General features: G+C 45.7%; 58 protein-coding genes (2 of these 58 cut by a window edge). 25 read left to right on the forward strand and 33 right to left on the reverse strand.

The annotated features are described in order from the left end of the window. Together ispA and xseB are read right to left on the reverse strand one after the other, a co-directional pair. Positions 1–309, reverse strand: partial view of a (2E,6E)-farnesyl diphosphate synthase gene (gene ispA / locus LY387_RS03385; protein ID WP_234495318.1) — the 5' portion only. Its footprint begins 576 nt before the window's first position; only the first 309 of its 885 coding nucleotides appear in the window; the start codon lies at positions 307–309; the stop codon falls past the left edge of the window. Positions 310–329: 20 nt separating this feature from the next. Continuing rightward, positions 330–572 (reverse strand): exodeoxyribonuclease VII small subunit, encoded by a 243-nt coding sequence (xseB, locus tag LY387_RS03390; RefSeq protein WP_042473750.1) that lies wholly within the window; start codon positions 570–572, stop codon positions 330–332. A gap of 335 nt (positions 573–907) precedes the next feature. Here xseB and pomA point away from each other — a divergent pair, with 335 nt between their 5' ends. The 3 genes from pomA to thiI all read left to right on the forward strand — a co-directional run bounded on the left by pomA (position 908) and on the right by thiI (position 4353). Further along, the gene (gene pomA, locus LY387_RS03395; protein WP_042473753.1) at positions 908–1672 is read left to right on the forward strand and encodes a flagellar motor protein PomA; all 765 of its coding nucleotides are present in this window, start codon (positions 908–910) and stop codon (positions 1670–1672) included. A gap of 87 nt (positions 1673–1759) precedes the next feature. Then, entirely contained in the window at positions 1760–2644 is an 885-nt protein-coding gene (locus LY387_RS03400; RefSeq protein ID WP_419153435.1) for a flagellar motor protein MotB, read from the forward strand. 260 nt (positions 2645–2904) lie between these two features. Then, positions 2905–4353, forward strand: a complete 1449-nt coding sequence (thiI, locus tag LY387_RS03405) for a tRNA uracil 4-sulfurtransferase ThiI (RefSeq protein ID WP_234495319.1) — start codon at positions 2905–2907, stop codon at positions 4351–4353. Between the two features lie 137 nt (positions 4354–4490). On the opposite strand, the gene LY387_RS03410 is transcribed toward thiI, so the two are convergent. Continuing rightward, positions 4491–6062 (reverse strand): LysM peptidoglycan-binding domain-containing protein, encoded by a 1572-nt coding sequence (locus LY387_RS03410; RefSeq protein ID WP_234495320.1) that lies wholly within the window; start codon positions 6060–6062, stop codon positions 4491–4493. 76 nt (positions 6063–6138) lie between these two features. Next, positions 6139–6897 carry a hydroxyacylglutathione hydrolase gene (gene gloB, locus LY387_RS03415; RefSeq protein WP_234495321.1) on the reverse strand — a complete coding sequence of 253 codons (759 nt, stop codon included), beginning with the start codon at positions 6895–6897 and terminating at the stop codon, positions 6139–6141. A 38-nt stretch (positions 6898–6935) separates the two neighbouring features. Here gloB and LY387_RS03420 point away from each other — a divergent pair, with 38 nt between their 5' ends. After that, positions 6936–7676, forward strand: a complete 741-nt coding sequence (locus tag LY387_RS03420; RefSeq protein WP_234495322.1) for a class I SAM-dependent methyltransferase — start codon at positions 6936–6938, stop codon at positions 7674–7676. Here the strand turns inward: LY387_RS03420 and rnhA are convergent. After that, the gene (gene rnhA / locus LY387_RS03425; protein ID WP_234495323.1) at positions 7673–8137 is read right to left on the reverse strand and encodes a ribonuclease HI; all 465 of its coding nucleotides are present in this window, start codon (positions 8135–8137) and stop codon (positions 7673–7675) included. The genes LY387_RS03420 and rnhA overlap by 4 nt on opposite strands. A gap of 57 nt (positions 8138–8194) precedes the next feature. Here rnhA and dnaQ point away from each other — a divergent pair, with 57 nt between their 5' ends. Next, positions 8195–8938: a DNA polymerase III subunit epsilon gene (gene dnaQ, locus LY387_RS03430; RefSeq protein WP_128648971.1), complete on the forward strand. Its 744-nt coding sequence runs from the start codon at positions 8195–8197 to the stop codon at positions 8936–8938. A gap of 9 nt (positions 8939–8947) precedes the next feature. After that, positions 8948–10192 (forward strand): TIGR03503 family protein, encoded by a 1245-nt coding sequence (locus tag LY387_RS03435; RefSeq protein ID WP_234495324.1) that lies wholly within the window; start codon positions 8948–8950, stop codon positions 10190–10192. Positions 10193–10272: 80 nt separating this feature from the next. Here the strand turns inward: LY387_RS03435 and fadE are convergent, their stop codons facing one another. Continuing rightward, positions 10273–12717 (reverse strand): acyl-CoA dehydrogenase FadE, encoded by a 2445-nt coding sequence (gene fadE / locus LY387_RS03440; RefSeq protein WP_234495325.1) that lies wholly within the window; start codon positions 12715–12717, stop codon positions 10273–10275. A 333-nt stretch (positions 12718–13050) separates the two neighbouring features. On the opposite strand from fadE, the gene lpcA reads away from it, so the two are divergent. Together lpcA and LY387_RS03450 are read left to right on the forward strand one after the other, a co-directional pair. Next, a complete protein-coding gene (gene lpcA / locus LY387_RS03445; RefSeq protein ID WP_128648969.1) occupies positions 13051–13626 on the forward strand; it encodes a D-sedoheptulose 7-phosphate isomerase in 576 nt (191 codons plus the stop codon). Positions 13627–13674: 48 nt separating this feature from the next. Then, entirely contained in the window at positions 13675–14517 is an 843-nt protein-coding gene (locus tag LY387_RS03450; RefSeq protein WP_128648968.1) for a class II glutamine amidotransferase, read from the forward strand. Between the two features lie 59 nt (positions 14518–14576). On the opposite strand, the gene purN is transcribed toward LY387_RS03450, so the two are convergent. Beyond that, on the reverse strand, positions 14577–15215 hold the full coding sequence (purN, locus tag LY387_RS03455) for a phosphoribosylglycinamide formyltransferase (RefSeq protein ID WP_234495326.1): 639 nt from the start codon (positions 15213–15215) through the stop codon (positions 14577–14579). 4 nt (positions 15216–15219) lie between these two features. Continuing rightward, complete coding sequence (gene purM / locus LY387_RS03460) at positions 15220–16260, reverse strand: phosphoribosylformylglycinamidine cyclo-ligase (protein WP_234495327.1); 1041 nt, start codon at positions 16258–16260, stop codon at positions 15220–15222. 245 nt (positions 16261–16505) lie between these two features. On the opposite strand from purM, the gene upp reads away from it, so the two are divergent. Beyond that, positions 16506–17132 carry a uracil phosphoribosyltransferase gene (gene upp, locus LY387_RS03465; protein ID WP_234495328.1) on the forward strand — a complete coding sequence of 209 codons (627 nt, stop codon included), beginning with the start codon at positions 16506–16508 and terminating at the stop codon, positions 17130–17132. A gap of 79 nt (positions 17133–17211) precedes the next feature. Here upp and LY387_RS03470 read toward each other — a convergent pair whose 3' ends face one another. Further along, entirely contained in the window at positions 17212–18453 is a 1242-nt protein-coding gene (locus LY387_RS03470; protein WP_234495329.1) for a uracil-xanthine permease family protein, read from the reverse strand. Positions 18454–18712: 259 nt separating this feature from the next. Between LY387_RS03470 and LY387_RS03475 the strand changes: the two genes are divergently transcribed. Next, positions 18713–19900 carry a DUF2066 domain-containing protein gene (locus tag LY387_RS03475; protein WP_234495330.1) on the forward strand — a complete coding sequence of 396 codons (1188 nt, stop codon included), beginning with the start codon at positions 18713–18715 and terminating at the stop codon, positions 19898–19900. Positions 19901–19953: 53 nt separating this feature from the next. Here the strand turns inward: LY387_RS03475 and LY387_RS03480 are convergent, their stop codons facing one another. From LY387_RS03480 to LY387_RS03495, 4 genes are read right to left on the reverse strand one after another with little or no spacing between them, the layout of a single operon-like run. Beyond that, on the reverse strand, positions 19954–20379 hold the full coding sequence (locus LY387_RS03480; RefSeq protein ID WP_128650393.1) for a DUF2069 domain-containing protein: 426 nt from the start codon (positions 20377–20379) through the stop codon (positions 19954–19956). Positions 20380–20401: 22 nt separating this feature from the next. After that, positions 20402–20974, reverse strand: a complete 573-nt coding sequence (gene wrbA, locus LY387_RS03485; RefSeq protein ID WP_042473778.1) for an NAD(P)H:quinone oxidoreductase — start codon at positions 20972–20974, stop codon at positions 20402–20404. Further along, the gene (gene arsC / locus LY387_RS03490) at positions 20974–21324 is read right to left on the reverse strand and encodes an arsenate reductase (glutaredoxin) (protein ID WP_128650394.1); all 351 of its coding nucleotides are present in this window, start codon (positions 21322–21324) and stop codon (positions 20974–20976) included. Before arsC ends, wrbA begins: the two co-directional genes overlap by 1 nt. 19 nt (positions 21325–21343) lie before the next feature. Then, on the reverse strand, positions 21344–22795 hold the full coding sequence (locus LY387_RS03495; RefSeq protein WP_234495331.1) for a tetratricopeptide repeat protein: 1452 nt from the start codon (positions 22793–22795) through the stop codon (positions 21344–21346). A 287-nt stretch (positions 22796–23082) separates the two neighbouring features. Between LY387_RS03495 and LY387_RS03500 the strand changes: the two genes are divergently transcribed. Together LY387_RS03500 and LY387_RS03505 are read left to right on the forward strand one after the other, a co-directional pair. Continuing rightward, entirely contained in the window at positions 23083–23319 is a 237-nt protein-coding gene (locus tag LY387_RS03500; protein WP_234496047.1) for a sulfurtransferase TusA family protein, read from the forward strand. After that, the gene (locus LY387_RS03505) at positions 23313–24383 is read left to right on the forward strand and encodes an AI-2E family transporter (protein ID WP_234495332.1); all 1071 of its coding nucleotides are present in this window, start codon (positions 23313–23315) and stop codon (positions 24381–24383) included. Before LY387_RS03500 ends, LY387_RS03505 begins: the two co-directional genes overlap by 7 nt. 46 nt (positions 24384–24429) lie before the next feature. On the opposite strand, the gene LY387_RS03510 is transcribed toward LY387_RS03505, so the two are convergent. The 6 genes from LY387_RS03510 to LY387_RS03535 form a co-directional block, all read right to left on the reverse strand. After that, entirely contained in the window at positions 24430–25572 is a 1143-nt protein-coding gene (locus tag LY387_RS03510; protein WP_234495333.1) for a methyl-accepting chemotaxis protein, read from the reverse strand. Positions 25573–26094: 522 nt separating this feature from the next. Beyond that, on the reverse strand, positions 26095–26469 hold the full coding sequence (locus tag LY387_RS03515) for a hypothetical protein (protein ID WP_234495334.1): 375 nt from the start codon (positions 26467–26469) through the stop codon (positions 26095–26097). A gap of 12 nt (positions 26470–26481) precedes the next feature. Further along, a complete protein-coding gene (locus LY387_RS03520; RefSeq protein WP_234495335.1) occupies positions 26482–28245 on the reverse strand; it encodes an EAL domain-containing protein in 1764 nt (587 codons plus the stop codon). After that, positions 28242–31712: an ATP-binding protein gene (locus LY387_RS03525; protein WP_234495336.1), complete on the reverse strand. Its 3471-nt coding sequence runs from the start codon at positions 31710–31712 to the stop codon at positions 28242–28244. Before LY387_RS03525 ends, LY387_RS03520 begins: the two co-directional genes overlap by 4 nt. Positions 31713–32136: 424 nt before the next feature. Continuing rightward, on the reverse strand, positions 32137–32607 hold the full coding sequence (bcp, locus tag LY387_RS03530; protein WP_234495337.1) for a thioredoxin-dependent thiol peroxidase: 471 nt from the start codon (positions 32605–32607) through the stop codon (positions 32137–32139). A gap of 31 nt (positions 32608–32638) precedes the next feature. Next, positions 32639–33181 carry a glycine cleavage system protein R gene (locus tag LY387_RS03535; protein ID WP_042473808.1) on the reverse strand — a complete coding sequence of 181 codons (543 nt, stop codon included), beginning with the start codon at positions 33179–33181 and terminating at the stop codon, positions 32639–32641. Between the two features lie 287 nt (positions 33182–33468). Between LY387_RS03535 and dapA the strand changes: the two genes are divergently transcribed. Next, positions 33469–34347: a 4-hydroxy-tetrahydrodipicolinate synthase gene (gene dapA / locus LY387_RS03540; protein ID WP_234495338.1), complete on the forward strand. Its 879-nt coding sequence runs from the start codon at positions 33469–33471 to the stop codon at positions 34345–34347. Between the two features lie 49 nt (positions 34348–34396). Continuing rightward, a complete protein-coding gene (bamC, locus tag LY387_RS03545) occupies positions 34397–35419 on the forward strand; it encodes an outer membrane protein assembly factor BamC (protein ID WP_234495339.1) in 1023 nt (340 codons plus the stop codon). Between the two features lie 93 nt (positions 35420–35512). Here bamC and LY387_RS03550 read toward each other — a convergent pair whose 3' ends face one another. The 4 genes from LY387_RS03550 to LY387_RS03565 are packed head-to-tail and all read right to left on the reverse strand — an operon-like array spanning position 35513 to position 37962. After that, on the reverse strand, positions 35513–35719 hold the full coding sequence (locus LY387_RS03550) for a DUF2897 family protein (RefSeq protein WP_234495340.1): 207 nt from the start codon (positions 35717–35719) through the stop codon (positions 35513–35515). Positions 35720–35728: 9 nt separating this feature from the next. Beyond that, positions 35729–36403: a M15 family metallopeptidase gene (locus LY387_RS03555; RefSeq protein ID WP_234495341.1), complete on the reverse strand. Its 675-nt coding sequence runs from the start codon at positions 36401–36403 to the stop codon at positions 35729–35731. A gap of 13 nt (positions 36404–36416) precedes the next feature. Beyond that, positions 36417–37556, reverse strand: a complete 1140-nt coding sequence (dapE, locus tag LY387_RS03560) for a succinyl-diaminopimelate desuccinylase (protein WP_234495342.1) — start codon at positions 37554–37556, stop codon at positions 36417–36419. 55 nt (positions 37557–37611) lie between these two features. Continuing rightward, positions 37612–37962, reverse strand: a complete 351-nt coding sequence (locus tag LY387_RS03565) for an ArsC family reductase (RefSeq protein ID WP_234495343.1) — start codon at positions 37960–37962, stop codon at positions 37612–37614. A 272-nt stretch (positions 37963–38234) separates the two neighbouring features. Between LY387_RS03565 and LY387_RS03570 the strand changes: the two genes are divergently transcribed. After that, positions 38235–38516: a winged helix-turn-helix domain-containing protein gene (locus LY387_RS03570; protein WP_042473827.1), complete on the forward strand. Its 282-nt coding sequence runs from the start codon at positions 38235–38237 to the stop codon at positions 38514–38516. A gap of 78 nt (positions 38517–38594) precedes the next feature. Here LY387_RS03570 and LY387_RS03575 read toward each other — a convergent pair whose 3' ends face one another. Together LY387_RS03575 and LY387_RS03580 are read right to left on the reverse strand one after the other, a co-directional pair. Beyond that, complete coding sequence (locus LY387_RS03575; RefSeq protein WP_234495344.1) at positions 38595–38960, reverse strand: DUF4156 domain-containing protein; 366 nt, start codon at positions 38958–38960, stop codon at positions 38595–38597. Next, positions 38947–39288 carry a DUF2956 domain-containing protein gene (locus LY387_RS03580; protein ID WP_128650398.1) on the reverse strand — a complete coding sequence of 114 codons (342 nt, stop codon included), beginning with the start codon at positions 39286–39288 and terminating at the stop codon, positions 38947–38949. The genes LY387_RS03575 and LY387_RS03580 overlap by 14 nt, the downstream gene beginning before the upstream one ends. 113 nt (positions 39289–39401) lie before the next feature. On the opposite strand from LY387_RS03580, the gene LY387_RS03585 reads away from it, so the two are divergent. The 4 genes from LY387_RS03585 (at position 39402) to LY387_RS03600 (ending at position 43512) form a co-directional block, all read left to right on the forward strand. Next, complete coding sequence (locus LY387_RS03585; protein ID WP_234495345.1) at positions 39402–39863, forward strand: DUF2919 domain-containing protein; 462 nt, start codon at positions 39402–39404, stop codon at positions 39861–39863. A gap of 70 nt (positions 39864–39933) precedes the next feature. Then, entirely contained in the window at positions 39934–40839 is a 906-nt protein-coding gene (locus LY387_RS03590) for a Dyp-type peroxidase (RefSeq protein WP_234495346.1), read from the forward strand. Between the two features lie 114 nt (positions 40840–40953). Continuing rightward, complete coding sequence (locus LY387_RS03595) at positions 40954–42090, forward strand: flagellin (protein ID WP_234495347.1); 1137 nt, start codon at positions 40954–40956, stop codon at positions 42088–42090. 288 nt (positions 42091–42378) lie between these two features. Continuing rightward, the gene (locus tag LY387_RS03600; protein ID WP_234495348.1) at positions 42379–43512 is read left to right on the forward strand and encodes a flagellin; all 1134 of its coding nucleotides are present in this window, start codon (positions 42379–42381) and stop codon (positions 43510–43512) included. A gap of 84 nt (positions 43513–43596) precedes the next feature. On the opposite strand, the gene LY387_RS03605 is transcribed toward LY387_RS03600, so the two are convergent. The 3 genes from LY387_RS03605 to LY387_RS03615 form a co-directional block, all read right to left on the reverse strand. After that, positions 43597–43890: a SelT/SelW/SelH family protein gene (locus tag LY387_RS03605; RefSeq protein WP_234495349.1), complete on the reverse strand. Its 294-nt coding sequence runs from the start codon at positions 43888–43890 to the stop codon at positions 43597–43599. Between the two features lie 76 nt (positions 43891–43966). Then, on the reverse strand, positions 43967–44485 hold the full coding sequence (locus LY387_RS03610) for a regulatory protein ToxS (RefSeq protein WP_128650183.1): 519 nt from the start codon (positions 44483–44485) through the stop codon (positions 43967–43969). 13 nt (positions 44486–44498) lie between these two features. Next, entirely contained in the window at positions 44499–45332 is an 834-nt protein-coding gene (locus LY387_RS03615; RefSeq protein ID WP_234495350.1) for a winged helix-turn-helix domain-containing protein, read from the reverse strand. A 262-nt stretch (positions 45333–45594) separates the two neighbouring features. On the opposite strand from LY387_RS03615, the gene htpG reads away from it, so the two are divergent. From htpG to hemH, 3 genes are all read left to right on the forward strand, one after another. After that, positions 45595–47499 (forward strand): molecular chaperone HtpG, encoded by a 1905-nt coding sequence (htpG, locus tag LY387_RS03620; protein WP_234495351.1) that lies wholly within the window; start codon positions 45595–45597, stop codon positions 47497–47499. A gap of 289 nt (positions 47500–47788) precedes the next feature. After that, positions 47789–48433, forward strand: a complete 645-nt coding sequence (gene adk, locus LY387_RS03625) for an adenylate kinase (protein WP_042477529.1) — start codon at positions 47789–47791, stop codon at positions 48431–48433. Between the two features lie 119 nt (positions 48434–48552). Beyond that, positions 48553–49512: a ferrochelatase gene (gene hemH / locus LY387_RS03630; RefSeq protein ID WP_234495352.1), complete on the forward strand. Its 960-nt coding sequence runs from the start codon at positions 48553–48555 to the stop codon at positions 49510–49512. Between the two features lie 69 nt (positions 49513–49581). Here the strand turns inward: hemH and LY387_RS03635 are convergent, their stop codons facing one another. Continuing rightward, positions 49582–50967 (reverse strand): peptide MFS transporter, encoded by a 1386-nt coding sequence (locus LY387_RS03635; protein ID WP_234495353.1) that lies wholly within the window; start codon positions 50965–50967, stop codon positions 49582–49584. A 302-nt stretch (positions 50968–51269) separates the two neighbouring features. On the opposite strand from LY387_RS03635, the gene rfaH reads away from it, so the two are divergent. Then, positions 51270–51764, forward strand: a complete 495-nt coding sequence (gene rfaH / locus LY387_RS03640; RefSeq protein ID WP_128650180.1) for a transcription/translation regulatory transformer protein RfaH — start codon at positions 51270–51272, stop codon at positions 51762–51764. Positions 51765–51837: 73 nt separating this feature from the next. Here rfaH and dapD read toward each other — a convergent pair whose 3' ends face one another. From dapD to LY387_RS03660, 4 genes are all read right to left on the reverse strand, one after another. Beyond that, positions 51838–52869 carry a 2,3,4,5-tetrahydropyridine-2,6-dicarboxylate N-succinyltransferase gene (gene dapD, locus LY387_RS03645; protein ID WP_234495354.1) on the reverse strand — a complete coding sequence of 344 codons (1032 nt, stop codon included), beginning with the start codon at positions 52867–52869 and terminating at the stop codon, positions 51838–51840. Between the two features lie 211 nt (positions 52870–53080). Further along, positions 53081–53728 (reverse strand): MarC family protein, encoded by a 648-nt coding sequence (locus LY387_RS03650; protein ID WP_234495355.1) that lies wholly within the window; start codon positions 53726–53728, stop codon positions 53081–53083. A 120-nt stretch (positions 53729–53848) separates the two neighbouring features. After that, positions 53849–54148 carry a YebG family protein gene (locus LY387_RS03655; RefSeq protein ID WP_042477541.1) on the reverse strand — a complete coding sequence of 100 codons (300 nt, stop codon included), beginning with the start codon at positions 54146–54148 and terminating at the stop codon, positions 53849–53851. Between the two features lie 106 nt (positions 54149–54254). After that, positions 54255–55163: a LysR family transcriptional regulator gene (locus LY387_RS03660; protein WP_234495356.1), complete on the reverse strand. Its 909-nt coding sequence runs from the start codon at positions 55161–55163 to the stop codon at positions 54255–54257. A gap of 96 nt (positions 55164–55259) precedes the next feature. Between LY387_RS03660 and LY387_RS03665 the strand changes: the two genes are divergently transcribed. Further along, positions 55260–56234, forward strand: coding sequence for a TDT family transporter (locus tag LY387_RS03665; protein WP_234495357.1), 975 nt, complete (start codon positions 55260–55262; stop codon positions 56232–56234). Between the two features lie 89 nt (positions 56235–56323). After that, on the forward strand, positions 56324–57671 hold the 5' portion of the coding sequence (gene recC, locus LY387_RS03670; protein ID WP_234495358.1) for an exodeoxyribonuclease V subunit gamma. Its footprint extends 2147 nt past the window's final position; the window shows 1348 of its 3495 coding nt (coding positions 1–1348); the start codon lies at positions 56324–56326; the stop codon falls past the right edge of the window.

The raw sequence follows: 57671 nt of genomic DNA on the forward strand, positions 1-57671 counted from the left end.
AAACTCAATGTGGCAGGTCGGCTTACCGCGACGAAGTTCATCGTCGTCCATCGCAGGGAGATCGTCGTGGATGAGCGAATAAGCATGAATACATTCGATGGCTGCAGCAGGGGTGTCGAGCTCCTCTTCAGTGCATCCAAAGATAGAACCTGTGGCATAAACTAGAAAAGGCCTTGCACGTTTTCCGCCGAGAAGTAGGGCGTAGCGCATGGCCTCAATGAGTCTTTGCTGTTGAAACGGGTAGCGATCCAACCAAGCATCCAGTTGCTCGTTGTTGCGCGTTTGATAAGACTTCAAAGCCTCAATCATGGGGATACTCACTTTTGAAATTATTCTGACTGCTGAGCGAAGTCTTGCAGGTCCGCGTCGTCATCCTTAGCCAGGAGAATACTCACTTTTTGCTCCGCTTCTGTCAGCTTTTGCTGTCCAGCTCTCGCTAAGGCAATGCCTCGCTCAAACTTTTTCAGCGCGTCGTCAAGCGCTAGGTCGCCATTTTCTAATTGTTCTACCAGCGTATCGAGCTCATCGACTGTCGCTTCGAAAGACATGTTTTCAGGTTTCTTAGTCGCCATAACGTACTTATTTTTTATGAAATGATCGAACGTTACATGAGCGGCTAGCGATGGTCAAACTTAAGGTGCTAAAAATGCCGTGAAGATACGTCGCAGGCTTTTTGATTGCTAAAAAAAGCGCCAATATCGTGCCTCAAAACAATGAGGTTAAGGGCTTTTCTATCTGATAAAAGAGGAGAAGTGATCACTGGTCACGCAATTTTGTGATTTTGTGGTCATAAATCACTTAAAGATATCGTCACTTGGTCGATAACCTTAGAGCAACGAGATAGACTCGGTGAGCTCGAATAGCTCACCAGAGTTTCTAAGACGTCAAATTTTTCATGGAGTGTTGAGTGGATTTAGCAACGCTGATAGGCCTCATTGGTGGGGTCGCTTCGATAATTATCGCAATGGTGCTGGGTGGCAGCATCATGACTTACTTCGATACAACCTCGGTATTTATCGTAATCGGGGGCTCGACCTTTGTCGTCTTGATGAAGTTCACCTTGGGGCAGTTTTTTGGGGCAACCAAAATTGCCAGTAAGGCGTTCATGTTCAAGACCGACGAGCCAGAAGATCTCATCGCTAAAATTGTGGAAATGGCAGATGCGGCTCGTAAGGGCGGCTTCCTAGCGCTTGAAGAAATGGATATCCAAAACAGCTTTATGCAAAAGGGCATCGATCTTCTTGTAGATGGACACGATGCAGAGGTTGTACGCAATGCAATGCAAAAAGACATCGCGTTAACAGACGAGCGTCATGAGAAAGGCGCCGCGGTGTTTCGATCATACGGTGATGTGGCACCGGCCATGGGTATGATTGGTACGCTGGTGGGTCTGGTAGCGATGCTATCTAACATGGATGACCCAAAGTCCATCGGTCCTGCGATGGCGATTGCACTTTTGACCACTCTTTATGGTGCCATGCTTGCGAACATGCTGTTTTTCCCTATCGCTGACAAACTGACGCTGCGCCGAGAGCAAGAAAACCTTAACCGCCGCTTGATTATGGATGGCGTATTAGCGATTCAAGACGGTCAAAACCCACGTGTCATTGATGGGTACCTGAAGAACTACATCAACGAGAGTAAACGAGCCTTCGACCTCGATGGTGAGTAGTACCGTGTCCGTAATGAATTGCAACGGGATTAAATGATGGAAGAGAAAGCAAAATGTAAATGCCCACCTCCTGGGGCGCCTGCTTGGATGGCGACTTTCTCTGATCTCATGTCGCTGTTAATGTGCTTCTTCGTACTCTTGCTATCGTTCTCTGAGATGGATGTACTGAAGTTTAAGCAGATAGCAGGTTCAATGAAGTTTGCGTTTGGTGTTCAGAACCGATTGGAAGTGAAAGATATCCCTAAGGGCACCAGTATTATCGCGCAGGAGTTTCGCCCTGGTCGTCCAGAGCCAACGCCTATTGATGTGATCATGCAGCAGACCATTGATATCACTCAGCAAACTCTCGAGTTTCAAGAAGGGGATTCAGACAGAGCGGGTGGTAATCAGCGTGATGATGGCAAGATCACTGGTGGACAAACCGCAGATCGAACTCAGAAGAATCAAATAGGCACAGCCTCGGCAGAGAATGAGCAGCAGAACGAAGATCTAGAGAAGTTAGAAGAGCTTATCAAGCAGGCGTTACAACAAGAGATCAATCAAGGCGCTGTAGAGGTGGAAAACCTTGGACAGCAGTTGGTGATTCGAATTCAAGAGAAGGGGGCTTTCCCTGAGGGTTCGGCGTTCCTGCAACCCAAATTTAGGCCTCTGGTGCGTCAAGTTGCCGACTTAGTGAAAGACATCCCGGGTCAAGTACGAGTATCGGGCCATACCGATAATCTGCCGTTAGACTCAGAGCTGTATCGTTCAAACTGGGACCTAACATCGCAGCGCGCTGTATCTGTGGCGCAGGAGATGGAAAAAGTGAAGGGCTTCTCACACCTTAGACTCAGGGTGATAGGCGTTGCTGATACCGAGCCGCTTGGACCAAATGATACCGAAAGGCAGCGAGCTCGAAATCGCCGCGTCGAGATCAGTATTATGCAGGGCGAGCCTGTCTACACCGACGAAGTCTCCGCCGACGGCAATTAGTGACTTTTCAAGTTGATGAAATACCAGAGCCATGCTCTGGTATTTTTGTTTATGGACCAAAGAAATGCGTGCAGATTTGAATTAAGTCGATTGCTCGCATCTTGTCGGGCTTGGGGGTATACTTGCGCCCCTGATGAACAATCGCTCAGTCGAGTCTTAGTTTTTAAGCACGTAGAATTGAGCGAATTTGTACTACAGTTGATATGTGTTTCCCTATACTGTCGCGCTCAGACAGCATTGCAACGAGATGTGAAAAGACTATGAGATTTATCGTAAAGCCCCATCCAGAGATTTTTGTAAAAAGCGATTCAGTGCGTAAGCGCTTTACGAGGATCCTTGAGTGCAACCTGCGAATCATTATCCAGCGCCGTACGGAATCGGTGGCGGTGTTTAACCGTCGTGACCACATTGAAGTGAGTGCAAGTTCAGACCAATACCACAAAGAGGTATTGGAGATTCTGACTCAGACCCCTGGTATCCACCACGTGCTTGAGGTTCAGCAATCTGATTTTGCTGACATGCACGATATCTATGAGCAAGTTCTAGAACTTAACGGCAAGCGTATTGAAGGCAAAACCTTCGTCGTGCGTGCGAAGCGTCGCGGTAAGCATGACTTTACCTCGATTGAGCTTGAGCGCTACGTTGGCGGCGGTCTGAATCAAGCGGTAGAAAGTGCGCGTGTGAAGCTGTCTAAGCCGGATGTGACGGTAAACATCGAGGTTGCAAACGACAAGCTTAACCAAGTTATCGCACGTCACAAAGGCCTTGGCGGTTTCCCTCTAGGTACTCAAGAAGACGTACTCAGCCTTATCTCTGGCGGTTTCGACTCTGGTGTATCGAGTTACCTGCATATCAAACGTGGCTCAAAGACGCATTACTGCTTCTTCAACCTAGGCGGCCCTGCTCACGAGATTGGTGTTAAGCAAGTAGCACACTTTTTGTGGAACAAGTACGGCTCGTCAGCGAAGGTGAAGTTCATCTCTGTCGATTTCGAACCGGTTGTTGCTGAGATCCTAGAAAAAGTAGAAGACGGCCAAATGGGCGTCATCCTCAAGCGTATGTTTATGCGTGCTGGTGGCATGCTTGCTGAAAAGTTCGGTATTGAAGCACTCGTGACAGGTGAAGCACTGGGTCAGGTATCGAGCCAAACACTGACTAACCTGCGTCATATCGATGGCGTCACTGATACTCTGATTCTTCGTCCTCTTATCAACTGGGATAAAGAAGACATCATCGACCTAGCGCGTGAAATCGGCACCGAAGATTTTGCTAAAACCATGCCAGAATACTGTGGCGTGATTTCTCGCAAGCCGACGGTTAAAGCGGTGAAATCTAAGCTAGAAGCGGAAGAAGAGAAATTTGATTTCTCTGTGCTTGAACAAGTGGTGCGTGACGCTCGTATGATCGATATCCGTGATATCGAGAAAGAGAGCCAAGAGCAGGCACCGGAGGTAGAGCAAGTGGAAGCAGTTGAAAACGATGCTATCGTACTAGACATTCGCAGTGCGGAAGAAGAAGACGAGAATCCATTAGAGTTGGATGGCGTTGAAGTGAAACACCTACCGTTCTTCAAGCTTGGCACTAAGTTTGGTGATCTTGACCAGTCTAAGACTTACCTACTTTATTGTGACCGCGGTGTGATGAGTCGACTGCAAGCGCTTTATCTTCAAGAGCAAGGCTACAGCAACGTTAAGGTTTACCGCCCATAACGTAAAATACTCTGAAAAACGCCAAGCTTTCATGCTTGGCGTTTTTTATTGTCTGACCGATAGAAATTGGTATCGGTGCTAGATTCCAGCCATAAAAAAACCAGTCTGAAGACTGGTTTTTATTACGGTGAAAGTCACTATGCGCTTGTCTTAGTGACATCCACATACAACTTCAACTTCTGACCCGGCTTCAGGTACTTGCTCTTCTGCAGGCTATTCCACTTCACGACGTCGTTAGTGCGAACCTTGAACTTCTGTGCAATACCGCTAATGGTATCGCCACTGCGTACCGAATAGAAAACCGTGCGAATGACTGCACCGTCGCTGGCATTTTTCCAGATAACCAGCTCTTGTCCGATACGCAAGGTATCGCGAGGACCCATGCCGTTCCATTTTGCTAGTGACTGATGAGAGACCTTGTTCGCTTTCGCGATAGACCACAGGCTGTCACCACTTTTCACCTGATGAGTGACTTTGTAGTTGCCACGAGACGTTGACTGCGTTTTCGCTAAACGGTTTGAAGCGCTTAAGCTGTAGGTTGAGTCATCTTTTGTCGAGGTAGGTACAAGCAGGTACTGACCAGCACGGATGTTGTTGTTCTTCAGACCATTCGCATTGCGAACTACGCTTGTCGTGGTTTGGTGGCGCTGAGCGATGACACTCAGTGAGTCGCCTGACTTAACCTTATAACGTACTAAACGCATGCCTTTACCGCGGTTTTTCTCAAGCTCAGTATTGAACTGCTCGACGCTATCGATTGGTAGCAACAGAGTTTGAGGACCGTCAGGCGCAGTTGCCCACTGATTGTAAGCTGGGTTATAGCTTTGTAGCTCCTTGACAGAGATACCCGCGTATTTCGCTGCGATCGCAAGATCAAGTTGCTCGTTCGGGTCGATCAGCTCCAACACTGGCTTGTTCGGAATAGGTGGGATCTCTACGCCGTATTTCTCAGCATTCGCCAGAATGTCGGCGAGCGCTAGCAGTTTTGGTACGTAGCCACTGGTCTCTTTTGGAAGATCCAATGAGAAGAAGTCGATCGGTTTGCCAGCATTGCGGTTTTTACGGATAGCACTAGAAACACGGCCGCCGCCACTGTTATAAGCAGCGATAGCATGGTTCCAGTTACCATCAAAACGATTGTTTAGCTGGGTTAGGTAATCGAGCGCCGCGTTGGTCGATAGAGTCACGTCACGACGTCCGTCAAACCAATAAGTTTGGTCCAAACCAAACGCTTTGCCGGTTGCAGGCACAAATTGCCACAAGCCAGCGGCACTACCGTGTGAGTAGGCAAAGGCGTCAAATGAGCTCTCGACAATAGGAAGCAGCGCAAGCTCAAGCGGTAGATCGCGAGCCTCGATTTCTTCCGTGATTAGGTATAAAAACGGCTGTGCACGTTGCGACACCGTCTTTAAATGATTTGGATGTTTGATGTACCACTTGCGATAGTAGTCGACTTTCGCATTATTTGGGATCTCCATCTCCAGCTGCATCGCGATACGCTTCCACACATCCTCTTGTTGTTGAGGCGTCAGCGCTTTCGGTGCTTGTTTTACATCTGGAGTGGTTACTGAAACGGGCTTTGTTGTTGTAGTTGTCGCTGTTTCTGCAGGAGAGTTGGTAGGCTCTGTTGTGGTACTGCTTGAATCTGGCTGAGTCATTTGACAACCAGCCAGCAACAGGGCGAATGCCCAACTGTATTTCTTATGCATTGTGTTTGCTACAACCTCTTACTTGAACGGTTGAGCATAATACTAATAGGCGTTGGGTCAAACAAGCAGCAAAACGTTAAAATTCGTTCTTCCACTCACGAAGCGCGGTAAAAGTGGCGAGTGGATCATTATTCACACTGCGATTTGCAACCGAGCTCACAACTTCTGTTTGGGTTGTTCTTAGGAATGGATTGATCCTTTTTTCCACAGCGATTGAGGTAGGTAGTGTAGGAATCCCCTGTGCTCGTTTTTGGTTGGCTTGATCGCGATACTGATGCAAAAACTCATTGTGTGGCTCGACGGCGAGAGCAAACGCTAGATTGCTTAGTGTGTATTCGTGGGTGCAGTACACTTCCGTTTCTTCGGGAAGCAGGGTGAGTTTTTGTAGCGAGTTGTACATTTGCTCTGGTGTGCCTTCAAAGATACGTCCGCAACCTGCTGAAAAGAGCACGTCACCGCAAAAAAGCTTACCATCACCGACATAACCAACATGGTCGAGCGTGTGCCCCGGTAAATTTAAAACTAAAAACTCTTCTTGGAATAGGTTGATGCGATGGCCTTCCGACACTCGGTGAGTCAGATGTTCGGTTGAAGAATGTTCAGGGCCAATAACACTAATAGAAGGATACTTCTCTACCAGCTTCTCAATTCCGCCCGTATGGTCCCAGTGGTGATGAGTCACGAGGATAGTGACCAGCTCAAGATCGTGGCGTTCTAAGTAGTCGATAACCGGCTCTGCATCCCCTGGATCGACGACAGCACACAAGTTTTGGTTATTTTGAATAAGCCAGATGTAATTGTCATTAAATGCAGGTATGCTTTTGATATGTAACATTGTTGTTTCTCCAGTTCGGTTTGGGAGATCGCCCGAATATGAAGCCAGCTCGCAGCAAGAAAAAAGTCGACCATCCTCATTCATGGGATGAACTCGCCAATGGGCAATGGGTGTCCGAGTCGATTCAAACTCGCCTCGACGAATGGTGCCCTAAGCTATTTGGCTACCACCTACTAAAGCTTGGTGGATTGAGCTGCGAGTTAACGAGCTGCAATTGCAATATTCAGCATCAAGTCAATCTTGATGTTAAAAACCCTCTTCACAATGTTATCGCTGACCGCTACGAATTGCCATTTTTAGAAAAGAGTTTTGATGCGATTATCCTTTCTCATCAGCTAGAGTATGCCGAAGACCCTCATCGAATGCTGCGCGAAGTCGATCGCGTAATGATGGACGATGGTTACTTAATTCTTACCGGCTTTAATCCCATGAGTTTTACTGGCTTAGCGAGCCTGATGCCTTGGCGAAAAAATAACTTTCCGTGGAGCGGGCGAATGTTTACGCCTGGTCGTATTAAAGACTGGCTGGGGGTACTTAACTATCAGGTGGTTTACGCGGATACCTACGCACTGTTTCCAATGAAGCGCTACAGGACGATGTGGACCTGGCTTGAGAGCAGTATTGGTGATTGGGCATCACCGATGGGGAGCTTGTACTTTATTGTTGCGAGAAAGCGTACCTATCCGCTAAAACCAATCAAGCCGCATTGGCGTCTTAAAAAGAAACTGACGCCCGCGAGCGTCAGTTATCGAACGGCGGATAAAAAACAGTCGAGCTAGCTCGGCTGGTAACCCGTATCTTCTTCGGTCGGATTTTCTGCGGCTGCACGTGCGAGTTCATCACACATCTCATTCTCGCGGTGCCCTGCGTGACCTTTTACCCAGCGCCAATCTATGGAGTGTCTTGTTGTTTCGGCATCAAGCGCTTTCCATAAGTCGGCGTTTTTAACAGGCTTTTTGTCCGCTGTTTTCCAGCCACGTTTTTTCCAGTTATGGATCCATTGCGTGATGCCTTGGCGAACGTATTGGCTATCTGTGGTCAATATGACTTCACAAGGCTCTTTAAGTGCCTGAAGCGCAACGATAGTAGCCAACATCTCCATTCGATTGTTGGTGGTTAGCGTGTAGCCCTTTGCTAGGGTCTTTTCGTTTTGCTTATAGCGCAGAACGATACCGTAGCCACCAGGACCTGGGTTTCCTAAACAGGAACCATCAGTGAAAATTTCAACCTGCTTCGTCATGATTTGATACTATAGAGTCTTGAGAGTTTATCTACATAGTCTGACATACAAAACGCCATGAATACCAGTCACAATCCTGAACAGCGCCGAATCGTCGTACTCGATACCGAAACAACCGGTATGAACCGAGAAGGTGGGCCACATTACCAAGGGCATCGAATCATTGAAATCGGTGCGGTTGAGATCATTAATCGAAAGCTGACTGGTCGACATTTCCATGTCTATATCAAACCGGACATGGCGATCCAGCCTGACGCGATTGACGTTCACGGTATTACTGATGAGTTCTTGTTAGACAAGCCACTCTACAAACAGATACATGAAGAGTTCCTCGAGTTTATCAAAGGTGCCGAACTGGTTGCCCACAACGCGCCCTTCGACGTGGGCTTTATGGACCATGAGTTTGGTATGCTGGATGCATCTATTGGTAAGACCGAGCAGTACTGCAAGATTACCGATACCCTCGCCATGGCAAAACGCATGGCGAACATGCCAGCTAGGAAAAACCTAGACTCTTTGGCGAAACACTACACTATCGACACCTCAGCTCGTATTCTCCACGGGGCATTGCTCGATGCGGAGATCTTGGCAGACGTTTACCTAGCAATGACTGGTGGACAGACGTCAATGCAGTTCAATACTGGTCAATCTGATGGCGATGCTGGTGGCGAATCTATTAAGCGTCTCACATCCTCACGAAAATCATTAAAGGTTTTGGTCGCTTCTGCCGATGAAATAGATGCGCATAATGCGCGTTTAGATATCGTTGAAAAAGGCGGCAGTTGTCTCTGGCGTCAGTAGGAGAGAAACATGCAGAGGATAATGCTAGCGATAGCGGTGTGGCTATCGCTGACGGTCGGTGCAATCGCGAGTGAGTCCTCTATGCCATTTCTTGATAATCGGTTTCGTGTGGATGAAACCGTCGACCGAATTACCTTTTTGGTTTATCGAGAAGACCGTTCTAAGCCAGTAACCTTGGTCAGACCCGATGGCAAAAAATATTACGCGTGGCGCCACCCATCGCATGTTCATTGGATAGAGGAACCGACGGTAGACGTGATTACCATCGAGCGCCCGATGCCAGGGCCCTGGCAAGCAATTGGTAAGGTGACGCCTAAGAACAATATTCAGATTATCTCCCAGTTGACCTTGCAAGCAGAAACCCTACCGCAGCGCATCTATCAGGGTGAGAAGCTAAAGTTTACCGCTCGCTTGATGACGGATAATGAACCACTCATTGTTGAAAATATCCTAGACCGAGTGAACCTTCGCGTTGTTATGACTCGCTATCTAGAGGAGCAAGCGCAAGCAACGGCGAAAGTCGCGCCTGTTCCTATTGTTATTGGTGAGTTCCTCGATAATGGCGAGGGTTTGGATGAGCGTGCAGGAGATGGCATCTTCACGGTTGAGCTGCCGATAACTATCGAACCGGGTAAGTACAATGTTCGAATTACCACCGGAAACGGGGTTTTCTTGCGAGCACTTGAGCAAGAAGTGTTTGTTTATCCCACTCCGTTCGTCACTCGTTTCTTGCAAGGTGAGGGTGATGTCCCGCACCGCATTCAGGTGAGAGGGGAGGCGGCCACCATTGAAACTGGGTCACTTGCTGCCTCGATTGAGCTTCAAGAGCCAGATGAAACAGAGAGCATCGTTCAGCACCAAGCAGGTCGTGATGAAAACGAGATGCTGATTCAGTTTAACGATCGCCATCAGATCGGAACGTATCATTGGTCGGGACATGTCTACGCAAATGAAGCCGCATCTGGAAGAGCCCTAGTGTTTGACTTGCCAGATAGAACTTTCAGTGTAGTAGGGGCAATTGATCTAGCAAAGGCAGAACAGATGCAGCAAGCGGCGCGAGAAGCACGTAAGAAGGCTGAGCAGGAAGCCCAAATACTGGCGCATAGGCAAGAAGTACGTAAAAAGGCGATAATTGCGATTGCCGCCGGTAACTTCATACTTTTGATTGTCGGTGGTCTCACCTGGTGGCTATTGAGGCGTCGAAAGTTGGCGAAAGCCTCGTTACCTGAGATGCAATTAAAGATGCCTAGTTAATTTAAGCTCACACCTTATAAGCACAAAAAAGCCAGCAAGATGAACTCTTGCTGGCTTTTTGCATTAATGGTTTGAAGGTGTTAAGCCACTTCTTCCATCGCTGGGTAAACTGGCTTTGCGGCGAGCTCCTCAGGGGAGAAGTCATCCACATTAATTGTGTACAGACGATGCGCCTCTGCGGTAGTGAGTAAGTTTGCCTCTTCTTGAGTAAGAATGCCTTTCTCTAGACCTAGCGTCGCGACTTTGTCCAATTGAGTGAAAGGACGACGCTGTTCTAGTGCTTTACATACCTTAGTAAAGACTGGCTCGGCGCGAAGAATGATATCAAGCGCTTGTTCGATTCGTCCTACAGCGTTGTGCTCAGTTGGCTCGAGGTATTGACCATAGCCAAGGCGAGTTCGAGCCGCACTCGGCGTTTGTAGGATGCGAGCGACTTGGCTATCTAACTTGTCTGAAGGGGCTTTACGCACCTTGCCAAATGGCAGCACAATGAGTCGCATCAAGCGACCAATCGCTTTGTTCGGGAAGTTCGCTAAGAAGTCATCAAGAGCCTGCTCCGTTTGTAGCAAGCTATCTTGCATACCCCAATGCAGTAGCGGTAAATCTTCGCTGTTGCGTCCTTCTGCATCATAGCGTTTTAGCGTTGCGCTGCTTAGGTATAGCTGACTTAGGATATCACCAAGACGTGCCGACAGACGCTCTTTACGCTTGAGTGACCCACCTAGAACAGCCATGGACACATCAGAAAGAAGAGCTAAGTTAGCGCTGTAGCGATTAAGCTGCTGGTAGTACCGCGTTGTCGCGTCTTTATGTGGTGCTGCTGAGCCGCGACCATCAGTGAGGCCAAGCCAAAAACTGCGAACCAAGTTACTGATAGTAAAGGCAACGTGACCTGCTAATGCCTTATCAAACTTGTCCACAGCATCTGAAGCAGATGAGTGAGCGGCCTCCATCTCATCAAGGACGTATGGATGGCAACGAATCGCCCCCTGTCCATAGATGATCATTGAGCGAGTCAAAATATTCGCGCCTTCAACGGTAATCGCAACCGGCGCGCCTTGATAGCCACGACCTAGGAAGTTCGATGGACCCAAGCAGATACCTTTACCACCAACGATATCCATAGCATCAATGACGCTGCGTTGGCCACGGTGTGTACAGTGGTACTTAACAATTGCTGAGATAACTGATGGCTTCTCACCTAAATCAATACCGGTGACGGTTAGGCGGCTCGCGGCATCCATGACATAAGCGTTACCGCCAAGGCGTGCTAATGGCTCTTCGATACCTTCCATGTGGCCGATGGGTTGTTTAAATTGACGACGGATGCGAGCGTAAGCGCCAGTCGCCAGAGCGGCTGTCTTGATGCCACCCGTTGAGCTTGAAGGCAGAGTAATACCACGACCTACTGACAAACACTCAACGAGCATGCGCCACCCTTGGCCAGCCATCTTTTGACCACCGATGATGAAATCAATCGGGACAAACAGCTCGTTTGCTCGAGTAGGACCATTTTGGAACGGTACATTAAGTGGGAAGTGACGATTACCAATCTCAACGCCTTTAAGATGAGTTGGAATAAGTGCACAGGTAATGCCAAGATCTTCAACATCGCCTAATAGACCGTCGGGATCTCTCAGTTTGAAAGCAAGACCAAGCACAGTCGCTACAGGTGCAAGCGTGATATAACGCTTGTTCCAAGTCAGCTTCATGCCCAATACTTCTTTACCTTCCCATTGGCCCTTGCAGACGATGCCAAAATCAGGAATGGAGCCTGCATCTGAGCCAGCCTCAGGGCTTGTTAGTGCGAAACATGGGATCTCTTTGCCGACCGCAAGCCTTGGTAGATAGTAGTCTTTTTGCTCTTCGGTACCATAATGTTGCAGTAGCTCACCTGGACCGAGGGAGTTTGGTACCCCCACCGTCGAAGACAAGACTGTTGAAACGGCGCAAAGTTTTTGCAGTACACAAGACTGAGCGTACGCAGAGAACTCAAGCCCGCCATATTGCTTCTTGATGATCATGGCGAAGAACTTGTTGTCTTTTAGGTATTGCCAAATTTCAGGTGGCAAATCGGCAAGCTCATGGGTGATTTGGAAGTCATTGACCATTGCACACACTTCATTGACTGGACCATCAAGAAACGCTTGTTCTTCTTCTGTTAGTTTTGAAGGCGTGATGTTTTGCAGCTTCTGCCAGTCAGGTTTGCCTTTAAATAATTCAGCTTCCCACCATACGGTACCGGCATCCAATGCTTCTTTTTCCGTCTGAGACATAGCCGGAAGCACTTTTCTAAACAGGGTTAGTGCTTTTGCTGACACCAGTGATTGTCTAATTGCAGGGACACACAACATAGCAATAGTGGCGACATATAACGCCCACATAATCGCACCAAACACGCCTAGTAGCGTGCCTAGCACCATAACTGCGGTGATAAACAGAAGGGATTTTGCCAATGACGCTCTTTGATAAAAACTAATACCAATAGCGCCAAGTAAGGCGACGAGTGAGAGCAAGATGTCCATGATGGTTCCTTTATCTGGGTACTTATTGTTGTTTTACGCAATGGTTGTTTTGGTTCGACTCATATTGTTTTATGTAAGGTAAGAGGTCGTACCAGTGATAATTGTAACTCAAATATTGCATAAATGTAAAATCCGAAAAGTAATTACTCTAATTGGTGCTAAATTGAGCAAGCGAAAACGCAGTCCATGTGCATATTTGTGCGTTGATTGACAATATTTCTCAATTCGATGAACAGGTAGGGTTACGTCTATCGACAGAGTTAAGGGTTTATAGGTAAACTCAAAGAGAACAGACATCAGGTGTATGTCGCAAAAAACAAAGAGAATAAACCTATGTACCAAGACTTGATTAGAAATGAGCTTAACGAAGCTGCTGAAGTACTGAACAAATTCCTTAGTGACGATCACAACATCGCTCAGATTGAAGCTGCAGCAAAGATGATCGCTGACTCGTTTAAACAAGAAGGTAAAGTATTGTCTTGTGGTAACGGCGGCTCTCACTGTGATGCTATGCACTTTGCAGAAGAGTTAACTGGCCGTTATCGTGAAAACCGTCCAGGTTACGCAGGTATCGCAATTTCTGATCCTAGCCACCTTTCTTGTGTGAGTAATGACTTCGGTTACGACTTCGTGTTCTCTCGCTACGTAGAAGCCGTAGGTCGTTCAGGTGACGTGCTATTTGGCTTATCGACATCGGGCAACTCAGGGAATATCCTCAAAGCGATTGAAGCTGCTCAAGCGAAAGGCATGAAAACCATAGCTCTAACGGGTAAAGATGGTGGTAAAATGGCGGGTGCAGCTGACATTGAAATTCGTGTACCGCACTTTGGCTACGCAGATCGTATCCAAGAAGTGCACATTAAAATCATCCACATCATTATTCAGCTTGTTGAAAAAGAAATGGAATAACAACGCACTGTTATTCTCAATGATCGGAACCAAAGAGTAGGAAACTCAATGTGTGAATTGCTTGGCATGAGCGCCAATGTGCCAACAGATATTTGTTTTAGCTTTACTGGCTTGATTCAACGTGGGGGCAATACGGGTCCGCACAAGGATGGCTGGGGCATAACGTTTTATGAAGGTAAAGGTTTTCGCACCTTTAAAGATCCACAACCAAGCTGCGATTCCAAGATTGCAGAGTTGGTACAAAACTATCCGATTAAAAGTAAGGCGGTAGTGAGTCATATTCGCCAAGCGAATCGTGGCAAAGTGAATCTTGAGAATACCCATCCCTTCACTCGCGAGTTGTGGGGGCGTTATTGGACCTTCGCACATAATGGCCAGCTAAGTGATTATCAGCACCTCGAAACGGGTCACTTTCGCCCAGTCGGGGAGACGGACAGCGAGCTGTCGTTTTGTTGGTTGTTAAAAAAGCTGGAGCAACGCTTCCCAGAGCCACCTCAAGATCTGATGGCAATGTTTGCCTATGTGGCAGAGTGTTGTGACGAGTTGAGAGAGCTGGGCGTGTATAACATGCTGCTGAGTGATGGTGAGTTTGTTATGACTTACTGTACCAACCATCTCTACTGGATTACGCGCAAAGCGCCTTTCGGCAAAGCGACCTTGTTAGACGAAGATGTTACAATCAACTTTCAAGAAGAGACGACGCCAAATGATGTCGTGTCGGTCGTCGCGACTCAGCCACTGACTGGCAATGAGACGTGGCATCGCATGAAGCCAGGAGAGTACAACTTGTTCCACTTTGGTGAGCTGGTTGCATCGAATGTCGATGATCTGGCAGATGTTCCATTTGCCGAGGCGAAACCGAAAAGCCAGGCACCGACTGAGCCTCTCTAAAACAGAAAAAGCGAGTGACAAGTCACTCGCTTTTTTATTTCATTCACAGGTCAATGCGCTTACTTGTCAGCGTAACCTTGTGGTCCAAGGGCAATGCCGTCAAGTAGGGCTCTACTGCCATCCATTTGCAAACGGTCTTCTACAAACCATTTCACGACAAGAGGGTAGATCTTATGCTCTTGGCTTTGAACACGTTGCTCTAGTGTTTCAACGGTATCGTCATCGAATACAGGTACTTTTGCCTGAAGCACGATAGGACCACCGTCAAGTTTCTCAGTCACAAAGTGAATGCTGGTGCCGTGGTGCTCATCGCAGTTCTCGATAGCACGTTGGTGCGTATTCAGACCAGGGTACTTAGGCAGTAGCGAAGGGTGAATGTTAATCATTCGACCCATGTAGTGACGAACGAACTCACCACTCAAGATTCGCATGTAGCCAGCCAGCACTAAAAGATCTGGATTATGTACATCAATACGGTGCATCAACTCAGCATCAAATGCCTCGCGTGTTTCACTTAGCTTAGGATCAAGGAACTCTGCCTCGGCGCCAGCTTTGCGAGCACGTTCTAGTGCAAATGCGGATTCTTTATTCGAGAAAACAGCACGGACTTTAGCATTTGTGATAGTCGACTCGCAGGCATCAATAATTGCCTGCAAGTTAGTACCATTCCCTGAAACTAAAACAACGATATTCTTCATGAAATTAATTGATCTCTACTTGCTCTTCACCAGCTTCTGCAGTCGCGATCTCACCAATTACCCAAGCGTTCTCGCCTTCAGCTTTTAGAAGCTCAACCGCTGCGTCAGCTTGCGCTTTAGGTAGAGCAACGATTAGACCTACACCACAGTTGAAAGTACGGTACATTTCGAATGTATCAACGTTGCCTTTCTCTTGTAGCCAGTTGAAGATAGCAGGCCATTCCCAGCTGTTACCGTCGATAACTGCTTTTGTGCCCTCTGGCAGTACGCGTGGGATGTTTTCCCAGAAACCGCCGCCAGTGATGTGAGAGATAGCGTGGATATCGTGCTCAGCGATCATTTTCAGAGCTGATTTGATATAAATTTTTGTTGGTTCTAGTAGGTGTTCACCGATGGTGCGCTCACCTAGCTTTTCGTTCTTATCTGCGCCAGAAACTTCAAGAATCTTGCGGATAAGCGAGTAGCCGTTTGAGTGTGGACCGCTTGAGCCAACAGCGATAAGTGCATCACCTGCGGCTACTTTTGTGCCATCGATAACTTCAGATTTCTCAACGACACCAACACAGAAGCCAGCGACGTCGTAATCTTCGCCTTCGTACATGCCTGGCATTTCTGCTGTTTCGCCACCAATTAGTGAACAACCAGCTTGTACACAGCCTTCAGCAATACCAGAAACTACGTCTGCAGCGGTATCAACATCTAGTTTGCCAGTTGCATAGTAATCTAGGAAAAATAGTGGCTCTGCACCTTGAACGATAAGATCGTTCACACACATAGCAACAAGGTCGATACCGATAGTGTCGTGCTTGTTCATGTCTAGTGCTAGGCGTAGTTTTGTGCCAACACCGTCTGTACCAGAAACAAGTACCGGCTCTTTGTATTTTGTTGGCAACTCACATAAAGCACCAAATCCACCGATGCCTCCCATTACTTCAGGGCGACGAGTGCGCTTAACCGCGCCTTTAATACGGTCAACTAATGCGTTACCTGCATCAATATCTACACCAGCGTCTTTATAGCTTAGGGAAGTGTTGTTTCCGCTCACGGGACAGTCCTCGATAAATAAATGGATGTGAAAAGCGGCGCTATTCTAACAGGGGTTTAAACAAAAAGGAAAACGTTTGCGTAAGAAAATACAAACTATTTTCCGAGAAAGCTAATCTATTGATTTGACGTTGCTAGATCGACTTTTAGTGCTAACAAAGGGCATTTTAGCCACATTGCTGACTGAAATAGTGAAAGAAACCATGTATAATTTGCAGGTTTTGTAAAATTTAGCCGGAGTTGGACATGAAAGTTGTTGAAGTTAAACACCCTCTAGTAAAACACAAATTGGGTTTGATGCGTGAAGGGGACATCAGCACAAAGCGTTTCCGTGAACTAGCCACTGAAGTTGGTAGCCTGTTGACGTATGAAGCGACTGCAGACTTTGAAACTGAGAAAGTGGCGATCGAAGGTTGGAATGGTCCTGTAGAGATTGACCAAATCAAAGGTAAGAAAGTGACTGTAGTGCCAATCCTGCGTGCTGGTCTTGGCATGATGGACGGTGTACTTGAGCACATGCCAAGCGCGCGTATCAGTGTGGTTGGTATCTACCGTGATGAGGAAACACTTGAGCCTGTACCTTACTTCAACAAGCTAGCGTCTAACATCGACGAGCGTATTGCTCTAGTTGTTGACCCTATGCTGGCAACAGGTGGTTCAATGATTGCAACGATTGACCTACTAAAAGAAAAAGGCTGTAAGCACATTAAAGTATTGGTTCTTGTTGCTGCGCCAGAAGGTATCGAAGCGCTTGAGAAGGCACACCCAGATGTTGAAATGTACACAGCAGCTATCGATGAGTGCCTAAACGACAAAGGCTACATCGTACCTGGTCTAGGCGATGCAGGCGATAAGATCTTCGGTACTCAATAATTACCGATTAGCTAGCGCATATAGACTAGCGCATATAGAAAAGGCTGACAGTGTGTCAGCCTTTTTTGTGCCCGAGGAATTAATCTTCCATCTGCGCATTATCAACCACTTTGTTTTCACCTAGGTCATCTGGCAAGATTTGGTTAAGAATGATTGCCACAATACCACATAGGCTCACACCTTGAAGGCTGAAGTCACCGATGCCAAATGCCATGCCGCCGATACCAAATACAAGGGTGATAGCAACAATCACTAGGTTACGTGACTTGTGAAGATCGACGTTGTTCTTGATTAGTGTGTTAAGACCGACTGTCGCGATAGAACCAAATAGCAGAATCATGATGCCGCCCATCACCGGGACAGGGATCGTCTGCAAAATAGCACCTAGCTTGCCAACAAGTGCTAGTACGATTGCCGTCACCGCTGCCCAAGTCATGATCACTGGGTTAAAGGCTTTAGTCAGCATAACAGCGCCGGTTACCTCACTGTACGTAGTATTCGGCGGCGCGCCAACCATTGATGCTGCGATCGTTGCCACACCGTCACCTGTAATCGTGCGGTGAAGGCCAGGCTTCTTCAAGTAGTCTTTGCCCGTTACGTTTGAGATGGCGAGCATATCACCCACGTGCTCAACCGCAGGAGCGATAGCCACAGGAAGCATAAACAGAATCGCATTGATATTAAATTCTGGTGCAGTGAAGTTGGGTAGTGATAGCCAAGACGCTTGAACGACAGGTGTAAAGTCTACAACACCAAAGAATAAGCTCGTCACGTAACCGGCCAAGATACCACTTACGATAGGTAGTAGCTTCAGGAAGCCTTTGGCGAACACACTCACACTGATAGTGACCAGAAGTGAAATCGCAGAGATCCAAAGCGCGGCATTACCATCGATAAGTTGTACTGCACCATCGCCTGTTTTACCTAGCGCCATGTTTACCGCAACAGGTGCAAGACCCAAACCGATAACCATAATTACAGGTCCAACAACAACAGGTGGCAGTAATTTGTGGATAACCTCAACGCCTTTCGCTTTGATCACAGCGCCCATGAGTACATAGACGATACCAGCAGCCATCAAGCCACCCATGGTCGCGCCGACACCCCAAGTTTGCACACCAAACATAATAGGTGCAATGAAGGCGAACGAAGACGCTAGGAAGATAGGCACACTGCGACGAGTCACCAATTGGAACAATAGCGTGCCGACACCAGCACCAAACAGTGCAACGTTAGGATCAAGTCCAGTTAGAAGAGGTACGAGTACCAAGGAGCCAAATGCGACGAACAGCATTTGCGAGCCTTGTAAGATCGTTTTCATAATGTTTTTCCAAGCAAGTCAAAAAAGAGTAAGCAAAACGTGCAGGATTCTAACACTTCGCAATCGTTTACTTAATGATCTATTTAAATATTGCTGGATTTTTGTTGGATAAATCTCAATAGCTTGGCGCTATTAGTATTGGATCCGCCAATGGTATTGAGTAAAAACACATATTGACCAAACCTTGAAGCAGTGAGCTTGCTCCAAATCCCATACTTGCTTATCATTTCGGCTTATCTGTTTGTAATTTAGGATGCTTATGCGTTATTTAGCTTTGTTGTTGGCTGCTGCGTGTGCTTTGCCAGCGTATGCGTTGACAAAAGTCGATATCTATTCGACCGAGGTCGTTGTGGACTCAGAGCAGCCGAATGCTGATGAACTCGCTCGCCAGCAAGGTATGTTGGATGTGTTGGTGAAAGCAAGCGGTGACTCAAGTGCGGCAACAAACCCAGTAGTCAAGAAGGCACTAGGCAAAAGCTCACAATACATTACTCAACTTGGCTATACCCAGGTTGATGGGCAACAAGCGATGCGCCTGACCTTTAATAGTCAGCAAATCAATACACTACTTACTCAGGCTGATTTGTCATCGTGGCCGGTAGAGCGTAAAAACGTGATGGTATGGCTTGTAGAAGATAACGGTTATGACCGCTCTATCGTATGGGAGCACACCAACTCCGCGAATGCGAATCAGCTGAAAAAGGAAGCCAACCGTCGTGGTTTGCCACTGACTTTTCCAATCGGTGACTTCGATGACATTACTGGCGTTCAAACGACCGACCTTTGGGGTGGCTTTGTAGAACCTATCGCACAGGCTAGTTTACGTTATCCTGTTGATGCCGTTGCCGTGATTCGTCTTCAGGGCAACAGCCTTCGTTATACTCTGTATGACCAAACGCCGGATAAATTGGGCAAAAACACCTTGGCACCAATTACCGGTTCTGCCTCTGGCGAGCTGGCTGTTGCGACAGCAATAGACGAAATCAGTGACTACTACGCAGCTCAAAACGCTTCAACCGTGTTGGGCGAAAGTGCTGGTATGGTTACCGTGTCTTTCTCGCGCATTAGCAATGCCGATGCTTTCTTCACGCTAGAACGCGCACTAGGCCGTTTAGCGTCTACAGCTAAAGTTGATGTTGCTGAGATCAATGGCGATGAAGTAACAGTACGAGTATCTCTGCTTGGCTCACTTGAGTCGTTCGAGGAAGAGGTGCTTAGACTGGGTTTAGTGAAGAAATCAGAGCAAATCGAGATGGAAGATAACCAAGTTGTAGTACCAGAAACTGAGGTGACTGAGACAACAGATGGTTCACTGCCACAGGATAATGCGGTAGACGCGAGCGGTGAGGTGAGTACTGAGACCCCTGTATCTGAAAGCGTGCAAGCACCTTCAGTTGACGTTGCTCAGCCTGTGGGTCCAGCATTACGGTTTGAATGGTTGTACTAGAAATACCTAGCAAAAAGGAGGCGTTAGCCTCCTTTTTTGTATCTAATATACGCTTATTTGCCAAACCGTTCGCGCTCTTTTTTTTCCACGGAAGAGAGCCTTGGCAACTTGAGACCCATCTCCTTACCTTTGAGGCGCGCGTAGACGGTATTACCGACAAATGCCAAGCTGGTCAAAACAAGTTCAACGGCTGCTAACCAACGTTCCCCTTCGTCTGCATAGAGCAAAGTCAGTGCGTGCAAAAAGTAGAGCATTAAAACAAAATTAGCCCAAGCATGAGTGTAGGGCTTACCCGCCAAAATACCAGGCAGTGGTAGTAATAGCGGAATCATCCAAGCTACGGTGAGAGCAATAGGGTTGATGTGTGGGTGTGGCGACAAAAAGCCATGCCAAAGCCCAACCCAACATAACAAGGCAAAGTTTGCCGACAGGGCGAAAGCGCGCATGTTAGCGGTGTTGATTAAAGTATTGCTGGTCATTGTTGTACCTAATCCCTGATACCTAGTTGTGCTTGAGCTTGTATGCTGTAGAAGCTAATCGTTGCCCTAGCGCAGAGGCGAGTGCAAGTTCATCATCACTGAGCTGAACACTTGAGTTGGCAACATGAGATGCACCATAGGGGGTGCCTCCTGTTGTGGTCGAGTGCAACTGTGGTTCACTGTATGGAATACCCATAATCATCATACCGTGATGAAGCAGCGGTAACATCATGCTCATTGCCGTACTTTCTTGTCCACCATGCATTGATGAGGAAGAAGTAAACACGCAAGCTGGCTTATCAATAAGATCGCCACTTAACCACAAGCTGGTGGTTTGATCCCAAAAGTGTTTGAGAGGTGCTGCCATGTTGCCAAACCATACAGGGCTGCCCATGGCGAGACCGTCACATGCTTTAAGCTCGGAGATAGAGACATTGATATCGCCCGACTCTTCTCGGCTCGTATCAAGCTCGGGTACTGTACGCAGGATAGCTTCACAGCCATCAACAGACTCAACGCCACGAGCGATGGCTCTAGCTAAACGCTGAGTGCTGCCATGACGGCTGTAGTACAACACCAGAATCTGGCAAGCCATTATAGGATCTCAAGTACTTGCTCTGGCGGGCGACCATGACGGGCTTTGCCGTTATTGATCACGATAGGGCGCTCAATCAGCTTAGGATTCTCAAACATAGCTTGGAAAAGTTGATCGTCTGTAAGCGCTGGGTCGGCTAGGTTAAGCTGTTTATAGATATCTTCCTTGGTACGCATCATCGCACGTACGCTTTCTAGCTCGAGCTGCTCAAAAATCTCTTTGAGCTTCTCAACCGTCGGTGGTGTATCGAGGTATTTCACAACGTCAGGTTGAACACCTTTTTCCTCTAGTAGAGATAGGGTTTGTCGGCTTTTTGAGCAGCGAGGGTTGTGAAAGATGGTGACTGACATATCGTTTCCTTTGTGTTTTTTATTGTAGAGCCATGAAGCGCTCTCGTTGGACCAATAACTGGTCAATACGAGCGTCATAGCGTGCTTGTTTTAAGCTTCCAAGCTCCGCAAGCTGACTGGCTTGGGAGTACATCTGAATCGACTTATCCCACTGAGCGTTTAATGCCATGATCTCAGCACGCGCTGCTAAGTCTTCTGCGCTGTTGCCTTTTTTGATATTGGCATCAGACAGCAAATGCCAACCATTGGTGTCATTCGGTCTGTCGTGAGTATATCGCTGTAGTACTTTGATCGCTTCGTCAAGCTTGTCGCTTTCTATCAGGGCATTGGCGTAGTTGATGGAAATCACCGCATTGTTGGGTTTCACGAGCAGTGCACTTTTCATCATCTCAGCTGCTTTTTCAGGCTGCTTCTTAGCGATGTACAGATCCGATGCGGCATCTAAATAGAAGTTGTTGTTTGGGTCATAGTCGAGCAGCTTAGTCAGTATCTCTTCTGCCTTGTCGAGCTTGTTGGTATCTAGATACACCAAGGCTTTACCGTACTCAAATGAGTTTTGTATTTTTGGTGATGCTTTTCGCGCTGTGCGTTCAAACCAATCCAAAGCGGCATCAGATTTAATACCAGCCTGGCGTGCTACGATGCGCGCTCTAGCCAAATGGTAATTGATCGATGGTTGTACGCGCAGTGGCGGATAGGCCTGTGCACGTTCGCGAGTATCGGTAATACGGTCTTCTGGTAATGGGTGAGTCAACAGCATTGGTGGTGGCTTGCTGGCGTATCGATACTCATCGGCGAGTCGACCGAAAAAGCGTGGCATGTCATTGACATCAAATTGAGCGCGCGCCAGTGTTGCGATACCAAAGCGATCGGCTTCTTTCTCGTTACTACGTGTGTAGTTGATGGATGCCTGCATTGAGCCTGCTGTTGTTGCCGTTAACGCAGCCATACCCGCTTGCGGTGCAGCGATGGCGAGTAGCAATGAGCCTACTAGAGCGGCAACCGTGGCAGGAGAGCGACGAGCTTCATCTTCCATACGGCGTGCCAGATGTCGCTGGGTGACGTGTGCGATTTCGTGCGCCATTACCGAAGCGAGTTCACTTTCCGTATGAGCATGTAGGAATAGACCTGAGTGCAGTGCTACGTAACCACCGAAGAAAGCAAACGCGTTAATGTTGCGGTCGCGAATCATGAAGAACGTGAAAGGCGTTTTCACGTCATTCGCACTGGATACCAAGCGATGACCAACTGAGTCAATGTACTCGTTCAACACAGGGTCGTTGACGATGGGTGAGCTTGCTCTGATCATCCTCATGTAGGCATCACCATAGATAAGTTCTTGATCTATGGTCAGTGTGGCGCCAGCAGCAGTGCCAATGTCAGGTAAGTCCAATTCGGCGTATGAGACTTGGGGTGTCGATATCGCGGCAGCAATACATAAGCAAACCAACGAGCGGGTACGTTTCAACATGCTAGTGAGGTAACTCCTTTGTAGTTGGTAGTTTGGACCACGAAACTGTCCTTCGGTTTCCTACCATAGCCTCTAACGCAATATTTTTGCATACGGACTCAGGTTAGGAAAGGACTAATAGTGTATTAAGATAACAGCAGGTTATCGTTTTTAGTGACACATTGTTGTGGTAATTGGTGATCTGTAACACATACGGGTTGGGGATACCTCAAAAAGCCTTTACAATAGATCCATTGAAGGTGAACCATGCACTCTTGGCTGCGATAATCGTGAGCGAAAACATAGTGATGACAGATATCCAATTAGATCTGGAAAACGAACGCTGCCCCATGTCGCTACTGCTGGTAAAGCGCGCATACAAGCAACTTGAAACCCAACAAGTGCTGCGTGTCCGTATAGTGGATGCGCAATCTATTCGAGACTGTCGACACTACCTCATTAAGCAAAATGCGATGGTCGATTGTACGCAAGAGCATCATGTCACCGTGATGACCATATCAAAAAGGAAGGATAGCGAATGCTAGACATGGTTCGTCGCTGGTATAAGCGACGTTTTTCAGACCCAGACGCAGTAAGTCTGGTGGTAATTTTGCTATTTGGTTTTATTACCATCTACTTCTTTGGCAACCTGATCGCCCCATTGTTGGTGGCGATTGTATTGGCCTACCTTCTTGAATGGCCGGTCAGCAAATTGCACTCGCTTGGACTTCCTCGAACGTTTGCCGTTATGACGGTTATCTTAGTCTTCATTGGATTGATGCTCATGGCCATCTTTGGCTTAGTACCAACGATTTGGAATCAGGTGGGTAATCTGCTCAATGATATCCCAAATATGTACACTGGATTGCAGCAATTCGTGGCCTCTCTTCCTGAGCGCTACCCAGACCTTGCAGAAGTACATCTAGTCGAATCCATCATTATCAATATGAGAGACAAGGTGCTCGTATTGGGCGAGAATGTGGTTAAAGGCTCCCTTGCATCGCTTGTCAGTCTGGCTGCACTCGCCGTCTATCTGATTTTGGTCCCGCTATTAGTATTCTTCTTGCTAAAAGACAAAGAAGAAATGGTTGGCATGGCAAGTGGCGTACTACCGCAAAACCGCCGCCTAGCGAACAAAGTCTGGGTTGAGATGAACCAACAGATTTCTAATTATATTCGCGGTAAGGTACTGGAAATTCTAATCGTTGGTACGGTGAGTTACATTACATTTGCTGTACTGGATCTTCGCTATTCAGTGTTACTTGCAGTACTCGTCGGTTTCTCCGTACTGATTCCTTACATTGGTGCTGCCGCCGTGACTGTGCCGGTTGCCATTGTTGGTCTGTTCCAGTGGGGACTAACGCCTCAGTTCTATTGGCTTCTGTTAGCTTACGGCATCATTCAAGCACTCGATGGTAACGTATTAGTGCCAATCCTATTCTCTGAAGCTGTAAACCTGCACCCAGTGGCGATCATTGTTGCGGTGCTGGTATTCGGTGGATTGTGGGGATTTTGGGGCGTCTTCTTCGCAATACCGCTCGCAACCCTAGTGAAAGCCGTATGGAATGCGCTGCCTAGTAACGATGAACCCATACAACCCGCCACATAAATAGTAAAAAGCCTCGCTAAGCGAGGCTTTTTTATCGTATTCATCATCAGGCTAGCTTAAATGCCAATAGCTTCGACTGTTGTTCTTCAGCTAGTCTAGCCAGCTCTTCGGTTGCGACACTAGATTGCTCGATCCCAGCAACGTTCTGATTGACTACGTCAGAAACGTTTTGAACGTTATGGGAAATATCCAAGCTGACGGCTGATTGCTCCTCAGATGCGGTTGCAACAAGCGTATTAACCTCAGTTATTGAGTTTACGGACTCAGTAATAGACGAGAAAGCATCTGAGACAGCGATAACGTTGCTCCTAGATTTCTCCACCAACTCAAGATTGATACTCATTTCTTCATTAGTGCGTTCTGCTTTTGACTGTAGCCTTTCAATTAACTCTTTTATACTTTCTGTTGACTGCTGCGTTTTAGCCGCTAGGTTTCGGACTTCGTCAGCAACAACGGCAAAGCCACGACCTTGCTCCCCAGCGCGTGCGGCTTCAATGGCGGCATTGAGTGCGAGAAGGTTTGTTTGTTCCGATACATTACCGATAACTTCAATGACGGAGTTGATGTCTAGAGAGTATGATTTGAGTTCCTCCAAAGCATTTGCTGTGTCTTGTACAGAGTTGGATATTTGGTTAGACACATTCTCAAGCTCTATAACGGCACCATGTCCAACCTCTACAGAGCTCATTGCGTCACCAGCACCCCTTTCGGCCTGTGTTGCGTTATTACTCACTTCTTTGGCCGTCGCAGACATCTCATTGATAGCTGTTGCTATTTGCGTAATTTGAGCATTTTCTTCACGTGCATTCGCTTCTGATTGAGTCATAACTGAACTCAACTCAACGGATGCAGACGCTACGCTTGTTGCAATGTTAGTGAGTTCACCAAACGTGTCGCGAATATTATCAATGGCTTGGTTGCAATAATAAGATAGAATGACTACTTCGTTTTTCCCTTTTATATCATCCAACCTAAGTGATAGGTCACCTTGAGAGAAACGTTCAAGGTGTGCGCATAGTTTGTCAGTCTGTTTTGCTATTGCGCCAGAAACATAGTAGCTAACTAGCATACCAAGCAACATAGCAGAAACCAGAAAGCCAACAAAGTTTAGTAGTGCTTGATTAATATCTTCTTCACCACTTTGAACACGATTTATTGTTTCCGATGAAAGTGAGTCAATGTACTTCATGATAGACTGATTATACAAAGCAGCCAACTTGCTACCAGCGGCCATATAATTGTCAAATTCTACTTCTGACAAGTTTCCGGATTCATATGAGTCAAAGATCTGCCGCGCTTTTTGATGATGGTTATAATAATTTGTTACGAGCTCAATTGCATTTCTTCCTGACAGAGTATCACCAGCAGAGCTAATCTCCGCGATAGTTCTTTCTCGCCAATCTAAAAGAAGTTGCGGGTATTTTTCTCTTTCAGAATCTGAATATACAGCTCTGTTAAACGCCATCCTAATAGTAGAAAAGGGTTCTAACTGCTTCATCACGACATTATCACTGGTTTGTACTAGGTGTTCTATACTATTGCTGGTTTCAAGGTTAACATTTCTAATGGTGGCAATTGAAATAGCGAGAATTATACCAATTATGGTTAAAAGAAATAAAACTAACCCAAGCATTTGCTGGCGTAGTGTAAGACCAAATATAAAACGATTCATATGGCTTCCTATTTATACTTTCATTGCTGCAACAGTGGTCTATTGGTTTTCTTGGCAATAGTCTTCGATCAAGTTTTGCATTTCATAGCTGAGTTTTAAAAGTTCTGCCATGTCAATGTCAAATAAAGTGTCCTTTTCAAACTTCTCTATATTTATAGTTAGATTATTTGAGAGTTCTTTGAGGGAATTTATTTGGCTCTCCATGCTGGAAATGTTAATGAGAGGTAAGTTTACTCTCAGGTTAAAAATAATGTGTTCAAGTAACCGTGAGGAGTTATATATAATATCTAGTTCTAACGCTGAGATAGTATGTAACTGGTTTGATATTTCTATTTGTTGAGCGGGGGGATTCATAAGTACTCCATTACTCTTAGTTGACACACCCAAGAGTAATGAATTACCCGAACTAATCATGTAAGAATACACCTACATAAAATAGTCCCTAGATACATCTATGATAGATTTACAGTTTAGCTTTTCTAACAATCTGGATTTGTAGGTGCTTACAGTCTTTTCGCTAAGGTTCAAACGATTAGCTATGGTTTTATTCGACATTCCTTGTACAAGTAAATCAAGTACTTCGAACTCACGTTTTGAAAGTTGAGATATGGGACTTGATGTGTAAGCTTGCATTGATGAACTGGTATCCTCTCTGCTCACTATTCGATACAGTTCTTGGATAAATTCATTGACTTCCATTGCTTTATCTAGATAGCCAAGTGCGCCTTTTTCCCTAGATAAGAAAGGGTAGGTAGGATTAGTTCCTCCAGACATAAAAACATAACTCCCTTTATAGTTAATGGAATCAAGGTGCTCGATGATAGTAAAACCAGACTCGTTCCCTAGCTTAATATCAACGAGTAATAAGTTATATTTGTGACTCGATAACTTTGTTATAGCTTGGTTTATTGAAACACAACTCGATACAGAGCGAATGAAGTTACATTGTTTGATTGCTTGCTTTAAAGCTGCGGTAACAATTGTGTGATCATCGATAATAAGACAATCGATGTTGCCTACTTTGTGTAGTGATTGAGTTTCTCTAGATAGTCGCTTCTTAAGTTCAACATGACTTAGAGGTTCGCCCGTAAAGTAACCCTGGGAAAGATCAATTCCAAGGGTCTTAGTGAATTCGAGAGTTTCCTTATCCTCAACGCCCTCAGCAATGCATGTTAAATTCAATTGCTTAGCTAGATTGACGAGCAGTTGGACGATGGCAGTCTTCTGGAAGTCATGACAAACTCCATTTATAAAAGACTTATCTATCTTAATTTCATCAAAAGGGATCTGTGTAAGTTTGATCAGTGATGAATACCCTGACCCGAGATCATCAATGGACAGTCTTACACCCAGTAACTTTAACCTAGCAAGTGTGACTAACGCCTGCTTACTTACGAGGTGCATATGACTTTCGGTTAGTTCTAATGTTAGACGCTCATAAGGAAATTGGGAATCAGTACAGTGTGTTACGATTAAATTGTAGAAATCTACTGATTGTATGTCTCGATGAGTTACGTTTACAGATAGGCTAATAACGTCAGAAAGACTCACAATCCCTTCAATCGATTTTTTTACGGTGTTCTCAAACAATAAGAACAGTGCTTGATCACTGGTTAAGGAGTCTATAAATGCACCTGCACTGAGTAAACCAAAGTCGTTATGTTGCCAGCGAGCAAGAGCTTCGACAGACTTCGTAGTGCCAGTTGCAATATCAACTTGAGGCTGAAAATGGACATCAACTTCATTCCTACTAATTGCACTTATCACCTCACTCTCTGAGAAGTAGTAGTTTGTTTGATTATTTATACTTGTTTTTCTTATACCTGAACTATCAAGTAGCAGGGTCTTCAATTGACTTAATTTATATGGCTTATCAATACGAGAGGTTTTCTTGAAGTCAAGAACATGTGCTACTTTTTCTATTAGGCTTAGAACTCTATTCTCTGCTAGGCTTAGCAATACTAAGTGTACTTTCCTTGCTTTGAATGAAATTTGTTCAATAAAGTAAATGCCATCTTTGTCTGGTAGGGATATATCACAGAAAACAAGATCAAAATCTAGCTTTTTAAATGCAAGAAGAGCTTCGTTACAGCTGTGTGCAATTGTTATATTAACTTGTCCCAGTTCATAGAGGTCCATCTTTAATCGATAGGCTTGTATCCTGTCATCTTCAACGATTAGAATATTCATATTGCCTCCGCTTTATTGAGCTTTTCTTTTTGTGTATTTATAACACTCTCTAACTCTAATATTAAAGACTGTTTATCAGTGCTAGAAAGGTGACTTTCGTTAGTGTTTGTTATTGTTTTTATAATCGACTCAAACCCTAAAAGACTCGCTGACCCTTTTATTCTATGGACAATCTCACCATCTAAATTATTGCTTGATTTGAGTAGCTTTATTTCTTCTTGATAACTTTCAATTATTATCCTGGATAATTCACTACTATCATGACTCTTCGAGATACTATTACCTGTTGATTGTTCACTACATTCTTTGTAGTCAAGGAAATTTCTGAGTATAGAATGTAGACATTGAGACGAATAGGGTTTTGTGATGATGGTTTCGATATTGCTGTTGCTTCTACCTATATACTCACCATTTTTAGATTCTGCTGTAAATCCTATAATAGGTATATTAGGATTTAGATTCTTTATCTTATCAGCTAGTTCAAAGCCAGACATTCCAGGCATGCGACAATCTGTGATAACAAGATCATAGATTTTTGGAGATGTTATAAATGCTTCTAACGCTGAAACTCCGCATGGATAAATATCCGCACTTAATCCGAAAGATTGCAACTGAATATCGACCAGTAATCGAATGCTTTCGCTATCTTCGGCAACAAGTATGTGCCCTAATAATTGGTCATGGCTTTCTATATCTAGTTGACTCTCTCCTAAATTTCCGAACGCGTTAATCATTTCACTCGGGTAGTTTATATAGTTTGTAACGTCAGCTTTTGATATATTTAGGCTACGAGCATCATCACAATATAACCCAAGAGCTTGAAGCCACACATTAACTTCTTCACTATTCGTTTTAACCCCACTTTGCAAAGGGTTTGAGTAGGCTATTGTTGTAAGTGGAATCCTAACATTCACACTGGTTCCATGATTTATCTTTGAGGTAACGCTAATTTTACCGCCAAATAATTCAACCAAATTTTTAACGATACTCATACCCAAACCAGTTCCACCATACTGCCTTGATATACTCGAGTCTGCTTGGACATAGGGTTCATATAGCACCATTAAGTCCTCTTCGGTCATACCAATACCGGTATCGGCGATCGTGATGTCAAGAACCCCAGAGAGAACAACAATATCTATACTAACGCTGCCTATTTTCGTGAACTTAACTGCGTTAGATAGGATATTATGGATTATTTGTCTGATACGCGTAGAGTCTGTGTATGCATATACCCATTGAGTCGGATTAAAGTTAACCTTGAAGTCGATATTAGATTTTGCACAAATTACACGATATTGTTTGGTAATAGAATCCAACTCAGAAACTAGGGAGCAGCTATGTAGGTCAAGAGTCATTTCTCCTGACTCACTCTTTGATATATCGAGAATTTCGTCCACGTGTTGGTTTAACTCTTTGGCCGACGCTTTTAGTGACGAAATAATACTTTGGAAATCCTCTGACTTATGCGCTTTGGTTTCAACGACTTCCAATAAACCAATTATTCCGGCGATTGGGGTTCTGAGTTCATGAGTTATCATCGCGGTAAACTTACTTCGAGCAGATAGAGCAGTATTTGCAATCTGATTCGATTCGATGAGTGCAATTTTTTGTTCTTCAAGTGAAGTTACGTCCGTCCAAATAGTAAGGTAACCACTTCTACCATCATTAGGGTGGAGAAAAGGAACGGTTCGATATGTAAGGTATGCGCCATTCGCATTAAATGTTTTCGTGCTGTCGTCGTCTTTGTACTCTTTACTATCTATATTATATTTTTCTTGATACTTTCTATATTGCCGATTGCTAATTATTTGCTTTCCACTCTTGTTTGTTAAAACAAGCCCCACCGGAATGTCTTCAAGAAGAGATGTAAACCAGTTTAGCATTTGGTCTGTCTTCTCTTTCTCATTCTTCTCTTTTTTGAGATCGATTTTTAGTCTATTGTTTGATATTCGATAAAGAACAAAAATTAGGGAAGATATCGCTAATAGCAAACCAAGTATAGAAAAAAATATATTACGATCAATACCAAAATAGTAGCCGTCACCCGTGTACTTTCCACGATATTCATGAATTATCTTTTCATCAAGCGTTCTTAAAAAGTGATTCATATACCCAAACTCACTCTCTACATCTTGATGAAAGATCATCCCAACTGGTAATGATGTTACTTCTTCAATGGATTCTATATCTAGAATACCCCTGCTGTTTAAAATTAGATTCGGCGTGATAACTTCCTGTGATACATATAGTTGTTTTATGTCTTTTTTTAACACAGCTTCAATAAGACTTGTTAGATCGCTATAGTACTTTCTATCGTCTTCAGTTAAACGTATAGATTCAAAGTAATGTTGAGCGCGCTGAGTCCTAGCAAGTATTCCAACTTCATTGGAAACAGAGCCTTTTATATCAATGCGAATAATGTTTATAGATGTGTAGTTAACAGTACTTCTACCTAAGTTTGAATCCGCATAACTAGTATCGATGCCTGCAAAAGGGAGAAAGTCAATATCGCTTTCTTTAAGCATTGTATCCGCATGCTTTCCGTTGGTGGATTCAATATACTCAAAAGATAAAAGAGTTCGGTTGCTTATATAGTTTAGAATGTCGACGACATAGCCATCGGGTTGTGATGTTACTGGATTAATGTATAGAGCTGGATAAATGTCCTTCTCAACAGTATATCTCAATTTCTTATTGCTAAACGCTTTACTTGAAAATTGCGAATACTGAAAATCTAGATTTGAGGACCAGAAATCAGTCTCCATTGTATTATTTTTGATTAATGCGTTAATGTGTTCTAGATATTGACTAGTACTCTTTCCTAATAGTATAGCTCCTCTTTTTCGAAATTTTTGAGGTAGAAACTCAAATTCAGAAACTATATTATTTGATATAAATGTTGTATAAGGAATTATCGCACGCGAGATTATATCATCATCTAATAGACGTATTGTATCGTAGTAGTTAAATACCGGTATTATTCCATCGATATTCTTACAATACGACTCATGTATAATGCACCCCGTTTTTAATAGGTCACTACGATTACTGCGATTAAATATGGCGACAAGTCTATCTTGATAGATTAATTCTGAACTAGCTATGTTTTTACTATCTAATGCTAATGAACTTGGATCTTGGATAGAAAAATCGATTATGCCATTGTTTAGATCATTAATTAATTCTCTATGATTAGAATACGAAACGTGTACAACATTTTTATTTAAAATCTCACCTACTTTGGCGGCGATATCAAAATCAACACCATATGTATTGCCATCTTTATGAGTTACATAAGGTGGAATATGTTGAGAAATATAGCCAAATCGAAGTGGTTCATTTTTAACTTTAGTTTCATTATTGTGTTGTGGATATTCAACCGCTTCTCGAGCTATCGAGCTTGGTGTTAAAAGTGTAATGGTGTAAGCAAGTACACAAGTAAGAAGTAGCTTTATTGTTAGCAAGTTTGTCTATCAGATGTAAACATATTTTCTGGGAACATATCATATTGAATTACATACCATCCAGTAAGAAAATTCTTACAATGCTATTAAAACGAGGCCTCTTTATATTACTTTTAATGAATTCAATATATTAGAAAGGAGTTAAGTGAAACTCAGTCTAATTTTCTTACAAAATGTTAATTCTAGTTAGAACTCTAGGAGCGACGTTGGTGATGTAGTAGGGTGTTAATGGTATCTCGATACGAACTGCGAGAAGAACGGTCGGTTTAGTTGAAGCGTGTCGTCAGGGTGTGATACGTAGAATCACATTGTATATTGTGAAAGAAGTGAGGGAATAGATAGTCATTCGAGATGCCTGACTGCATAGTCAGACATCGGTTTTATTTGATACTGCTCTCGAGCGAGCTTTGCGTGATAACCGAGATTAGCTTTCGCTATTGAGGTAATCAAGCACCACTTCATGGTGAGTCTTGGTTTTAAACTTATTAAACACGTGCTCGATAACGCCTTCTTCGTTTATCAGAAAGCTAATACGGTGCAGGCCGTCGTACACTTTGCCCATGAACTTCTTCTCGCCCCAAACGCCAAACTGGTCAGCAACCGCGTGGTCTTCGTCTGATAGAAGGGTAAAGTTAAGAGAGTCGCGTTCAATGAACTTACCAAGGCGCTTAACAGGATCGATGCTAACGCCTAATACCACAACGTTGTGTGCGTCGAGTTCAGCTTTGGTGTCACGTAAGCCTTGTGCTTGAACCGTACAACCTGGTGTCATTGCTTTGGGGTAGAAGTAGAACAGTATCTTCTTGCCTTTAAAGTCTTGCAGCGTCACTGTGTTGCCATCTTGGTCGAGCAGTGAGAAATTTGGGGCTGGAGTCCCCGCCGTCAATGTGTTCATTGAGATTCCTTTGAAGTCTATATTTTTATTATTAATGGGTTCCGCTAATGAAGTTTAGCGACCCTTTTACTGAAAGCTGGTTGCACAGCGCATCAAACTCTTCTTGAAGTTGCATCAGATTGCAATCTTCGTCGACATTGGCACTGAGTGCGATCTGAAACTGGTCAGTATCGGTACCTGCGCGCTCTTTCACTATGGTTTGTGCGCTTAATGACGCCAGTCCAATGTGCTTGTCAGCGAAGAATTGAGTGAATTCTTCCGTGAGTCCCACTCGATCTTCAGACTCGATGAATACCTCAACCGTATATTGGTTGGGAATGGAGTCGTGCTTGGAGGTACGTTTCATCATGGTGATCAGATCATGTTCTTGACCCAATAGTGGCAGAGTAGTCTCAACGCGAGTGATGTAACTAGGCGTGCCAGATATTAACATGATGAGGGTGAATTCATTGCCGAACATGGCAATGCGACTGTCAATGATGTTGCAGCCCGCATTGGCGACGAGATGAACAACTTCATTGCATATCCCTGGTCGGTCTGTGCCAACTGCGGTAATCACTAAATATTGATTCATAGTGTCACTCTAAATTCCTTGTTGGCTATATGTTAGCATAGCTAGGCCCAAAGCTCTTGTGATAGATGTAACCGATTATCGACAAAGTGCCGTTGATTGGTCGTGGATTGAGCATAGAATTAACTCCAGATTGACACCTGTTTTACAGAAAAGCGCATCTTATACGTGCCTCATATCCGAAATCTGAAATTATTCATTCACTTCTTGGTGGGATCTGTTTTTAAGCTCTTGTGTTTATCAATAGCATTACAGTACCATGCAGTAAGTATCAATTTAGGGAGATCACCATGTTTTCAGGAAGTATTGTTGCGCTATTAACCCCACTCACCACAGACGGCGAAGTTGATTTTGTTAGTCTACGAAAACTGGTTGAGCATCACATCGAAGCCGGTACCGATGGTATCGTTGCGGTAGGTACGACAGGGGAGTCTGCAACTCTAACCGTTGAAGAACATGTCAAAGTTGTCGCCAAAACGGTAGAGTTTGCCGATGGCCGTTTGCCTATCATCGCGGGCACAGGTGCTAATGCAACACACGAAGCGATCACGTTTAGCCGTTTGTTCAACAATGTGGGCATTGCAGGTTGCTTGAGTGTGACTCCTTACTACAACAAGCCGACGCAAGAAGGCATGTACCAACACTACAAAGCGATCTCTGAGGAAACTGATATCCCACAGATCCTTTACAACGTTCCTGGCCGCACAGGTGTTGACCTAAAACCAGAAACGGTTGCTCGTCTAGCAGAGCTTCCAAACATCGTTGCACTTAAAGATGCGACGGGCGATTTGTCTCGAGTGCAAACTCACCGTGAACTTTGTGGCGAAGATTTTATCTTACTAAGTGGAGATGACGCGACTGGTCTTGATTTCATCAAGGAAGGCGGTAAAGGCGTTATCTCTGTGACCAACAACATCGCGGCTGCAGACATGGCGAAAATGATGCACCTGGCGCTGGAAGGTAAGTTTGAAGAAGCTGACATCATCAACCAACGTTTGATGACTCTGCATAAAAACCTGTTTGTTGAGTCGAGCCCAATTCCTGTTAAATGGGCTGCGCACAGAATGGGCCTTATCGCGAACGGCGATCTAAGACTGCCGCTCACTGAACTATCAGAAGAAGCGAAGCCAATCGTTGCTCAAGCTCTAACAGAAGCCTGCATTTACTAAATAGAACGGTAAGAGGAGCACTAAGCTCCTCTTATATAAGGGAGTATCAATGAAATTTTCACGTCAGCTAGCGGTTTCTACGTTAGCTGTTATTGTTTTAGCCGCGTGCTCAAGTGACCCTAAGACGCGTCGCGAGGCGAAAGATGACTTCAACTACCTCGAAGCGCCAGGGCTAAAAGAGTGGACCTTACCAGAAGGTGCCACCCCTCAGTTTTATCCAAACTATGAAATTCCTACGGGTGACTTCTCTGGTGGTATTGGTCGTGCAGTCGACATTCGTCCACCGCAACAGGTTCTAGAGCTTATTCCGGGTGCTCGTGTAGAGCGACAGGGCTCAGAAGTAACACTTTGGCTACTTCAAGAAGAAGAGATGGACAAGGTGTGGGCAACGGTGAAAAAGATGCTCTCCGAGATCGGCGTTGAGTCTGTGAATGAAACAGACGACATGATCGAAACGGGTTGGGTGACTTGGACATCAGAAGATGAAGACGTAGAGATTGGTAGCCGCTACGAGATCACGCGTTATGAAGCAAACAATCGCCACGGCTTTAAGATGAAGCTTATCGATTGGCGTGAAGGTGGAACGGTAAAACCGGTTACTCGCGTGAATGAAGAGCGCTACAACACGCTGATGACAAACCTAGTGACAGCGCGTTATGACCGAGATCTTCGTGAAGAAGCGGCGCTTCGTGCACAAGAGCTAGTGAAGTCTATTCCAATCAGCATGGGGACTGACCGTAGTGGTCTGCCAGTCATCATCGCACGTACTCCTTACAACGTGTTGTGGCAAGAACTGCCAGAGTTGCTGCCTAAGATGGGCTTTACTATCGAAGAGCGTAACCAGTCTCAAGGTACTGCGAAAGCCAAGTATGCGAGCCCAGATGATGAGTTCTGGAATCAAGTGGGTCTTAAGCCGATTGATCTAGAGCCAGGTGACTACACCTTCTTGTTCGGTGATCTGGGTAACCGTACCTCTATCAACGTGACAGATAAAGATGGTAAACCGGTATCTGAGAATCTACTACGATCGCTAGAACCATTGATTGCGACTGTGATTAAGAAAGAGCAGTAATAGCAACAATTTAGTCATTAAAAAGGACCCAATCGGGTCCTTTTTTCTATCCGTAGGCTCTGCACGCTGAGTGCCTATCCTTATGTGTGGCGGCTATTTTTCTGAATTGTCGTTCGCCTTGTCACCGTATTTCTGTTTATCCAACTCATTGAGTCTATCTAGCTGCTGTTTACGCGACATGACTTTATCACTTTGCTGGAACTTCATATTAGCCGTGTACTTCAAAGCCGCGATGTTGCCGATGACAACCGCGAGTACCACGATAATGATTACCCAAGGGTTAAACAGCCACTCAATCATAGTCTACTCTCAGCGATTAATGTTGGTTACATACTGATTGTAGATGGAATCGAGATTAGAAAGTATCGGCTCTTGTCCCAAAATGTCTGATTGCTTCAAAACTTTACCAAGTTTTTCACATGAAAAACTGTCTAAACAGTCACTTGCGCTCGCTCGGTGGCTAATGTGCCACGGTTCCATGGCGACCCCGCCATTATCTTTCGCATAAGGAAAGAAAAAACCATAGCTGTCTGCATGTTGCTTGAGCCAATGATAGAAAGGGCGCTGATGCCCATCAAGGTATTCCCATGGCTCGAGCTGAAGGGTTGTGTCAGCGGGGAGCAGATTACCTGCATAGACATCAAAGTCAGTGCCCCAATGGTGACGACTTGCGCCTGGGAGTGCGCTCCATTTGAGGATGGCCGTCACTTTTTCTGCTTCGCTTAACGAGTCGACATCCATTGGAACACTATCGGCATCCAAAATGGGTTTTGCTCCCGACATTTTGGCATTCCAAATGGCAAGCTGACGCTCAAAAGAGCGATAGCCACTGGCAAGATAGAGATCAAAGCCCGCCGATTTCGCCGCGTTAACTAGCTCACCGAGATCGCGATTTGCGTCAGGATGAACGAGAAACGTGCGATTACCGATCGTGATATCGACCAGTGAGTCAGAAGACTGTCCTACTAGATGAGCTATCTCCATCTTGCGCCTCACGTTATTTTTGAGCGAATAAGTTCACCAAGGTGTTTTCGTACATATCCGTCAGTTTCTCTAGGTCAGCAACATTCACGCACTCATTTACCTTGTGAATCGTGGCGTTGACTGGACCCAACTCTACGACCTGAGCACCCATGCGAGCGATGAAGCGACCGTCTGAGGTTCCACCTGTGGTCAGAAGCTCAGGACGAGTGTGATTGACTTCTTCCACTGCGCTGACAACGGCATCAAGTAGGCTGCCTTTATCAGTAAGGAATGGGTGTCCGCTGAGTGTCCATTTCAGGTCGTAGTCAAGACCATGCAAATCAAGCGTTGAGTGGACGCGACTCTTGATGGTTTCATCGGTCAGTTCAGTGCTGAAACGGAAGTTAAACTGTACGTTAAACTCGCCTGGGATGACATTGCTTGCGCCAGTACCTGCTTCAAGGTTCGGGATCTGGAAGCTGGTTGGTGGGAAGTAGTCGTTACCGTCATCCCATTTAGTTGCAGCAAGCTCAGCGAGAGCTGGGAGCGCTTGATGCACAGGGTTATTTGCTAGGTGAGGGTAGGCAACGTGACCTTGTGTCCCTTTGACCTTAAGGTCTCCAGTGATAGAGCCGCGGCGGCCGTTTTTAATGACATCACCAACACTGTTAGTACTCGATGGTTCGCCAACAATACACATGTCGATGTTCTCATCACGAGCCATAAGCGTATCGACAACGCGCGTCGTACCGTTGATGAATGGACCTTCTTCATCAGAGGTGATAAGAAACGCAATTGAGCCTGTGTGGTCTGGGTGTTTTTCGATAAATCGCTCCACCGCAACAATCATACATGCCAGTGAGCCCTTCATATCAGCGGCACCGCGTCCATGAAGGTGACCATCGATGATGGTTGGTTCAAATGGTGGTGTATGCCATTGGTCTAGGTTGCCAGCTGGGACTACGTCGGTGTGACCAGCAAAAGCAAACAGTGGTGCCTGTGTGCCGCGTCGCGCCCAAAAGTTAGTTGTATCCTCAAATACCATGACTTCGATTTCAAAGCCGAGCTTCTCTAGTCTTTCAATCATGACTTTTTGGCAGTCGGCGTCTTCTGGTGTCACTGATTGGCGGCTGATTAGGTCTTTTGCGAGTGCCAAAACGGGGCTGTCGTTCATCCTTGAGGATCCTTGTTCTTGTCGTGTTCTGATGTTGTGTTTGCGTATCTGGCTATTATGCGCCAAACACTTGTTGATATTGTTCAGCTTTAAAGCCCACGTATTGTTTACCGTCTACGTCGATAATTGGGCGCTTAATCATGGCAGAGTGCTCGACGAGTAATGCAATGACATTCTCTTCATTTAGGCTGTCTTTTTGCTCTTGAGTCAGTTGGCGGTACGTTGTGCCACGTTTATTGATGACTTGCTCCCAGCCGAGCTGCTCGCAAAAAGCGCGGACCATCTCTTCATTGATACCGTCTTTGCGATAGTTATGGAATGAATAGTCGAGCTCGTTTGCTTCCAACCATTTCTTAGCTTTTTTGATGGTGTCACAGTTAGGAATTCCAAACATTGTAATAGCCATGATGACTTCCTTATGGGCGTTAAATTCTGACTTTGTTTATTCTGCTTTGAATCGTCGGACGCAAAGCATTTCATTGTGTTTAGCATCCTATCAAGAAGTGTCGCGTTAAACAAAAGGTTGTAAGCGATCACAGTTTTTTGCTCCGTTTTCGGCATCAACAGTTACAAAATCTCAAATTTCGAAATCACAGCGATCAGCGAGAAATTGATCAAGCGCAACACGGGCGCTCGTAAATGCAATATATTGGAAATGCACATAAATAGGAGGTGTCAATGGAACTGAGTCCTGTTTTTGCACGTCGTCTCTATCTCGCGTTGCTCGTTGAAAGCATCGAAAGACCGAATGTGCCAAAACTAATCGAGAAAACGGGTTGGCCTCGCCGAACCATTCAAGATGTCATCAAAGCGCTACCGGGAATCGGCATTGAGTTGATGTTTGTTCAAGATGGGCGTAGACACAACGATGGTTATTACCAGTTGTCAGACTGGGGACCTTTTGACAGTCAATGGGTGATTGATCGCCAAGGTGATATCGAAACGACATTGGGTGTATAGCTTAGGTGCTGCAAAAGGGTTTGAGTGACCGTCGCGTGCATTGGAATGAAAAAATAAAGCCGAAGCTAAGCTTCGGCTTTATTTTTTACAGCGATAGGCGGTGCCAAATAGGGTCACAGACGTCTCAAAATCAACAGGCGTGAGCAGCAGTACCGTATCACCACCCAACGCCGCCGTTTGATTTTTTATCTCGTTGACCGCCCCTTCGGTAAGCGAAGCGTTACTGAAGAACAAATAGGTATACCAATGACCTTCAGAGCCTCTTACATCCCCTTTCCATTGGCATTGAGACACATCCATATTGGCATCCGCACGTACCTCAACGACCTGCGCTTGCTCAGATTGCAGTTGATTAAATGGCTGCGAGCAACCGGCTAGCAAAGTGGTGCTCACCAGCGCCACTCCGAATGCTAATTTTTCTGTGGCGCGCTTAAATCGTGACATAGCTGATAAATCCGATCCAACTTACGATAAGCAGCGCCCATGGCAGCATATCTTGACGTGGCTTGCTTTCTTCTACCGAGGCAGTCTGCTGATCGACAGCGGTTTCTTGCTGTGCTTGTTGTTTGGTACGCTTTTGTTTCTTCAGCGCTTTATCAGCTTGACGCTTTCGCTCTTTTTGCTGCTTCTTATACTGAGCAATGCCTTTTTCGATACCTTGAGCGATTAATTTGGTCTGCTCTTTGGTTTGCCCTGGCTTTTGCGTGGCTTTGGCAATTTTCATTGCTTCTTGCTGTGTTTCCACTGAAGGGGTAATTTTATCGTTCTTCATGCTAATTCCGCGTGAGAGTTTTCGAGCATCTTAGCACAATGATTGTGTGGATCTTGAATGATTCGAGGGTTAGCACCATATACTTTGATATGAGTTAAAAATAGAGACGTACAATGCGCTATGGCATCGAACAATATGATCAGCATGGTCTGTTGAAAACACCAGTTTTACTCTGGGTGGGGTGGGCGTTCCTGATCCGTGCTTGGGTGGTGTTTGTCGTCGCAGGGGCGAGCCGCCAAGAGGGTAGTACGATATTACAGTATGTTTACCCAAACCATACTATGCTGTATCTCGGACTCGCGATGGGCTTGCCTATTGTTGTGGGAATGTGGCTGGTTGGACTAAGAAAAAGCGACTCAACCAAAACCAACTTCATTGTTAGCCAGCTAAAACCCGTCACCTTGCTGGTTGTGATGCTTCAGCTTGCTCATACTGTTTATTTGGTTGATTTGCAGCACTGGCAATTTACTTGGACCAATGCGGTGACTTTGGTGTCATTGATTTGGTTTGCCATTTATTTGCTGAACAGCCGCCGCGTCGCCGATAGCTTGGCGCTTCCAGCGAAAATCACCTAAGTTCCTGATCAAGGTCATACAATCAACAGCTGTTAAAAAATACACTGAGCGAAAAAACAGAGGAAAGATAATGTCATTACCACAAAGTGCGATTACGCCAGAGGCAGAACCTTTTGCGTTATACACCCAATTAAAAGTCAATCAGAATGCTCAACAGGTACTAGAAGCCCTTCAAAAGCTACCTGCGCTGGTGGAAGAGCTAAATGAAACTCAACCAGGCGCTCAGCTAACGCTCTCTGTGGCTTTCTCTCACGCTTTTTGGTCTCAGCTAGAACAATCTATGCCATCGGAGCTAAAGCCATTCCCAGAGCTTGGTGAGGGCGATATTTTCGCACCGTCGTCGGATGTTGACGTGTTGGTTCACTGTCACTCGAATCGCCACGACTTGCATTTCTATTTGCTGCGCAAGCTGATGGGGCAGATTGCTGAAGATGTCACGATCGTAGATGAGACACAGGGCTTCCGTTTTATGGACTCTCGCGATATGACTGATTTCGTCGATGGCACTGAAAACCCGAAAGGTGAGCAGCGTGCAGAGGTGGCATTGGTCGCTGATGGTGAGTTTGCTGGTGGTAGTTATGTGATGGTTCAGCGCTTTGAACACAATCTTCCAGCGTGGAATCGTCTGAATGTGTCCGCTCAGGAAAAAGTGGTAGGTCGTACTAAGCCAGACAGTATTGAGCTTGAGGATGTGCCGGCTGCGTCTCACGTTGGTCGTGTAGACATCAAAGAGGAAGGCAAAGGGCTAAAAATCGTTCGTCACAGCTTGCCTTATGGCACAGTAAGTGGCCCTCACGGTCTGTTGTTTATTGCATACTGTCATACAGTACATAACTTCGACGCGATGCTTGAAAGCATGTATGGCGTTACCGATGGCAAAACCGACCAACTATTGCGCTTCACTAAAGCCGTTACTGGTGGTTACTTCTTTGCGCCTTCGCAGGCAATGTTTGCGACCCTAAACGTCAAAGCTTAATTGCCTCTCAGTTCCTAGGGGACAACGCCTCCCCTAGGTGCTTACCATATTTTCCTCAAGTTTCCTTTCTAATGGTCGATATCTAGGCTATTCATAACGCCTTTTGGAAGCCAAATGTCGATCACCGTCAACACCAATGTCAGTGCTATGGTTGCTCAAAATCACCTGGGTAGTGCAAGTAAAGCACTGAGCCAGTCTTTGGAGCGCTTGTCATCAGGGCATCGCATCAATAGTGCCAAGGACGACGCGGCAGGCTTGCAGATCTCTAATCGCCTCAATGCTCAAATAAGTGGCTTAGGTGTTGCTCAGCGCAATGCCAATGATGGCATCTCGATCATGCAGACCGCGGAAGGTGCGATGAATGAGGCGACTCACATCCTACAACGCATGCGCGATTTGTCCCTGCAAAGCTCTAACGGTTCTAATTCGGCTCAAGATAGACAAGCATTAGAAGAAGAGTTTGTTGCCTTGAATGATGAGTTGAATCGAATTGCTGAAACCACAAGTTTTGGTGGACGAAAACTTCTCAATGGCACCTTCGGGACGTCATCGTTCCAGATAGGGGCTCAATCTGGCGAAGCCTTGCAAGTGGGACTTGGAAACCTGCGTACAGATCAACTTTCTATGGGTGGCGCTGTATATCAGGCGAGTCGAGCGGCTACGCCGAATTGGCAAGTCACAGACAGTAATCGTGAGCTGACATTCAGTTACCTTGATGCTGCTGGCGAAAGTCAAACCAAGACGATAGAACTTAAAGCGGGCGATGACATTGAACAGGTGGCGACTTATATCAATGGTCAGACGGATTTCTTGTCGGCGTCGGTAGATGAGAACGGTCAGTTGCAGGTTTTTGCAGACTCCGAGAAAGTAAAAGGGGCCGTCGACTTTTCTGGCAGCTTTGCGAGTGAGGTTGGGCTGCAAAACGGTGAAATTGTCACGGTAAATGACCTGTCTATTCGCTCAGTTGGAGGTGCTCAGCTCTCTGTTTCTGTATTAGATAAAGCGATGCAGTTTGTGGATAGTCATCGAGCGGCTCTGGGGGCGAACCAAAACCGCCTCAATCACACCATTAATAATCTTGCCAACATGGAAGAGAATCTATCAGCATCGCAAAGCCGTATTCGTGATACTGATTATGCAAAAGAAACCACGGAGATGCTCAAGCAGCAGATTTTGCAGCAAGTGAGCACCTCAATATTGGCGCAAGCTAAGCAAACGCCAAACCTCGCTCTGATCTTATTGCAAGGCTAGCGCTAGCCCAAATCCAAGCATAAGCGAAGTTGCCTAAGTGCACTTGTCTATGAGCAATAGCGCCCTTCGACACCTTGTTCATCAACTTTAGTCTTTTTTTGATAAAACTTTTCTTTTTACCATTCTTGTCACAACTTCCTACGCTAACAGCCAAAATACTCAATTTAATTTCATTTTTTTCTCAAGTCTTTGGTTTCGAAGACGATAAAGAAAGTAACTTTGAGAGAACTACTTGGTTTTCCGAGACGTCGGAAACCGCTACACCGGAAAATCAATTGGAGAAACAACATGGCAGTGAATGTAAACACAAACGTATCAGCGATGACTGCGCAGCGTTACCTAAACAACGCAAACCAGGCTCAACAGACGTCAATGGAGCGTTTGTCTTCTGGTCACAAAATTAACAGCGCAAAAGACGACGCAGCGGGTCTTCAAATCTCTAACCGTTTGAACGTACAAAGCCGTGGTCTAGACGTCGCAGTACGTAATGCCAACGACGGTATCTCTATCGCACAGACAGCAGAAGGTGCGATGAACGAGACAACAAACATCCTACAACGTATGCGTGACCTATCGCTTCAATCCGCGAACGGTTCAAACTCAAAAGCAGAGCGTGTAGCGATTCAAGAAGAAGTGACGGCACTGAACAACGAGCTAAACCGTATTGCAGAAACCACATCATTTGGTGGTAACCGTCTTCTAAACGGCACGTACGGCACTCAGTCATTCCAAATTGGTGCTGACAACGGTGAAGCTGTAATGCTAAGCCTACGCGACATGCGTTCAGACAACGAAATGATGGGTGGTTCAAGCTACCAAGCAGCAAACGCGAAAGACAAAGATTGGAGCGTAGCAGCGGATGCAAACGAGCTAACCATCACGCTAAAGGACAGCTTTGGTCAAGACCAAGCACTGACCATCAATGCGAAAGCAGGCGATGACATCGAGCAGCTAGCGACATACATCAATGGTCAAACAGACCTAGTAAAAGCGTCAGTAAACGAAGATGGTCAGCTACAAGTATTTGCTGGTAACAACAAAGTAGACGGTGACGTGAGCTTTGGTGGCAGCCTAGCGGGTGAGCTTGGTATGCAAGACGCGCAAGCAGTTACGGTTGATACTATCGATGTAACCACAGTAGGCGGCGCTCAAGAGTCAGTCGCGATTCTAGATTCAGCGTTGAAGTATGTAGACAGCCACCGTGCGGAGCTGGGTGCATTCCAAAACCGTTTCAACCACGCAATCAACAACTTGGATAACATCAACGAGAACGTGAATGCGTCGAAGAGCCGTATCAAAGATACCGACTTTGCGAAAGAGACGACAGCGATGACGAAGAACCAAATCCTATCGCAAGCATCAAGCTCAATCTTGGCACAAGCGAAACAAGCGCCAAACGCGGCACTAAGCCTACTAGGCTAATCGCTCGCGCTGATTTAAGCGTTCTAGAACGACAAAAAACCAGAGCCTCGGCTCTGGTTTTTTGTGTTTAGCAGCTTTGTGAGTTTATTGAGCTTTATTACTTACACTATCAACATGCCCTAAATCCCTATCGGGGGCGATAATATCGCGAACGCGCTGTTTTAATACCTTGGCTTCAGGGAAGCCTCCGTCTTTCTTACGCTCCCAGATCAGTTCACCATTGCAATGTATTTCAAATCGACCACCCGTATCTGGGTGTAAGCTAATGACTTCCACCTCTTCGCTGAAGGTGTGCAGCAGTTCTTGAGTCATCCAGGTTGCACGTAGCATCCAGTTGCATTGGCGACAGTAGTAGATGTCTATCTTGGCTTTAATCATGGTCATCCTTGTGCGGGTAGGTGGCAGACAAAAAAGGGAAGCTTTCGCCTCCCTTTTAAATAAACAGTGCGTTCAATTAGTTTGAAAACAGGATAGAAGAGCCTTGATTCAAACTGGTTAGCAGCAGTGTCTTCTCGTTTACGATGTCGATACGACGGCTTTGCTGAGCTTCCATTTTTAGAAACTGTTTGATCATCGCAAGCTGCTCATGAGTGAACTCGTCCGATTGTGCTGTTGCCGTGTCTTTAAACTCACGTGGTGAAATTAACAAGTAGTTGTCGCTAATGGTCCAAGTGCCCATCTCCGAAATTTTAATCAGAGTGTGGGTCTCAGGATCATCACCAAATAAACGCATTGATGATTCACGGATGTATTCACCACCCGGTAGATACTTAACGTTGGCAGACATTTCAAGTCGGCTCAATGGACCAATATCTGTATCCGGATAATCTCGCGCTGCGATAATGCCAACCATGTTCGATTGCCACTCTTTCGCTGTCAGAACTTGCTCAAGCTTGAGGTCGCTGCCCCAGTAAAGCCAGGCACTAAGCGCAGTAGATAGCGCAAGAAGAATAGCGGCGTATTTCATTTTCATTATTCAATACTCCTTACTGGCAAACTTTATCGAGGTCAGATTGCTCAGTGAAAATGCGCATTGTGCTGTTTTCGCCTGAGTGCTCTACGGTGTGCACGAAGTTAAGTGCAATTTGATCGCTTTGGTCACCAGTAACAATAACCTCAACCGGTAGCATGTCACCAGTATGCGTCTCTACATATTTCGCGACACACTGTTCAATCTTTGGCTGCCAGCTGGAGACATCAGGGTGGCTTTCCGGTGTGACGATTTTCACGTTTTCGACGACACTGAGCTCTCTAAACGTAGACTGAGCCGGATTGGTGACCATCAACACTAAAATTGGCAGCAAAATAGCCGCAACAACCATCGCCCAAACGGTCGGTGGCGTTTTCTCTTTAGGAGCGGCAACAGGTGCTGGAGCTGGTTGAGCCGCTGCAGTGGCTGCTGTAGCAGCTTCGAGCTTGTCGGCTGGCAGTTCCGCAACGGGCGCTTCGTTGATGGCTTCTGAAGATGCCATCGGTACTGAGCGTTCAACCGTTGAGATCAATTGATAACCGCGTTTCGGCACCGTTTTCACAAACTGGGGTGATTTCGTTGGGTCTTTCAGCATTTTACGCAAGGTAGAGATAGCTTGCGTCAAGCTTGAATCATCAACCTCAAAGCCTTGATCACGCCATACAAACTCATGCAGTTCATTACGAGTGACAACTTCATTAGGTCTTTCAGCAAGCAGAAGTAGGATGCGACTTTCATTACTACCAAGACGTACTACTTCATCGTTATTAGTTTGATCGACCAACGAATTACTGTTTGGGTCAAAAATGTACTTCTGGCCGAGTATAAACTTAGTGCCTATGTTACTCATTGCATTCTTCTTTTTAGTGCCGCAACGCGACGGGAACTGGTATTTTGGCGCTGAATGGATGCAGAGCCAATTATAGGATTTTAGGATTTTTTTATAGTCAGGGGCAGTAGGATAATAAAAACAAATCAAAAAAACAGCATTTTTATTTTTTTTGACCTTGAATTTACAATGTTCAGCCTCATTTCTTTAGTCGATGAATCATAGCGATACCGAGTGCAAATTTATGTCGAGACTCGGTATTAAACGTGTAAATGGAGATAGCATGAGCACCGTTGAAACTAAGAACAAAGAAACCCGTGGCTTCCAGTCTGAAGTAAAACAACTGCTTCACCTAATGATCCACTCTCTGTATTCAAACAAAGAAATATTTCTAAGAGAGTTGATTTCAAACGCGTCTGACGCAGCTGACAAACTGCGTTTTCAAGCCCTATCTAACTCAGAGCTTTATCAAGGCGATGCTGACCTTGGCGTAAAGCTGTCATTTGACGAGAAGAACAACACATTAACGGTATCAGACAATGGTATCGGTATGACTCGTGATGACGTGATTGAACATCTTGGCACCATTGCGAAATCTGGTACGAAAGAATTCTTTGCCAAACTATCTGAAGAACAAAGTAAAGATTCACAACTTATCGGTCAATTTGGTGTTGGTTTCTATTCTGCGTTTATCGTCGCTGACGCCGTTACCGTGCGCACTCGAGCGGCAGGTGTGGCTTCTGACCAAGCGGTACAGTGGCACTCAGCGGGTGAGGGTGATTACACCATCGAAGACATCACTAAGGAAACTCGAGGTACTGATATCGTGCTTCACATGCGTGAAGAGGGTAAAGAGTTTTTATCTGAGTGGCGCTTGCGCGATGTGATCAGCAAGTACTCTGATCACATCGGTATTCCGGTTTCTATCTGGACACTTGAGCGTGACGAGGAAGGCAAAGAAACGGACCAGGGTAAATGGGAGCAAATCAACAAGGCTCAAGCACTTTGGACCCGTAACAAGTCAGATATTAAAGACGAAGAATATCAAGAGTTCTATAAGCATGTTTCTCACGATTTCGCGGATCCATTGGTTTGGAGTCACAACCGCGTAGAAGGTAAAAACGACTACACCAGTCTTTTGTACATCCCAGCAAAAGCCCCATGGGATATGATGAACCGCGACCATAAGAGTGGTCTAAAACTGTATGTACAGCGCGTATTTATCATGGATGACGCTGAGCAGTTTATGCCTTCTTACCTGCGTTTTGTGCGTGGCTTGATAGATTCAAATGACCTTCCGTTAAACGTGTCGCGAGAAATCCTTCAAGACAACAAGGTAACGCAATCACTTCGCGGCGCATGTACTAAGCGTGTACTTACTATGCTAGAACGTATGGCGAAAAATGACGAAGAGAAATACCAATCGTTCTGGAAAGAGTTTGGTCTTGTGTTGAAAGAAGGTCCTGCAGAGGATATGTCGAACAAAGAGAAGGTGGCTGGCCTACTGCGCTTCGCTTCGACAGAAGTTGACTCAGCAGAGCAGACGATTTCTCTAGCGTCCTACGTTGAGCGCATGAAAGAAGGCCAAGATAAGATCTACTACCTAACAGCAGACAGCTATGCAGCCGCGAAGAACAGCCCTCACCTTGAGCAGTTTAAAGCGAAAGGCATTGAAGTTGTCTTGATGTATGACCGCATCGACGAGTGGCTGATGAATTACCTCACTGAGTTTGATGGTAAGCAGTTCCAGTCAATCACTAAAGCGGGTCTTGATCTGAGCAAGTTCGAAGGCGAAGAAGAGAAAGAGAAGCAAAAAGAGACCGAAGAAGAGTTCAAGTCAGTGGTTGAGCGCACGCAAACCTACCTAGGTGAGCGCGTTAAAGAGGTTCGTACTACGTTCAAGCTAGCAAATACTCCTGCTGTTGTTGTGACGGATGATTTCGAAATGGGTACGCAAATGGCGAAGCTTCTTGAAGCGGCGGGTCAGGAAGTACCAGAAGTGAAGTACATCTTTGAAATCAACCCTGAGCATGAGTTGGTGAAGCGTATGGCGGATGAAGCCGACGAAGAAGCATTTGGCCGCTGGGTTGAAGTGTTGCTTGGTCAGGCTATGTTGGCTGAACGCGGTTCGATGACCGATCCATCGCAATTCTTAGGTGCGATCAACAAGCTTTTGGCTAAAGTCTAATTCCCTTGCGGAGTTTGACACCCTAGTCTAATTCAAGAGCTCGAACATTCGAGCTCTTGTTTTCTCAGGGCTAAACGCACACTTTTAGGTTACTTTAGAGTGCAAAGCAGGATCTTTAGACACTTTTGGCGTCAAGCAAGCGATTTCTATGATAGAATGCGCGCCAAGTTAAAGATTCAACTATTTTTGAATAAACCGTTTATACCGAAACGTATCGCAGCAAACATGCCCATTGGGCATCAAGCAGTAGGCTTCGGTATAAATCTTTTTTTATATAAGAGGACAAGTCATGCGCATCATTCTTTTAGGTGCTCCAGGTGCAGGTAAAGGCACACAAGCTCAATTCATCATGGAAAAATACGGTATTCCACAAATTTCTACTGGTGACATGCTACGTGCAGCAATCAAAGCAGGCACTGAGCTTGGTAAGAAAGCGAAAGCAGTTATCGATGCAGGTCAACTTGTATCTGACGACATCATTCTTGGTCTGATCAAAGAGCGTATCGCTCAAGACGACTGTGAGAAAGGTTTCCTACTAGACGGTTTCCCACGCACTATCCCTCAGGCTGACGGCCTAAAAGAGATGGGCGTAGAAGTTGATTACGTAATCGAGTTCGACGTAGCTGATGACGTTATCGTTGAGCGTATGGCAGGTCGTCGTGCTCACCTAGCTTCTGGTCGTACTTACCACGTTGTTTACAACCCGCCTAAAGTGGAAGGTAAAGATGACGTGACTGGTGAAGACCTAGTAGTTCGTGATGACGACAAAGAAGAGACAGTACGTGCACGTCTAGGCGTATACCACGACCAAACTGCACCTCTGATTGCTTACTACGGTAAGGAAGCAGAAGCAGGCAACACTAAGTACCTAAAATTTGATGGTACTAAGCAAGTTGCAGACGTAAGTGCAGATATCGAAAAAGCACTGTCTTAATTCACTTTTGTGAATCTGTTAAAAGAAAACGACCTTTATAGGTCGTTTTTTTTGATCCAAGGAAAGCGAGCATCGGTATATAATCCGCTTAGCAATCATATGAAAAACAAAGGAAGTCTATGAGCGAATCGTCAAAAACAGGCGTGCTACTGGTCAATCTTGGTACTCCTGACGAGCCGACAGCGAAAGGCGTGAAACGCTTTCTAGAGGAGTTTTTGCATGACCATCGTGTCGTTGATATGACCCGATGGATTTGGTGTCCAGTGCTACATGGCATTATCCTCCCAATTCGCTCGCCTAAGGTAGCGAAGGCTTATCAGTCCGTGTGGATGGATGAAGGTTCACCGCTGATGGTTTACTCAAAGCGTCAGGCAGCGAAGCTGGAGCAAGAGCTAGGACTTCCGGTTGCGCTTGGTATGAGTTATGGCAACCCGTCGCTTAAAGCCGGTATTGACCAACTTCTCGAACAAGGTGTTGAGAAAGTCGTGGTGCTGCCTTTGTACCCGCAATACTCAGGTACGACTACCGCTGCCGCGTTCGACGGTATTGCCAAAGCATGCAAGTCTATTTCTACTATCCCAGCGATGACTTTGATACGTGATTATCATGATCACCCTTTGTATATCAAAGCGCTTGCTGACAACGTGCGAGCACATTGGGAGCAAAATGGCCGCGCAGACTATCTGTTATGCTCTTACCATGGCATACCAAAGCGCTACGCAGATAACGGCGATGTGTATCCGCAGCACTGTAAAGCCACGACAGAGTTGCTAAGAGCAGAGTTAGGGCTTGATGAGTCACAAATGGGAATGAGCTACCAGTCTATTTTTGGTCGTGAGGAGTGGCTTAAGCCATACACCGACAAAACCTTAGAGCAGATGCCAAGTCAGGGTATCAAGTCGATTGATATTATGACCCCTGCCTTCTCAGTGGACTGCCTAGAAACGCTGGAAGAGATAGCGATTGAAGCGAAAGAGACGTTTCTAGAAGCTGGGGGCGAGCAGTATCGTTATATTCCATGTCTGAACGATTCAGATGAGCATATCGCGATGATGGCTCAATTGATTCAAAGCGCCTAGTCAATCCATATAGATACAAAAAGGCCCGTCACTTAAGTGACGGGCCTTTCCATTTAACTAAATCAAAGCTTAAACAAGCTGAGCTTGCTGCTCTTCTACTTGTTCGGCGTTACTCGGCGCGCCTTGCTCAGCACCGTGCATCCACTTAACGAGCGTGTTCGCAAACATCAGCAGGATAACACCACAGATGACGGCCGTTACAGCGATTCCACCAAAGATAGCCATAGCACCTAGTTCACCAACGTGAGAGCCAATTAGACCAGCAACATAGTTTGCGATTGCATTGAAACCAAACCATGCACCCATCATGAGAGATGCCAAGCGTAGTGGAGCAAGCTTAGTCACCAAAGATAGACCAATTGGTGATAGACAAAGTTCACCTAACGTATGGAAGAAAAACGCACCGACAAGCCATAGCATTGACGTTTTAACGCTGGTATCGCCACCTTGCTCTAGTACTGCACCAACCATGCATAGGAAACCTGCTGCTAGGAAAAATAGCGCTAGCGCGAATTTCACAGGCGAGTTTGGTTCACGTTTGCCAAGCTTCACCCAAATAGCCGCTAGCACAGGTGCTAGGGTAATGATAAAGAATGGGTTCAGTGACTGGAACCAAGCTGCAGGGACTTCAAAGTCACCAATCATACGGTCGGTATACTGTTGGGTATAGATGTTCATCAGGCCACCCGCTTGCTCAAAGCCAGCCCAGAAAACGATAACAAACAGACCCATGATAAGGATGACCTTCAGGCGGTCGATCTCTTCACGAGTAAGAGGGGCTTTGGTCTCAGATTTGTTCAGTGCTTTTGCGCGTGCAGCTGCTGGCACGTTACCAATTTCACCTAACCAAGAGTTTGCCATGGTCAGCTGCATGATAAGGCTAAATACCATACCAACACCGGCAACGACGAAACCTGCAGACCAGCCAAATGAGTCTGTCGCCGAGCCTACGACGATACCCGCTAGAAGTGCACCAAGGTTAATGCCCATGTAGAAAATAGTGAACGCACCATCACGACGGTTATCGCCTTCTTCGTAAAGATCGCCAACCATTGTTGAGATGTTTGGCTTGAACATACCGTTACCGGCAATCAGTAGTGCTAGACCACCGTAGAACAGATGTGCACTTGGCTCACCAGATGCCGCTGCAGCTAGGGTGAACTGACCTGCGGCCATAAGGATGCCACCGATAATGATAGACTTACGCTGACCCAAGTAGTTATCAGCAATGTAACCGCCAATAAGTGGCGTAATGTAAACTAGTCCAGTATAGATACCATAGAGATCTAGAGCATCTTTAGTCGACCAGCCCATACCACCATTGATTGTTGTATCGGTCAGGAAAAGAACCAGAATTGCGCGCATGGCGTAATAGGAGAAGCGCTCCCACAGTTCGGTTCCGAACAGTAGAAACAGGCCGCGAGGGTGACCTAAGATGTTGCGTTGTGCTGTCATAAGTTTTACTAATTTTAGTTATCAAAGAATATAATGTGCCAACTGGTATACCTGACAAAATTAATTACTGCAATGGTGTAAAAATATAGATTTTGTGAACAAAATGTTTAACGAGATGAAATGTAAGGAAATTTTTCAGGATGGGTACGTAAAAGATGTGCTGCAAACTAATATTTCATTTTTATTTTTCCGTCATCCATTCGGAAATTTCATCGGTAAGGTCGCAGACCTCTATAGGTTAGTCGCGCATACGGTTCTGTTTAGTGGTAGGATGCAAAAAACAAAATTTTCGAATAGCTAAAATGAAACGTTGGTATTTGCTTTATTGCAAGCGCGGTGAACAAGCCCGCGCGAAAATGCATCTCGAGAATCAAGGCTTAGAGTGCTATTACCCTGAAGTGGAAATAGAGAAGATTCTTCGAGGAAAGAGACAGAAGGTAAAAGAGCCTCTTTTCCCTTCTTATGTATTTGTTCACTTTGATTATGAACAAGGGCCTTCTTTTACTACTGTCCGCTCTACTCGTGGTGTCGTGGACTTCATTCGCTTTGGTGCTCACCCTCAAGAGGTTGATCCGGCTTTAATCGACGAGCTTGAGAAGTTGGCGACACATCCAGAAGAACCAGAAACGGATGCGCTGCCTAAACAGGGTGAAGCAATTCGAGTGACGGGTGGCCAGTTCGCTGGCATCGACGCCATCTTCCAAGAAGCGGATGGCGAAGCTCGCTCCATCATGTTGGTGAAGATGATTAATCGACCGGTGCAGGTGAGTATCGACAACAAAGATCTCGATATTTAATCTTCTGAACGCGAAAAACAAAAAACCTCAGCGGTATTGGCTGAGGTTTTTTTGTTTTAATCAAGCTAGCTGATTAGTTGTTGCTGTGTAGCTCGCTGTTTAGCTCTACCGCTGTCTTGTTGGTTAGGCACTCAATCTGACCTGTTACCGAGTTACGACGGAACAGTAGGTCGGGCTTACCTGCAAGATCACGGGCTTTAACAATTTCAACTTCAGCGCCAGATGCGTCAAGCATACGAACCTTTGAACCAGCCGTTACATACAGACCAGATTCAACCGTACAACGGTCACCTAGAGGGAAGCCTAGACCTGCGTTCGCGCCTAACAGTGAGTTCTCACCGATAGATACGACCACTGTACCGCCACCAGATAGCGTACCCATGATAGAAGCACCACCACCGATGTCAGAGCCGTTACCGACAACAACACCAGCAGAAATACGGCCTTCAACCATGCTTACGCCCGTTGTCCCTGCGTTGAAGTTGATGAAGCCTTCATGCATAACGGTTGTGCCTTCGCCAACGTGAGCACCAAGACGTACACGAGAGGTATCAGCAATACGAACGCCTGTTGGTACCACGTAATCAACCATTTTAGGGAACTTATCGACACAATCGACCGTCAGCGTTTCGCCTGCAAGACGTGCTTCGATTTGACGCTCTGCCAGTTCAGGTAGGTCGATTGGACCTTGGCTAGTCCAAGCGATGTTGTGCAGTAGGCCAAAGATGCCATCCAGTACTGTGCCGTGAGGCTGAACTAGGCGGTTTGAGATAAGCTGCAGCTTAAGGAAGCCTTCGGCAACAGATTGTGGTTTCTCATCAGTTGCAAGAACGACAAGAACCAGTGGCTGTGAAGAGCTTGCCGCTTTTTCAGCAAATGCTGCATTTTCTGCATCACCGTTTGCTGAGAATGCACCCGCTAGAGCTGCACTTTGTGCTGGAGTAATTTCGATAGCTTGGTTGCCTTCCGCATAACCTGAAACCTCAGCAACAGCTGCGATTAGGGCGTCAGATGGGTTTAGACGTGGGTTTGGAAAGAACGCTTCGATGATTTTACCGTCGCGGTTTTTGGTTGCAGTACCAAAAGCAATTGAGAACGCTGCCATGACTCTATTTCTCCATGTATAGATTTGTCTTAAAGCCGCTGCGATTGGCTGCGACTTTAGGTAATTTGTTGGTAATCATCTTAAAGAGTGGTTTCGGCAGATGAAAGGGCAAAAGCGACAAAAGTCTGTAAAACGATACCCTTTGTCTTTTTAGCGATGTTTTTTCCTATTAAGAAATTGGGTGGACGCTATGCACTAACAATTAAACGCATTATGTCACTTTTCCCAAGATAGAAATCGCCTCATGAATGCCCTCAATGAGCATCTGTGTGCCAATCACAGCAAGAATGAGACCCATCATTTTGGTGATAACAGACAGCACACTAGGGCCGAGGGCTTTCACGAGTCGCTCGCCTGAAATAAATAGAAAATAGGTAATAGCACAAAGCACACCAAAGCTGATAATGGTGATAATTACCTCTGAGATACCGCCCGTTGTAGCGAAGTTCATGGCGGTGGCAATAGTGCCTGGCCCAGCTAAAATGGGCATAGCCAGTGGGGAGACAGCAATACTCAATGAGGCGTTTTGTTGAGCATCAGAAGTGGCGGCTTTTTTAGTGGAGTCATGATTGTTCGAGCCTTGCAACATGTTGAAGCCTATCAGGAACACTAGGATACCGCCGGTGATTCTCAACGCGTATAAGGTGATACCAAACAGGTCAAAGATAAGCTTCCCGCTGACGGCAAAAATCGTAATAAGTAAGAATGCCAGCGAGACTGAGCGTAGTGCGATTGCTTTGGTGGTGACTCGATCTTCGTCACCGGTAAGACCCAAGAAAATAGGCGTATTAGCGATAGGGTTCATGATAGCAAAAAAGCCCATAAACACGGTGACAATATGAATAATCAGCTCTTTCATATAATTGAAATTCCTAGAGTTGCTATGCAAAGCGAGACAGTTCAATCATAGGAGCTTAAAACAAAATAGCCAGTAAAAACCTTGCGGCTTACTGGCTATTTTTATATTTATCTTAGGTGCTTAAGCAGCGTCTTCTTCTTCGCTTGGCTCGTCGACAGCTTTAACCACTTTTGGCTTTTTTGGTGTCGGTTTGCGTTTCGCGCCTAATGCATACAGCACTTCTTCTTTACGCTGTGCAAGATACAAAGAAAGCTCTTCTTGCTTTTCTTCGTCTTCGATAAGGTTGCTTTCACCTAGCAGAGAAAACAGCTCATCCGCCATATCCAACATTTTGTCATAAGCGTCAGCTTCTGCTTTAGAGGTAAAAGTCATCTTTTCTTCTCCGTTGCGTTCCACCACGTACTTGACGATTACAGCCATGGTTAATCCTCTAGATAGTTCAATTTTGAAAAGTATAATACTGTCTGTTTATACAGATGCCAGATCCTATTGTCCAGTCGCGGGCGCAAAAGTGAGACCTGTTTGCCTAAATCCTATCCGAGTTGTTGTCGTCCCAACCTTGGCAGAAATCAATAAAACGTTTAAGGAGTGGGCTCTGGTACTTTTCTTTGTGAACCAATAGCCAAAAACGGCGCTTCATATCCAATGAAATTGGGACCTGATGAAGTCGTCCATCGTCGATAGCGGTTTGCGCGGCAAGTTTCGACAGACAAGCTAAGCCTAGGTTGGCGGACACGCTGTTGATAATGGCTTCAGTGGTGTTGAGCTCGAAGGCTTCATGCCAGACTTCGATCCTTGGTGCGACGGTGCGTAGGAAAAATTCGCGAGTACCTGAACCTGGTTCACGCAGAATCCAATCACTGTTCTCAAGGTCACTCAAAGTAACTTGTTGCTGCTGAGCAAGGGGGTGCTTTGGTGATGTCACGATGCACATTTCATCTTCACTGAACGGGCGGCTATCTAGCTCTGGGTGCAATGTTTTACCCTCAACCAGACCGATATCCAATTCATAATCGATAAGCTTCTGGCAAATCAGCGCAGTATTAGAGATGAACAGCTGCTGAGATTTGTGATGATGAGCTTCACGAAAGTCGCTCAAAAGGAATGGCGCCATTTGGTTGCCAACGGTATCACTGGCTCCAATTCGAAGTATGCCTCGATGACTTTGTTCATCGCTGTAAAGCGATTCAATATCGCGACTACGACATAAAAGTTCGTCGGCGAGAGGCAGAAGTTTCTGTCCTTCTTGATTGATAACTAAGCGATTGTTAACGCGGTCAAATAGGGCATGACCTATCTGTTTTTCTAGCTCACTCAAGGACATACTGACGGCTGCTTTCGACAGAAAAAGGGTCTCGGAGGCGGCGGTGAGAGTCTGGTGTTGAGTGACAGCCACAAATACTTTGAGCTGTTTTAGGGAGATATGTGGCTTCATGTTCAGTTTAACTTAACGTTCGCTTTGAATAATTAGATGTATATAAACATAAGCTAGGTTTACACTTAGCGCAACTGATTATTTGAGGTGATTAAAATGATTGCTACCGTAAGAAGAGCACACAACAAAGTGAAGGGCGCGCCTACGCCAATGGCAGGTCTCGCCCTTGGCATCGCAAGTTTAGGATGGTGTTGGGAGAATGCACTGCCATTCCACCATGTTGCTCAATGGACGGGGGCTGCAATTGCGACAGTGCTGTTAAGTATCCTTGCGTATAAGTACCTGTTTCACAATCACTTGCTACGTCAAGATCTTGCTCATCCAGTCGTAGGAAGCGTGGCACCAACGTTTGCGATGGGATCAATGGTGGTCTCTAACTCGGTTGGACAGTTCTTTCCAATTCTGGGTGATGGCATCTGGTTAGGTGCTGTGGGGCTGCACATTGTGTTCTTAGCAAGCTTTGTTTATCACAGAGCCCGTAACTTTGAGCTTCACCACATGGTACCAAGCTGGTTTGTTCCGCCTGTGGGTATTGTGGTCGCCGACGTATCTTTCTCGGGTAACCCAAGCCTTCAGTGGATCGCCGACGCAACACTTTACTTTGGCTTGATTACCTATGCTGTGATGCTACCAACAATGATTTATCGTCTGATCTTCACACATGAGATCCCAGACGCAGCGAAACCAACGGTTGCGATTATGGCAGCGCCAGCAAGTCTCTCTCTTGCCGGATACCTAACAGTGACCGCGCAGCCTTCACCGGTGATCATCGCTCTACTGTTTGGTATTGGTGTGTTGATGACAATGATTATCTACCTAGCGTTTTTAAAGTTGCTTCGTCTGCCATTTAGCCCAGGTTATGCCGCATTCACATTCCCTATTGTGATAAGTGCAACGGCACAATACAAATTGGCTGCGTGGATGGGGACGCAAGGAGCAGCTGCAGAGATGATTAACCAGGTGAGAACCATTGCGAACATCGAACTTGGTATCGCGACCGTCGTGGTAAGTTATGTTGCGCTTCGCTACCTTGGCGCATATTTACCCAAAGGGATAAGTAACCCAGCGTAAAGTAGTAAATAAGGCGTCTAAATGGACATGAATACACAGGGACTGTGTTAATCTTGTGGTAAGGCAAATAGCGAAAGGCGCGACGTCAGGTGTTCACCGTTTACCACTCAAATCAAATAGATGTGCTTAAGTCTTTATTGGTTCAGCTCATCAAGTTGGACCCACTTCAAAACCCATTTGAGAAAGAACAGATTCTGGTACAAAGCCCAGGCATGTCTCAGTGGCTTAAAATGGCGCTGGCACAAGAGTTTGGTATTGCTGCCAACATTGACTTCCCATTACCCGCGACTTTTATTTGGGATAGGTTTGTTCAAGTACTCGATGGTGTGCCGAAACGCAGCGCCTTCAATAAAGAGGCGATGACGTGGAAGATCATGCATCTGTTGCCAAAACATCTCGATGACCCAGATTTCGCACCGTTAGCCCAATATCTCAGTGATGATAGTGACGCCTCCAAGCGCTACCAGCTTGCTGAAAAAATTGCCGATATTTATGATGGTTATCTGGTGTATCGCCCAGAGTGGATTGCGACGTGGGAAGCAGGACAAAGTGTTGTTGAGCTAGAGGGCGAGCAGCCTTGGCAACCCAAACTTTGGCAAGCCCTCTATGACCACACGGTGGCACTCGAACAATCGCCTTATCATCGCGCTAATCTTTATGAACATTTCATTGATGAGCTAGAAAGCAATAAAGACGTTAAGACCCACGGCTTGAGCCAATTGCCCAAACGACTGTTTGTGTTCGGTATCTCTTCGCTGCCACCTCGTTACCTTGATGCGTTAAAAGCGTTAGGGGAACACATCGATGTTCACCTAATGTTTACTAACCCTTGTCGTTTCTATTGGGGAGAAGTTCGCGACCGAAAATACCTTGCTCGATTAGCCGCGGCGAAACGCAAGCAACTGAGCGACCTCGATAGCTTTGCCTCTAGCCAAGACTGGCAAGAGGGGGATTGGGCGTTTGCGCAGCAGCTCAAAGGTGACATCGAGGCGAACGTTGACGACGAGTTGCACCTGTCTGAGGTCGGCAATAGTTTGCTGGCATCGATGGGTAAGTTAGGTCGCGATAATTTATATCTATTGTCTCAGCTTGAATCGAATGAGATAGAGGCGTTTGTAGAAGTCGAGCGCAATACTCTACTGCAAAATATTCAAGCGGATATTCTTAACCTCGACGAGCATCAAGATGACACCTTGTTGTTGTCTTCTGAGCATAAACCCTGCATCGAAGCATCGGACAACTCGCTCTCTGTGCATGTCTGCCACAGCCCAATGCGTGAAGTGGAGGTTCTCCACGATAATCTGCTCGCGATGTTTGACCGTAACCCAGAGCTAAAACCGCGCGACATCATTGTGATGGTGGCGGATATTAACGCCTACAGTCCGGCTATCCAGGCGGTATTTGGTAATGCATCCGGTGAGCGTTATATTCCGTTTT

The organism is Vibrio maritimus (genome assembly GCF_021441885.1).
In the GTDB taxonomy this organism is placed as follows: domain Bacteria; phylum Pseudomonadota; class Gammaproteobacteria; order Enterobacterales; family Vibrionaceae; genus Vibrio; species Vibrio maritimus_B.

Bases quoted from the DNA above. Each gene is read 5' to 3' on its own strand.
- xseB (WP_042473750.1), bottom strand. From the start codon at position 572: ATGGCGACTAAGAAACCTGAAAACATGTCTTTCGAAGCGACAGTCGAT.
- LY387_RS03400 (WP_419153435.1), top strand. From the start codon at position 1,760: ATGGCGACTTTCTCTGATCTCATGTCGCTGTTAATGTGCTTCTTCGTA.
- thiI (WP_234495319.1), top strand. From the start codon at position 2,905: ATGAGATTTATCGTAAAGCCCCATCCAGAGATTTTTGTAAAAAGCGAT.
- LY387_RS03410 (WP_234495320.1), bottom strand. From the start codon at position 6,062: ATGCATAAGAAATACAGTTGGGCATTCGCCCTGTTGCTGGCTGGTTGT.
- gloB (WP_234495321.1), bottom strand. From the start codon at position 6,897: ATGTTACATATCAAAAGCATACCTGCATTTAATGACAATTACATCTGG.
- LY387_RS03420 (WP_234495322.1), top strand. From the start codon at position 6,936: ATGAAGCCAGCTCGCAGCAAGAAAAAAGTCGACCATCCTCATTCATGG.
- rnhA (WP_234495323.1), bottom strand. From the start codon at position 8,137: ATGACGAAGCAGGTTGAAATTTTCACTGATGGTTCCTGTTTAGGAAAC.
- dnaQ (WP_128648971.1), top strand. From the start codon at position 8,195: ATGAATACCAGTCACAATCCTGAACAGCGCCGAATCGTCGTACTCGAT.
- LY387_RS03435 (WP_234495324.1), top strand. From the start codon at position 8,948: ATGCAGAGGATAATGCTAGCGATAGCGGTGTGGCTATCGCTGACGGTC.
- fadE (WP_234495325.1), bottom strand. From the start codon at position 12,717: ATGGACATCTTGCTCTCACTCGTCGCCTTACTTGGCGCTATTGGTATT.
- lpcA (WP_128648969.1), top strand. From the start codon at position 13,051: ATGTACCAAGACTTGATTAGAAATGAGCTTAACGAAGCTGCTGAAGTA.
- LY387_RS03450 (WP_128648968.1), top strand. From the start codon at position 13,675: ATGTGTGAATTGCTTGGCATGAGCGCCAATGTGCCAACAGATATTTGT.
- purN (WP_234495326.1), bottom strand. From the start codon at position 15,215: ATGAAGAATATCGTTGTTTTAGTTTCAGGGAATGGTACTAACTTGCAG.
- upp (WP_234495328.1), top strand. From the start codon at position 16,506: ATGAAAGTTGTTGAAGTTAAACACCCTCTAGTAAAACACAAATTGGGT.
- LY387_RS03470 (WP_234495329.1), bottom strand. From the start codon at position 18,453: ATGAAAACGATCTTACAAGGCTCGCAAATGCTGTTCGTCGCATTTGGC.
- LY387_RS03475 (WP_234495330.1), top strand. From the start codon at position 18,713: ATGCGTTATTTAGCTTTGTTGTTGGCTGCTGCGTGTGCTTTGCCAGCG.
- LY387_RS03480 (WP_128650393.1), bottom strand. From the start codon at position 20,379: ATGACCAGCAATACTTTAATCAACACCGCTAACATGCGCGCTTTCGCC.
- wrbA (WP_042473778.1), bottom strand. From the start codon at position 20,974: ATGGCTTGCCAGATTCTGGTGTTGTACTACAGCCGTCATGGCAGCACT.
- arsC (WP_128650394.1), bottom strand. From the start codon at position 21,324: ATGTCAGTCACCATCTTTCACAACCCTCGCTGCTCAAAAAGCCGACAA.
- LY387_RS03495 (WP_234495331.1), bottom strand. From the start codon at position 22,795: ATGTTGAAACGTACCCGCTCGTTGGTTTGCTTATGTATTGCTGCCGCG.
- LY387_RS03500 (WP_234496047.1), top strand. From the start codon at position 23,083: ATGACAGATATCCAATTAGATCTGGAAAACGAACGCTGCCCCATGTCG.
- LY387_RS03505 (WP_234495332.1), top strand. From the start codon at position 23,313: ATGCTAGACATGGTTCGTCGCTGGTATAAGCGACGTTTTTCAGACCCA.
- LY387_RS03510 (WP_234495333.1), bottom strand. From the start codon at position 25,572: ATGAAGTACATTGACTCACTTTCATCGGAAACAATAAATCGTGTTCAA.
- LY387_RS03515 (WP_234495334.1), bottom strand. From the start codon at position 26,469: ATGATTAGTTCGGGTAATTCATTACTCTTGGGTGTGTCAACTAAGAGT.
- LY387_RS03520 (WP_234495335.1), bottom strand. From the start codon at position 28,245: ATGAATATTCTAATCGTTGAAGATGACAGGATACAAGCCTATCGATTA.
- bcp (WP_234495337.1), bottom strand. From the start codon at position 32,607: ATGAACACATTGACGGCGGGGACTCCAGCCCCAAATTTCTCACTGCTC.
- LY387_RS03535 (WP_042473808.1), bottom strand. From the start codon at position 33,181: ATGAATCAATATTTAGTGATTACCGCAGTTGGCACAGACCGACCAGGG.
- dapA (WP_234495338.1), top strand. From the start codon at position 33,469: ATGTTTTCAGGAAGTATTGTTGCGCTATTAACCCCACTCACCACAGAC.
- bamC (WP_234495339.1), top strand. From the start codon at position 34,397: ATGAAATTTTCACGTCAGCTAGCGGTTTCTACGTTAGCTGTTATTGTT.
- LY387_RS03550 (WP_234495340.1), bottom strand. From the start codon at position 35,719: ATGATTGAGTGGCTGTTTAACCCTTGGGTAATCATTATCGTGGTACTC.
- LY387_RS03555 (WP_234495341.1), bottom strand. From the start codon at position 36,403: ATGGAGATAGCTCATCTAGTAGGACAGTCTTCTGACTCACTGGTCGAT.
- dapE (WP_234495342.1), bottom strand. From the start codon at position 37,556: ATGAACGACAGCCCCGTTTTGGCACTCGCAAAAGACCTAATCAGCCGC.
- LY387_RS03565 (WP_234495343.1), bottom strand. From the start codon at position 37,962: ATGGCTATTACAATGTTTGGAATTCCTAACTGTGACACCATCAAAAAA.
- LY387_RS03570 (WP_042473827.1), top strand. From the start codon at position 38,235: ATGGAACTGAGTCCTGTTTTTGCACGTCGTCTCTATCTCGCGTTGCTC.
- LY387_RS03575 (WP_234495344.1), bottom strand. From the start codon at position 38,960: ATGTCACGATTTAAGCGCGCCACAGAAAAATTAGCATTCGGAGTGGCG.
- LY387_RS03580 (WP_128650398.1), bottom strand. From the start codon at position 39,288: ATGAAGAACGATAAAATTACCCCTTCAGTGGAAACACAGCAAGAAGCA.
- LY387_RS03585 (WP_234495345.1), top strand. From the start codon at position 39,402: ATGCGCTATGGCATCGAACAATATGATCAGCATGGTCTGTTGAAAACA.
- LY387_RS03590 (WP_234495346.1), top strand. From the start codon at position 39,934: ATGTCATTACCACAAAGTGCGATTACGCCAGAGGCAGAACCTTTTGCG.
- LY387_RS03595 (WP_234495347.1), top strand. From the start codon at position 40,954: ATGTCGATCACCGTCAACACCAATGTCAGTGCTATGGTTGCTCAAAAT.
- LY387_RS03600 (WP_234495348.1), top strand. From the start codon at position 42,379: ATGGCAGTGAATGTAAACACAAACGTATCAGCGATGACTGCGCAGCGT.
- LY387_RS03605 (WP_234495349.1), bottom strand. From the start codon at position 43,890: ATGATTAAAGCCAAGATAGACATCTACTACTGTCGCCAATGCAACTGG.
- LY387_RS03610 (WP_128650183.1), bottom strand. From the start codon at position 44,485: ATGAAAATGAAATACGCCGCTATTCTTCTTGCGCTATCTACTGCGCTT.
- LY387_RS03615 (WP_234495350.1), bottom strand. From the start codon at position 45,332: ATGAGTAACATAGGCACTAAGTTTATACTCGGCCAGAAGTACATTTTT.
- htpG (WP_234495351.1), top strand. From the start codon at position 45,595: ATGAGCACCGTTGAAACTAAGAACAAAGAAACCCGTGGCTTCCAGTCT.
- adk (WP_042477529.1), top strand. From the start codon at position 47,789: ATGCGCATCATTCTTTTAGGTGCTCCAGGTGCAGGTAAAGGCACACAA.
- hemH (WP_234495352.1), top strand. From the start codon at position 48,553: ATGAGCGAATCGTCAAAAACAGGCGTGCTACTGGTCAATCTTGGTACT.
- LY387_RS03635 (WP_234495353.1), bottom strand. From the start codon at position 50,967: ATGACAGCACAACGCAACATCTTAGGTCACCCTCGCGGCCTGTTTCTA.
- rfaH (WP_128650180.1), top strand. From the start codon at position 51,270: ATGAAACGTTGGTATTTGCTTTATTGCAAGCGCGGTGAACAAGCCCGC.
- dapD (WP_234495354.1), bottom strand. From the start codon at position 52,869: ATGGCAGCGTTCTCAATTGCTTTTGGTACTGCAACCAAAAACCGCGAC.
- LY387_RS03650 (WP_234495355.1), bottom strand. From the start codon at position 53,728: ATGAAAGAGCTGATTATTCATATTGTCACCGTGTTTATGGGCTTTTTT.
- LY387_RS03655 (WP_042477541.1), bottom strand. From the start codon at position 54,148: ATGGCTGTAATCGTCAAGTACGTGGTGGAACGCAACGGAGAAGAAAAG.
- LY387_RS03660 (WP_234495356.1), bottom strand. From the start codon at position 55,163: ATGAAGCCACATATCTCCCTAAAACAGCTCAAAGTATTTGTGGCTGTC.
- LY387_RS03665 (WP_234495357.1), top strand. From the start codon at position 55,260: ATGATTGCTACCGTAAGAAGAGCACACAACAAAGTGAAGGGCGCGCCT.